Consider the following 56,861-nt stretch of genomic DNA (forward strand, 5'->3'; position numbering starts at 1 on the left):
CTCCCTGTTACCGTTCGACTTGCATGTGTTAGGCCTGCCGCCAGCGTTCAATCTGAGCCATGATCAAACTCTTCAATTTAAAAGTCTGATGCTCAAAGAAAAACGTCGTAATGAATTACGTGTTCACTCTGAGACTTGATACTGCAATAGTTTTTGCGATATCCCGTCCGTGAGTGCCCACACAGATTGTCTGATAAATTGTTAAAGAGCGGCGCCACATTCTTCAGTGGCGCGGGCTGCGTATACTACGCTTTCCCGCTGAAGAGTCAAGAGTTTATTTTCTTTTCCCTTCCTGACAAGGCCGACTAAGAAGTCGTTGTTCCGTGTCAGTGGAGGCGCATTATAGGGAGTTCTTTTTGCCTGACAAGTACTAATTTCAAAAATAAATTCAGATGTTGTTTTTTTCATCAAAGTGCGAGTTTTTCCAGCTTTTCGAAGCCATAACGCTGTAAAACGGGTGTTAATTGTACTGTTTCCGGCTTCATTTCCATACAAAAAGCCAGATTGGCATCTGAAGAGCAGGCGTTTGGCGCTTCATGCTCAAGCAGCCATACGGTACGCCGTGCAATAGCCGCCCCTGAATCAATCAGTCGAGTGCCTTCAGGTAATACCGCCTGAAGCTCTTCCGCTAACAAAGGAAAGTGGGTACATCCCAGCACAACGGTATCGGGCGGTTCAGACATACGCAGCCAGGGCTGTAAAATCCGACGAATAGTTTCAAGAGGGATGGTTTGCCCGTGGAGTTTCATCTCTGCCAGTTCCACCAGCTCCGCTGAACCCAGCATCTCGGTTTTACACTCGCTGGCAAACTGCGCAACCAGCTCGCGCGTATAAGAACGGCGTACTGTTGCACGCGTAGCCAACAGCCCAACAATACCGTTTCGGGTTAGCCGGGCGGCAGGCTTGATGGCAGGTACGACGCCGACAACCGGAAAGGCGAAATGCGCACGTAATGCAGGCAGTGAAACGGTGCTGGCAGTATTGCAGGCCACAATCACCATAGATAATGGATAGCGTCGCGTTACTGCTTCCACGATAGCCACTACGCGATCGACGATAAACTCTTCCGATTTCTCACCATACGGAAAAGCGACATTATCAAAAGCGTAAAGGTAATGCAGATCCGGCAGCAGTTGCCGGACCTCATCATAGACAGAAAGCCCACCGACGCCGGAATCAAACACCAGCACGGTAGGCCGCAGATTAGAAGCTGTAGATTCCGCTGAGGTAGTACTCTCGTCCTGCAGTTGGATAGCCATACACTGTCTCATAATCTTTATCGAACAGGTTGGCAATTCTACCACGAACCGTCAGGCGAGAGGTGAGCGGATAAGAGACGGCAACATCCCAGAGGCTGACACCGCCCATTTTTATCCGACGAGAGGGATAGCTATTAAAGTCCTGATCGTAGCGTTGGCCTAAATAGTGCCAGGTTAAAGACCAGTCAAACTGATGCAGCGTCCAGTCCAGCTGGTATTTGACCTGTTGTTTGGCGCGGCGTAGCAGTATCTGATCGGTTTCGCTGTTGCGCGGATCAACATAATCATACGATACCTGATGACTGAATGGCCCGGTATCAAATTGCGCGGTAGCTTCGACGCCTTTAATACGCGCTTTGCCAATATTGTAGTAACGAAAAGTCGTAGGATCGCTGCTAATCAAATTATCAACATCGTTGCGCCAGGCGGAAAGACGCCAGTTTACCGGCCCGGTTAATCCTTCTACGCCCCCTTCCCACTGCTTGCTTTCTTCTGGATTAAGCTCACGATTGCCATAATTAGGGCTGTAAACCTGCGACAGACCCGGGGCTTTAAACGCTGTACCGTAAGAAGCGAAAAGGCGATATCCTTCCACGAACTCCCAGCCGGCGGCAGTTTGCCAGGTGCTATGCCAGCCAAACTGGTTGTTATCATCGCCGCGCAACGCGCCTTCCAGCGTCACGCTTCCCACCTGCTGCTGACCGGTAATATAGATACCGGTGTTGCGCTGTTCATAACCCTCATTTAAATAGTTAGTGCCGGGTTCGGTAGTCTCTTTTTGCCAGTCGATGCCTGTGCTTATTGCACCATTACCTACCTGGAAAGTATTGCCCCACTGCAGGTTATATTGTTCAAGATCATCCAGCGTGTCGTGAGCGCTATAACGGCCAATACGCCGGTCATAATAATAATCTTTACTATGACTGTAGCTTGCGATCAGTTGAGTAGAATAGATGCCGTCGTGAAAACGCAAGCCACCATCCCAGGTTCGACTATAGAGCTGACGCGTATCCAGCAATACGCCGGGAACAAACTGATAGTTGTCGTAGGTATATGAGGCATCAATATCAGTACGGTTATCGAAACCATAACCACGTACAAAACCACTAAACCGCTCGTCAAACTGATGTTCTAACGAGCCATAAAGCGTTTTACTCATAAAACCATCGCGGTCTGGCTGCGCCGGACCACTGGCGCTTGGGAATCCCGCTTTAACATCATATCCTTTGGTATAAGTGTAATCGCCCGCCAGGGTTAATTTAGTGGCCTCGCCCAGCATCTGTTGCGTTGTGCCATCATAGGATTGGTAACCGTTAGATCCCATGCCAGCGGTTAAGGTCGTACCCGGCTGCGCGCGTCCGGTAATGATATTGAGAACGCCGCCGATAGCATCAGAACCATATACAGCAGACCGCGCACCACGGATATATTCTATCCTTTGCACCAGCGAAAGCGGAATTTGACTTAAATCGGATGAGCCGCTGATACCTGCCTGATTCAGCCGCACGCCGTCAATCAGAATCAGTACATGCCTTGACTCGGAGCCACGAATAAACAGCGAGCTGAGTTGTCCCATGCCGCCGCTTACCGCAGTATCGACGCCGGGCAAACGCCGCATAACATCGACCAGGCTTTTCGCCTGCCAGCGATCGATATCTTCGCGAGTGACAACGGTCGTTGGAGCCAGCACGGAAGAGACAGGCTGAGCGTAACGATTTGCCGTCACTGTCATAGCCTCATCACTGTTTGCGGCAATGCCGGATTGCGCCCAGAGGGAAACCGCCGCGACAGCCAGTGCCAACGGCGTTTTTTTCATTATAATCATCGGTTTCAAGCATCCAAAAAACACAGCAGGATGCCGCATGCATACGGCCAATAGTACGCGATAGCCGTAAAGTGCGACGTGTTGCCGGCAGGTCTTCGGGCTTGGAATCGATTAAATGGCGAAGACTTCCCATCAAAAGACAGTGTCTGCGTTAGCAATCGCCACGACATTCCTTACCGCTGCGCGTCAGCTCCAGAATTTCACTGGATTCCCTTTTAACTCAGCAGGAGGCCGGCTCGCGCAGTCTACAATTGAGGATTATGGAAGTCCAGACTTCTGGCCCGCCATAACAGAGACGATCACAGCACTGGACATCACCTGGTGAATCCCTACAATCGCCCGGCAAGTTTGCCATTCAATCAGGAAAAGCCATGACGCCCGAAAAACTGCCTGTCGACCAGTATGAAACCCAGCTCGCGGAGAAAATGACGCGCCTGCAAAACATGATGGCACCGTTTTCTGCGCCTGCCGTTGAGGTCTACCGCTCGCCGGTCAGCCACTATCGTATGCGCGCCGAATTTCGTATCTGGCATGAGGGTGACGACCTTTACCACATCATGTTTGATCAGCAGACGCGCGATCGTATTCGTGTCGATCAATTTCCGGCCGCAAGTGAACTGATTAATCAACTTATGCCGTTGATGATCGCCGCGATCCGCCGTAACGATGCGCTACGCCGCAAGCTTTTCCAGATCGATTACCTTTCGACCATGAGCGGTCAGGTGGTGGTATCACTGCTTTACCACCGCAAGCTGGATGATATTTGGCAGCAGGCGGCAGAAGCGCTGCGTGATGATCTGCGGGCCCAGGGCTTTGACTTACAGCTTATTGGCCGGGCGACAAAAACCAAAATCTCTCTTGACCGCGATTATGTCGATGAGCGCTTGCCGGTAGCCGGCCGCGAAATGATTTACCGTCAGATTGAGAACAGTTTTACTCAGCCTAACGCAGCAATGAATATTCAAATGCTGGAATGGGCGCTGGATGTGACAAAAGGCGCTACCGGCGATCTGCTGGAACTCTATTGCGGCAACGGCAACTTTTCTCTGGCGCTGGCCCGTAATTTCCGTCGCGTACTGGCAACGGAAATCGCCAAACCTTCCGTAGCGGCCGCTCAATATAATATCGCGGCGAACCAGATCGATAATGTGCAGATTATTCGCATGTCGGCAGAGGAATTTACTCAGGCGATGAATGGCGTTCGCACCTTTAACCGTCTGCAGGGCATTGACCTTCAGGCGTATCAGTGCGAAACCATTTTTGTGGATCCGCCGCGCAGCGGCCTGGATGAGGAGACGGTAAAACTGGTGCAGGGCTATCCACAGATTCTCTATATTTCCTGCAACCCGCAAACACTGTGCGCCAACCTGGAAACGCTATCGCAGACGCACGATATTATGCGTCTGGCGCTGTTCGATCAGTTCCCCTATACCCATCATATGGAATGCGGCGTACTGCTCACGCAACGTTAAAAATGCAGCGGGACAGTAACGCCCACATAATCAGGATCGGGATGCTGCGAACGTTCGGTACAACGGCTGCGCTCGGCTTTGCTGTCCGCTTTCTTGCTGGCGGAAAGGCAGTCGTTGTATCTCTGTGACGGGCTGCGTTCATCGCCATGGATGCGTCCCTGGGATGAAGCCGGGTAAATAGCCTCGCCCGGTGTCCAGCTGCTGCCCTGATAATCGCTGCAGCTGACGCAAAGTACCAGCATTAGGGCGGCTGAAAAGCCATGTTTATTCATGCACTACCTCCTTGTAAACTTTATGGATTTGGCGCAGTCGCCCTGACTGCGCCAGGCATCTTAACGTCGGCGGCGCAGCCTGGTGCCAATCCAGAAAATCAGCGCCACCATTAATACGACGGGCAGAAAATTAGAGCCGATTTCCGGGTAGTCGGCACGTACAGTCGCGCTATACAGCAGAATACCCAGCAGGAAAAAGGCCGCGGCAAGCGAAGGCATCCCTTCCGGCATGGCGCGATTAAGATAGCGTTGATGCAGGCACCAGGCTGCAAGACCCAGCGCGATAAGCGGAAAAATCGAAAACGGCACGAAAGAATTAAAAAGCACTGAAAAAGAGCCATTGATCGTCAGGCCAGTAATAAACGCCAACAGCAAGGTTCCTTTATCGCGTGGATTTTTATCTGTCATGTCCTCTCCTTTTTATATTTAGTTATGGTTATCAAGCGTAACGGCCATGCGCTCTTGTTCCCGACGATACCAGTAGTAGGCGCCTTTAGAAATCATGCGCAATTGTAAAACCAGCCGCTCTTCCAGCTTGCGTCGTTGTTCAACATCAACATCCAGCGCCTCGGCGCCCGCGTTAAAAACGATAATGACCATCGCTTCCGCCTGCGCTTCGGTAAAGCTACGCGGCATACGATTTTCTAATTCAAGGTAATCCGCCAGTTCGGCAATAAAGTGCTGAATTTCACGTGCAACGGCGGCACGAAAGGCGGCAGAAGTGCCGGAGCGTTCCCGCAGCAGCAGACGAAACGCATTGGGATTACTGTCGATAAATTCCATAAAGGTGGCGACGGAGGTTTTGATCACGCTGCCGCCTTTGGCAATACGCTGGCGCGCCTGACGCATTAACTGTCTTAACATCAGTCCGCTTTCATCAACCATGGTCAATCCCAGCTCATCGACATCGCGAAAATGGCGGTAAAAGGAGGTTGGGGCAATTCCGGCTTCACGAGCAACTTCCCGCAGACTCAGGCTGGCAAAACTACGCTCGGCACTTAATTGACTGAATGCCGCTTCAATTAGCGAACGTCGTGTACGTTCTTTTTGCTGTGCTCTAACGCCCATTTTTCTGCCTGTTAGCCTGCCGGAAGCCCACTATAACAAATTACTCAGCATACAGTCCGTCAAAGTTTGTGACCGACTGTTAACCTCTTTATTTAGCTAATTGAGGCTAAAATCATTCAGGGAATTGGGATGTACGCGCCGGGATGTTAGAATCTCGTTGCTAAAATGTATATAAAATAAAGGAAGTGCCGGTATGCAACATGCTTACGATTACGATGTTATTGTGATTGGCTCCGGTCCGGGCGGTGAAGGCGCCGCAATGGGCCTGGTGAAACAAGGGGCCCATATCGCGGTAATTGAGCGCTATCACAATATAGGCGGCGGCTGCACACATTGGGGGACGATACCGTCTAAAGCATTACGACATGCAGTAAGCCGTACCATCGAGTTTAACCAAAACCCTTTATACAGCGATCACTCCCGTCATCTTCGCTCTTCATTCGCCGATATTCTGAATCATACAGAAAACGTCATTAGCCAGCAGACCCGTATGCGTCAGGGCTTCTATGAGCGTAACCGCTGTGAGCTTCATCAGGGCGACGCCCGTTTCATTGACATGAATACCATTGCGTTAACCCGACCTGATGGTTCCGTTGAGCGGCTGACAGCAGAGAAGTTCGTCATTGCCTGCGGTTCACGCCCTTATCATCCGATTGACGTTGATTTTACCCACCCGCGCATTTATGACTCCGACTCCATCCTTAACCTTAATCATGAACCGGGCCATGTCATTATCTATGGCGCAGGTGTGATTGGCTGCGAATACGCTTCTATTTTCCGTGGCCTGAATGTGAAAGTGGATCTGATCAATACGCGCGACCGCCTGTTGGCTTTCCTGGATCAGGAGATGTCCGATGCGCTTTCTTACCATTTCTGGAACAGCGGCGTGGTTATTCGTCATAACGAAGAGTTCGAGAAGATCGAAGGCGTTAACGATGGCGTGGTAATTCACCTGAAGTCAGGTAAAAAAGTCAAAGCAGACTGCCTGCTCTATGCGAACGGACGCACGGGCAATACAGACTCTTTGTCGCTGGAAAACGTTGGGCTGGAAGCGGATGGACGTGGTCTGCTAAAAGTTAACAGCATGTACCAGACGGCACAGCCGCATATCTATGCGGTAGGCGATGTCATTGGCTATCCAAGCCTGGCTTCCGCCGCGTACGATCAGGGACGGATTGCCGCTCAGGCCGTGATAAAAGGTGAAGCGACGGCGCATCTGATTGAAGATATTCCGACTGGCATCTATACCATCCCGGAAATCAGCTCAGTAGGGAAAACCGAACAGCAGCTGACGGCGATGAAGGTGCCGTATGAAGTGGGCCGGGCACAGTTTAAGCACCTGGCGCGCGCGCAGATTGTCGGGATGAACGTTGGCAGCCTGAAAATCCTGTTCCACCGTGATACCAAAGAGATCCTGGGTATTCATTGCTTTGGCGAACGTGCGGCCGAGATTATTCATATTGGCCAGGCGATCATGGAGCAAAAAAATGGTGGCAACACGATTGAATACTTCGTGAATACCACCTTTAACTACCCTACGATGGCGGAAGCATACCGCGTTGCCGCGCTAAACGGCTTAAACCGCCTGTTTTAACGTGGTTTCCATATAGTTCTGCATTTGGCTACGGATAGCCTCGGCCAGTTGCTCATAGCGGCTGCGCAGAGGCGATCCCGGGCGGTAAACCAGAGCGATAGTACGCTGCGGCACCGGCTTATAGCAGGAAACGTAGGTTATGCCGTCGCGGGTGCGATCCTGAGGAACCGCCAGCGCAGGCAGCAGAGTAATGCCGCTTCCTGCCGCAACCATATTGCGCAGCGTTTCAAGACTGGTAGCACGGAAGTGCGTATCTTCATCAGCGCCCGCCTGGAAGCAGAAACCCATCGCCTGATCGCGCAAGCAGTGACCATCTTCGAGCATCAGCAGTTTCTCACCAGCAAGATCGGACATCGGCACACGATCGCGATCTTTCCACGGATGATCCTGCCAGATCGCCAGTTTCATTGGCTCATCAAACAGCGGCACTTCGATAAAGGCTTCGCTCTCTTTTACCAGCGCGATGATTGCGCAGTCGAGCTTCCCGCTATCCAGCTGGCTTAACAGCTGCTGCGTTTGCGCTTCGTGCAAATACATTTCCAGCTTGGGAAAACTTTGATGCAGCTGAGGAATAATATGCGGCAGCAGATAAGGCCCCACCGTTGGGATTAAGCCAATATGCAGCGGACCGGACATCGCTTCGCCCTGCTGGCTGGCCATCTCTTTCAGCACTTTGACTTCACGCAAAACGGTGCGCGCCTGATCCACCAGCAGCAGACCCGCCTGGGTAAACAGCACCTTACGACTGGTGCGCTCCAGCAGCATGACACCAAGCTCATCTTCCAGCTTACGGATCTGACCGCTTAAGGTAGGCTGACTAACGTGGCAGGCGTCGGCAGCGCGACGAAAGTGGCGGTGTTCAGCCAAAGAGACAAGGTATTCAAGATCACGAATATTCATTTTATCCTCCGAGCCACGATAGCCCGTGGCAATGAATAGAATAGCAATGAACGATTAGCCCTATCAAGGGTAGATGGGAATAATGCACACCAGAAGCTAAACACATCAAGCGCAACGCTAATTAAGAGGTATTGATTCTTATGTTTGCAAGTCAGGAAGGTAAACGCGTCCCACAGGTAACTTTTCATACGCGTCAGGGCGATAGCTGGGTCGATGTTACAACTGACGAGCTGTTTAAGGGCAAAACCGTAATCGTATTTTCACTGCCGGGCGCGTTTACGCCAACCTGCTCTTCCAGCCATTTACCGCGTTACAATGAACTGGCAGGCGTCTTCGCTCAGCATGGCGTTGACAGCATTTTGTGCGTTTCAGTTAATGACACCTTTGTGATGAACGCCTGGAAAGCCGATCAGCATGCCGAAAACATTACCTTTATTCCGGACGGCAACGGCGAATTTACGCGTGGCATGGAGATGCTGGTTGAGAAAGCTGACTTAGGTTTCGGTCCGCGCTCATGGCGTTACTCAATGCTGGTTCGTGACGGCGTAGTGGCTAAAATGTTTGTGGAGCCGAATAAACCGGGTGACCCGTTTGAAGTTTCCGACGCTGATACCATGCTGCGTTACCTGGCGCCAGAATTCAAAGTGCAGGAGTCTGTCTCGTTGTTTACCAAACCCGGCTGCCCGTTCTGTACCAAAGCGAAGCAGATGCTGCTCGATCGTGGCATTCAATATGAAGAAATCGTTCTTGGACAAGATGCTACCACCGTTAGCCTGCGTGCGATGACCGGTCGTGCAACGGTACCACAGGTCTTTATCGGTGGACGTCATATCGGCGGCAGCGATGACCTGGAGAAATTTTTCCACTTTGCCTGAGACTGAGAATCCGGAAACCGGCTCCGTTACCCTGGTCGGTTTTCAGATGTGCCCATAACAAAAAAGTATCTGAAGTCAGAGGTTGGCGGGCTAGTATGCCCGCCTTTTTTTGATATATCAGTAACCGGACGAATATTTCATTTAAAGTAGATTAATATTTTCAGACTACCCGATTTGCCTTCCATCAGATTATCAATAATGTCTTCCGCCACGATCAGGCCTGGCTGATAGCCAACGAAAGGTCCTGCAACCGCTCCCGCCATAGCGCCTAATACCGTATGACTTATCCGGCATATAAATTTAGCCGCATGACACAATATGCTGGCGAAGGATGTTTATGCGGAGGGTTAAAAAAGGAAATGAAGGAGTGATATAGCGAGGCACGGAAGAGGAGTGGTCAACATTGGTTGTTAAATCAACAGCGCGCTTTTACATTTTATCAGCCACAAAACAGGCGTTGTTTTGTGGCTGAATCTTTTATCAAAACACATTATTCCGATCAGTTTATTGTTCGGTTACCGGTAAATTACCGATCGCTGAGTCTTGCCTTTGCCTCAGCTATCGCGTTGGCAACCTGTTGTGGTGCCACGCCACCTTTGGCATTACGCTTATCCAGGCAGGACTGAAGCGAAAGAATTGGGTAAACATCCTGTTCGATTTGCGGACTAAACTGCTGAAGCTGTGCCAGCGTTAACGCTTCCAGCGCCACGCCCTGGCCGATTGCCGCCACCACCGCTTCACCCACAATATGATGCGCTTCGCGGAACGGGATGCCTTTCGCCACCAGATAGTCCGCCAGTTCGGTCGCATTAGCATAGCCCTGCTCTGCCGCTTCCTGGCAGCGTGGACGTTTTACCTGAATGCCATCCAGCACCAGCACCGACATATGCAGACAATCAAGCCAGGTATCAAGCGCGTCAAACAGCCCTTCTTTGTCTTCCTGCATATCTTTGTTGTAGGCCAGCGGCAACCCTTTCAGCGTCATCATCATGCCGGTCAGCGCACCCTGCACCCGACCACACTTGCCCCGGATCAGCTCCAGCGCATCAGGATTTTTCTTTTGCGGCATCAGTGAAGAGCCGGATGTCACGCGATCGGATAACTCAACAAAGTTGGCTTCACCGGTATTAAAAAAGATCAGATCTTCGGCAAAGCGCGACAGATGCACCATGCCGATCGCCGCATCGGAAAGCAGTTCCAGCGCATGATCACGATCGGAAACGCTGTCCAGGCTATTACGTGTGGCACAGGCAAAGCCCAGCCATTCGGCCAACTGCTCGCGATCGATTTCATATGCGGTTCCAGCCAACGCACCGCTACCCAGCGGGCTGACATCCAGGCGTTTCAGCGTATCCTGCAGGCGGCTCTCATCACGCGCCAGCATTTCAACATAGGCCAGACACCAGTGCGCGAAAGTCACCGGCTGCGCGCGCTGCAGGTGGGTATAGCCTGGCATAACTGCATCCTGATTGGCTTCTGCGGTATCCACTAATGCCCGTTGCAGTTCGCGCACCGCGCTCAGCAGCAGCAAAACCTGCTCTTTGCACCAGAGCTTTAAATCGGTCGCAACCTGATCGTTACGGCTACGCCCGGTATGCAGCTTTTTGCCCAACGCGCCCACTTTTTCAATCAGACGGCCTTCAACCCAGCTATGGATATCCTCAGCGTCGCTTTGCAGAATCTGCTGTGGATTAGCACGAACTTCTTCCAGCAGCGTATTCAGCGCAACTTCCAGCTGCTGCTGCTCATCCTGAGTTAATACGCTAACGGTCACCAAGGCTTTTGACCAGGCGACAGAACCGATAATATCCTGTTCTGCCAGTCGATAATCAAAGCGCAACGAATCATTGAACTGCTTAAACCGTCCATCCGCCGCCTGTGTAAACCGTCCACCCCATAGTGCCATCTTGAATGCTCCTGAAATCTGTTGCGCGCAAGGCTCAGCCTGGCTTGTTATCAGGGCGGCTTCAACGCCTGCCGCCCGTTGCCGTCCCGGTTATTTCTTCTCGTTCAGCGCCCGAATGCGTGAAGAGAGAGAGAACAGACGGATAAAGCCGCCCGCATGGCTGTGATCGTAAACTTCATCTTCGCCAAAGGTTGCGAACTCTTCAGAATAGAGGCTGTTTGCCGATTTTTTCTGAATCGCCGTTACCTGACCTTTATAGAGCTGCAACACAACTTCGCCGTTGACTTCGGTAGCCAGTGACTCAGCGGCAGCCTGTAAGGATTTACGCAGCGGAGCGAACCAGCGCCCGTCATAAACCACATATGACATCTCCAGGCCTAACTGCTCGCGCCATTTAAAGCTATCGCGATCCAGTACCAGCTGCTCTACGGCACGCAGCGCATTGACCATAATGGTGCCGCCAGGCGTTTCATAGCAGCCGCGGGATTTGATGCCTACCAGACGGTTTTCCACGATATCGATACGTCCCACGCCGTGCTTCGCGCCCAGCGCGTTGAGTTTATCAAGGCACTGGAACGGGCTCAGCTGCTCGCCGTTAACTGCCACAACGCGGCCTTTTTCTACCGTTACCGTTACCTGCTCTGGCTGATCCGGCGCTTCCTGAGGATCCACTGTCCAGACCCAGCAATCTTTATTCGGCGCGTTCCACGGGCTTTCCAGCACGCCGCCTTCGGTAGAAATATGCCAGGCGTTTTCATCACGGCTGTAGATTTTTTCCAGCGAGGCGGTGGTCGGGATATTGCGCTCTTTCAGGTAATCCAGCAGCGCTTCACGCGAGCGCAGGTTCCACTCACGCCACGGTGCCACCACTTTCAGCTGCGGAGCCAGCGCGGTGTAGGTGGTTTCAAAACGCACCTGATCGTTACCTTTACCGGTTGCGCCGTGACATAAAGCATCAGCACCCACTTTTAACGCCAGCTCAACCTGCGCTTTGGCAATGATCGGACGCGCCATAGAGGTGCCCAGCAGATAGCTGCCTTCATACAGCGCGCCGGTTTGCAGCACCGGGTAAACGTAATCACGGATAAACTCTTCACGCAGATCGGCAATATGGCATTCTGACGCACCTGACTGCAGCGCTTTCTTCTCTACGCCGACTAAATCTTCGCGATCCTGACCAATGTCCGCGACAAAAGCGACCACTTCACAGCCGTAATTCTCTTTCAGCCACGGAATAATGGCAGAGGTATCCAGGCCACCGGAGTAAGCTAAAACGATTTTCTTGATGCCTTGATTTTGCATGTCTTAGTCCTTGAATATTTTTACTTTATGCGTGGATCCGGGTGCCGATAGACACACCGTTAAACAGAGAGGGCAATTGCTCAGCATGACGCCAGCTGGCGATATCGACCGGACGCCCCAGCGTACGTGCCGCATCCAGAGCCGCATGGACTTTCACAATCATACCGTCGGTAATAATGCCCTGAGCGATCAGCTGCTCCGCTTGCATCGCCGTCATTTCAGGAATGCGCTGACCTTTGCCATCCAGAATACCGCTGACATCTGAAAGCAAAACCAGATCCGCGCCAAGTGTCGCCGCTAACGCTGTTGCCGCCTGATCGGCGTTAACGTTCATCAACTGACCCTCTTCCGTGATGCCGATTGAGCTGATAACCGGCATATACCCTGCCTGCAACAGCGTGTTCAGCAACGCCGGCGAGCCTGGCAAAGCGTTACCGACATGGCCCAGCTCATCATCGAATTGAGCTACATTCGCCATGCCGCCATCGCCCAGGCAAAGTCCAACCGCCTGAATATGATGTTTCTTTGCCCAGGCCAGTAGGGTTTTATTAGCGGTTCCCGCCAGCGCGCCGGTGATAATGTCGATCTGATCGGCGGGCGTAACGCGCAGGCCATTTTTCTTTTGCACCGGCAGCGCCAGCTTTTTCATCAGTTCATCAACCAGACATCCGCCGCCGTGAACGATCAGCAGAGGACGCTGATGTGCCTCCCGATAAGTTACCAGCGCCGTAAACAGACGCGCCAGCGCTTCTTCGCTATCCAGCAGCACGCCGCCCAGTTTGATAATTAATGGAGTGGTCATAGTATTTATCCGCTTAAATAAGTGACTGGGTTTCCGGGAAACCGAAACGAATATTGAGACACTGCACTGCCTGCGAGGCTGCGCCCTTCAGCAGGTTATCTTCCGCCGCCACCACAATCAGATGCTCATCCTGTACGGCAAAGCCGATATCACAGAACGGCAGGCCCACCACGGATTTCAATGCCGGCACGCCCTGCTCATAGATACGCACCAGCGGTTTATCCTGATAGGCGTTATGGAAAGCTTCGGCAATATCCTCGCGACTGACGCCCGGCTTCAGGCGACAGGTAATAGTGGCAAGAATGCCGCGAGGGAAATTGCCGAGATGCGGCGTAAAAATAACCGGCACGCCAAGGTGCGCGACGATTTCAGGATGATGCCGATGATTAAAGATGCCGTAAGGTTGCAGACTGACCTCACAAAAGCTGTTATTGAGGCTGGCTTTACGTCCAGCGCCGCTTACGCCGCTGGTGGCATTAATTACCGGCCACTGCGCATTATTCAGCAATCCTGCTTCAATTAATGGCTTAAGCGCCAGCTGCGACGCAGTGGGATAGCAGCCAGGCACGGCAATCAGCTGCGCTTCTTTAATCGCGTCATGCTGCCATTCAGCCAGGCCATAGACCGCTTTCTCCAGCCACGCTGCGTGCTGATGAGTAAAGCCGTAATAGCGTGTATAAAAGTCACCATCGTTTACGCGGAAGGCACCGGAGAGGTCAAACACCACACAGCCTGCCGCCAGAAATTGCGGAGCCAGATCGTGACTAACTTCATGGGCGGTGGCGAGGAACACCACATCCACCTTGTCGGCCCACACTGACACATCGCTCAACGGCTCCAGCGGCAGATCAAGGATCCCTTTTAGCTGCGGGTGCAGGTCAGAAAGACGCTTTCCGGCATCCGGGCTTTGCGCTGAAACCGCTAAAGCGGTTATGTTCATATGGGGATGGCGATTCAGGAAGGTCGCCAGCTCAACACCAGCATAGCCACTGGCACCTACAATCAGCGTATTCAACATCAGGCTGTATACCTTTTACAGTCATTCAGATCCGGTGTGCAGCCGTGTCGCCGCGCGCCCATGAAGTTTAACGTCAGTCAGCGGGTAAATTCATTTCCCATCCCGCGAACGTTATTGTATTTTTATTCACTATTAATGCATGAATATTGATACATCCTAACTCAAGGACCGTCAACAGTGAAGACAAAATTACCGCCTTTTATCGAACTTTACCGCCAGCTGATAGCCACACCGTCGATCAGCGCTACCGATAGCGCGCTTGATCAGAGTAATGAAAGTTTAATCACTCTGCTGGCCGGCTGGTTTCGTGATTTAGGCTTCAGCGTAGAAGTCCAGCCGGTGCCGGGCACGCGGCATAAATTCAATATGCTGGCCAGAAGCGGTGAAGGCACAGGCGGCCTGTTACTGGCTGGCCATACCGATACGGTTCCCTTCGATGATGGGCGCTGGACGCGCGATCCTTTTACGCTGACAGAGCATGACAACAAGCTGTACGGCCTCGGCACGGCAGATATGAAAGGTTTCTTCGCCTTTATTCTTGATACGCTTCGTGACGCCGATATCAGCACGTTTCAGAAGCCGCTCTATATTCTCGCTACGGCGGATGAAGAAACCACAATGGCCGGTGCTAAATACTTTTCTGAATCCACCAGGCTACGCCCCGATTGCGCGATTATCGGCGAACCGACCTCGTTGAAACCGGTGCGGGCGCACAAAGGCCACCTATCCAATGTGATTCGCATAGAGGGGCAATCGGGCCATTCCAGCGATCCTGCTCGCGGCGTTAACGCGATTGAGCTGATGCATGAGTCAATCGGTCATCTGATGCAATTGCGTAATACGCTCAAAGAGCGTTATCACCATGACGGCTTCGCCATTCCTTATCCCACGATGAATTTTGGTCATATTCACGGCGGCGATGCAGCGAACCGTATTTGTGCCTGCTGCGAATTACATATGGATATTCGTCCTCTGCCCGGACTGACGCTGACCGATCTGGACGAGCTGTTGAATGAGGCGCTGGCGCCGGTTAGCGTGCGCTGGCCGGGCCGTTTGACAGTGGCCGAACTTCATCCGCCGATTCCGGGCTACGAGTGCCCGCGTGAGCATCAGCTGGTTCAGGTAGTGGAAAAGCTGCTTGGTACGCCAACGGAAGTCGTGAACTACTGTACCGAAGCGCCTTTTATTCAGCAGTTGTGTCCTACGCTGGTGTTAGGACCGGGATCGATTAATCAGGCGCATCAGCCAGATGAATTTATTGATATGGCATTTATCAAGCCGACACGTGAGCTGATCGGGCAAATGGTTAACCATTTTTGTCACTGATTTGCATCATTTGGGGCAATTCACTGCTAAAACGGTAAATTGCTCCTGAAAAGTTTCAACTTTGCCGATAAGAATAACTTATCCCACTCCGTCAGCGTTAAATTTCTTAAATTACCAGCATTTACCTGCATTACGCGGCACGTTTTACGCAATTGACGAACGGTAAGTTACATGGCTAGATAAAAGGCGGCGTTATACCCGCAAGGGTAAAAACTAAAAGACAAGAAGGGTGTCAGGGGTCATATGAACGAACAATATTCCGCAATGCGAAGTAATGTCAGTATGCTCGGCAAACTGCTCGGGGATACGATTAAGGATGCGCTGGGAGAAAACATCCTTGATCGGGTGGAAACCATCCGCAAACTCTCCAAGTCATCCCGTGCGGGAAATGACGCTCATCGGCAGGAACTGTTAACTACCCTGCAGAACCTCTCCAATGACGAACTATTGCCGGTAGCACGCGCTTTCAGCCAGTTCCTTAATCTCACTAATGTGGCTGAACAATATCAGACCATTTCACCCAACGGTGAAGGCGCCAGTCATGCTGAATTGATGAAAAAGGCGTTCGAGCGGCTGAAGCAACAGCCTGACCTGAACGAAGCAGATATCCGTGAGGCGATTGAATCGCTTTCGCTGGAGCTGGTTCTTACCGCACATCCTACCGAAATTACACGCCGCACGCTGATTCATAAGTTGGTTGAGGTAAATACCTGTTTAAAACAGCTCGATCATAATGATATCTCTGACTATGAGCGCAACCAGATTATGCGCCGCCTGCGTCAGCTGGTAGCCCAGGCGTGGCATACCGATGAAATCCGTAAATATCGCCCTTCTCCGGTTGATGAAGCCAAATGGGGATTTGCGGTAGTGGAAAACAGCCTGTGGGAAGGCGTGCCGAATTTTCTTCGTGAGCTGAACGAACAGGTCGAAGAGGCCTTTGGCTATACGCTGCCGGTAGACTTTGTGCCGGTGCAGTTTACTTCATGGATGGGCGGCGACCGCGATGGCAATCCCAACGTTACCGCCAGTATTACCCGTCATGTTCTGCAATTGAGCCGCTGGAAAGCCACCGATCTTTTCCTGCGGGATATCGGCGTGCTGGTCTCCGAGCTGTCGATGTCGGAATGCACCGAAGAGCTGCGCGAGCTGTGCGGCGATCCACAGGCTCAGGAGCCCTACCGCGAAGTTTTAAAACGCCTGCGGACCCAGTTGATGACGACCCAGGCTTATCTGGAGCGGCGTCTGAAAGGCGAGCGCCTGCCGCGTCCGGAAGGTCTGCTGATTTCCAACGATCAGCTGTGGGATCCGCTTTATGCCTGTTATCAGTCATTGCAGGCATGCGGCATGGGCATCATTGCCAACGGACAGCTGCTTGATACGCTGCGTCGGATAAAATGTTTCGGCGTTCCACTGGTACGTATCGATCTACGTCAGGAAAGCACGCGTCACACCGAAGCGCTGGCAGAAGTCACGCGTTACCTCGGCCTTGGTGATTACGAGAGCTGGTCTGAAGCGGATAAACAGGCATTTTTGATCCGTGAGCTGAACTCAAAACGTCCTTTGCTGCCGCGTCAGTGGGAACCAGGCGAAGAGACGCGTGAAGTACTGGAAACCTGCCGCGTAGCGGCGGAAGCGCCACGCGGATCGATTGCCGCCTATGTTATTTCCATGGCGAAAACGCCTTCCGACGTGCTTGCGGTTCATCTGCTGCTGAAAGAAGCCGGTATACCTTTCGCCCTGCCGGTCGCACCGCTGTTTGAAACGTTGGATGACCTGAATAACGCTAACGATGTCATGTCGCAGCTGCTGAGCATCGACTGGTATCGCGGCTTTATTCAGGGCAAGCAGATGGTCATGATCGGTTATTCCGATTCAGCCAAAGATGCTGGCGTGATGGCCGCATCCTGGGCGCAATATCAGGCGCAGGACGCGTTGATTAAAACCTGTGAAAAAGCCGGTATCGCCCTGACGCTGTTTCATGGTCGCGGCGGCACCATTGGTCGCGGCGGCGCACCGGCGCAGGCGGCTCTGCTCTCCCAGCCGCCGGGTAGCCTGAAAGGCGGCCTGCGCGTCACCGAACAGGGCGAAATGATCCGCTTTAAGTATGGTCTGCCGGAAGTAGCGGTGGCCAGCCTGTCGCTTTATACCAGCGCTATCCTCGAGGCTAATCTGCTGCCGCCGCCAGAACCTAAAAGTGAATGGTGCGACATTATGAATCAGCTCTCTAAGACTTCCTGCGCCGTCTATCGTGGTTACGTGCGTGAAAACCCTGATTTTGTGCCCTATTTCCGCTCTGCTACTCCGGAACTGGAGTTAGGCAAACTGCCGCTGGGATCGCGTCCGGCCAAACGTCGTCCTACCGGCGGCGTTGAGTCACTGCGCGCCATTCCGTGGATTTTCGCCTGGACACAAAACCGTCTGATGCTGCCCGCCTGGCTGGGCGCAGGGGCGGCGCTACAGCAAGCGATGGATGAAGGTCATCAGGATCAGCTGGAGGCGATGTGCCACCACTGGCCTTTTTTCTCTACCCGTCTCGGCATGCTGGAAATGGTTTTCTCGAAGGCCGACCTGTGGCTGGCGGAATACTACGATCAACGTCTGGTAGATCCATCTCTGTGGCCGCTGGGCAAGCAGCTGCGCGATCGCCTCGCTGCGGATATTAAAGCAGTGCTGACTATCGCTAATGATTCGCATCTGATGGCTGATGAACCATGGATTGCAGAATCGATTGCTTTGCGTAACGTCTATACCGATCCGCTCAACGTTCTACAGGCTGAACTGCTGCACCGATCGCGTGCGCAGGACGCCAAAGGAGAAGAGCCGGATCCGTGCGTTGAGCAGGCGCTGATGGTCACTATCGCTGGTGTGGCAGCAGGTATGCGTAACACCGGTTAATTGCCACGACAAAAGGCGCATCGCCATCTGGCGATGCGCCTCATCAGGCATTCTTTTTCGATTACTCAGTTAATCAGGCAACCAGCTGCGCTGACGGGCGCACGCCCAGCGTATGGCAAATGGCGTAGCTCATTTCAGCGCGGTTCAGCGTATAGAAGTGGAAATCCTTAACGCCTTCACGGCTGAGGATTTTTACCATGTCCATCGCCACATTGGCGCCCACCATTTTGCGCGTTTCCGGATCGTCGTCCAGTCCGGCAAACATGCTGTTCATCCAGCCCGGTACGCGAACGTTGGTCATGGCGGCAAAGCGCTGCAGTTGTTTAAAGTTAGAAACCGGCAGAATGCCAGGTACGATCTCTACATCAATGCCGGTCGCTACGCAGCGGTCGCGAAAACGCAGATAGCTTTCCACATCAAAGAAAAACTGCGTAATGGCGCGGTTGGCGCCCGCATCGATTTTACGTTTCAGGTTAATCAGATCCGCCTGAGCGCTTTTCGCCTCCGGATGCACTTCAGGATAGGCAGCGACGGAGATATCAAAGTCACCGACCTCTTTGAGCAGCGCCACCAGATCGGTCGCATACAGCTCTGGTTTGCCTCCGCCTGGTGGCAGATCTCCGCGTAGCGCAACAATATGGCGAATGCCATTTTCCCAGTAATCCCGGGCAATGGTACGTAGCTCATCCCGGGTGGCGTCAACGCAGGTCAGATGCGGTGCCGCTTCCAGTCCGGTGCGCTCTTTGATGCCCTTGATGATAGAGTGGGTGCGATCGCGTTCTCCTGAATTCGCACCGTAGGTAACGGAGACGAACTTTGGCTTCAGGCTGCTGAGCCGATCAATAGAACTCCACAGCGTCTCTTCCATTTCACTGGTGCGCGGCGGAAAAAATTCAAATGAAACATTAATCCGCCCGTTCAGTTCTGCCAGGCTCTGGTTCAGCGCTTCGCGCTGGTTGGCGTGAAAGAAACTCATATCCGCTTACCTTATCAATCGCTTAGTGGATGATGCGTGAGCATCACGCTAAACATCTATACGTTTAGACGTCTATAACTCCATAAGATGCTATCAGCCTGGCTATTTGTCAATCAAAAAGCAGTGCAGTGGCGCTGAATTCCTTTCAGGTGCACATGAAAAAAAAGCAACATCCTTCAGATACGTGCAGAAGCGAGAAAACCAGGAATTTTCTTTATTAAAAACCTCCTAAAAAAGAGGCTATTACCGTTATGTAACCGATTTACTTCCATGAAACGTAATTTATCGTATTTAACCTACAGCAAAGGGGCCGATGGCGGCGTCAGCGTGCTATATGGCGTGGAAGCGATTAAGGAAACCTACTGGAACTGGTTCGAGTATAAAGACCTCACCTATTCCGTCACCAGCAACGGGCTGGCGCTGGATGGCAAGCACGCCCTTGATTATGCTGACGCGGTGCATGGCGATCAGTCCGGCAGCGGTAATGACATCATGTATGCCAACGGCGGCAATGATACCGTTATGTTTGCTGGCGACAGCGTCGGCGATAACGTCATCTATCGGTTCGACCAGGACGATAAGCTGGTGATCCTCGGCAATAAAGAAATTAATGCCAACGGCAACTATCTGGATTATCTGAGCGAATGTGATGATGGTCTGCTGTTTACCTGTGGCGACAGCAGCATTTCACTGGTGGGCCTGACGCTTGATCAGGTGCATGAAAGCCAGTTCGTGCTAGCCTAAAACAACGGGTGGCTCAGGCCACCCGTTTTGTTGTTACACCAGCTGCGCCAGCCGATTAATATCAGACTGAATCGCACCCGCCGTTACATCACGTCCTGCACCCGGCCCGCGGATCACCAGTGGATTATCGCGATACCAGCGGCTTTCAATGGCAAAGACGTTATCACACGGCAGCAGCGCCGCCAGCGGATGTTCCGGACGCACCGCCTCGATACCCACACGCGCTTTGCCGTTAGCATCAAAACGCGCGACGTAGCGCAATACCAGCCCCATCTCCTGTGCCGCTTCCAGACGCTGCAGCATCTGTTCGTTTAGCGCATCGCTGTTTTCGAAAAAGTGATCGACAGAGCCTTTTTCGCAGCCCGCTGGCACCAGCGACTCAACGCGTACCTGATCCGGTTCAATATCGTAGCCCGCCTCACGCGCCAGGATAACCAGCTTACGCATTACATCCTGACCAGAGAGATCAACGCGGGGGTCCGGCTCGGTTAACCCCTGCTGCCACGCCTGATCGACCAGCTCGCTGAACGGCACCGTACCGTCAAACTGCAGGAACAGCCAGGAGAGCGTGCCGGAGAAGATGCCGCTGATCGACAGAATACTGTCGCCGCTTTCCCGCAGATCGCGCACCGTATGGTTGACCGGCAGCCCTGCGCCCACCGTGGCGTTATACAGCCAGTGACGTCCGGTTTTCGCAAATGCGTCCCGGATCTGCCGCCACTGATAGCTGCCTGACGCGCCGGCCACCTTGTTGGCGCTAATCACATGAAAACCGTGGCTGGCGAAATCAAGATATTGTTCAGCCAGCGCTTCGCTGGCGGTCACATCCAGCACCACCAGATCATCATAAGGATGCGCCCGCATCCACAGGAACAGAGACTCTTCATCCTGTGCAATCGCTTCATCTTCAAAGAAAGCCAGCGCGCGGCTGGCATCCAGCCCTTCATAGCTCAGCAGACTGCGACGGCTGTCCACCACTCCCGCCAGCACAAATTCAAAACCGGTGCGCGCCGAGAGATTTTTCTGCTCCCGGGCAAACAGCTCCAGCCAGCGCGAACCGATATTTCCTTTGCCAAACAGCATCAGGCCAATACGTTTTTCCGCGCGGAACAGCGACTGATGCAGCCCCTGAACCAGATGTTCCGTCGGGCCAACACGCAGCACCGCCACCAGGCTGATTTTATCTTCCGACTGCCAGATAAACTCTACCGGTTGATCGTTAATCTGCTGCCAGAAACGATGGGTGTGCAGCGGGTTACGGCTGACGCCAGCGCCAACCAGCGCCACCAGCGCCAGCCCTTCGCGCAGCTGCAGATGACCCGGCAACCCGGCATCCTGCAGCAGTTCAAACACGCTGCTCACCACTTCGGAGGTATAGCAGAGCTGAAGCAGGTTGCGATCGCTATGCACACCTATGGCCAGCGGACGAATCTGCGCCCGTTTCAGCAGATGATCGACTTCTTTATGCAGCGCATTGAAATCGTGCTGCGCCGACACTTCAATATCGATCAGGCAAACATCGTCATGACTGGTCACAATACGCGCGCCGGTGCCGGAAGCCAGCACACGCTCAATGCGCGTCGATCCCTGCTCAGGCTGATAGCTGCAGCGCAGCTGTAAATCGATATCGCTGTTGGAAACCGGCTGCAGCGTGCGGGCATGCAGTACCGGCGCTGCCAGACGCGCCAGCTCGCTGGCTTCATCCAGTCGCAGCAGCGGCAGCAGACAAGCATCTTTTACTTTGCGCGGATCGGCGCTGTAGACTCCGGCGACATCGCTCCAGATGGTGACACGACTGACGCCCGCCAGCGCACCGATTTGCGTTGCTGAATAGTCAGAGCCGTTACGCCCCAACAGCACCGTTTCACCTGCCTCATTGCGACAGATAAAGCCGGTAACCACCAGACGCTGATGCGCATGCTGCGCGATCAGCTGCTGCAGCAGCGGCCAGGACTTTCCTTCGTCAACCTGCGGCTGCGCCGCCCGCTCGGCGCGTAAAAACTCGCGGGCGTCCAGCCAGCACGCTTCCAGATCGCGCTGCTGCAGCACTGCCGCCATCAGCCGCGCCGACCAGATCTCACCGTGCCCGACCACCTCGGCATAAACGGCGTCGGTAATTTTTCCATCCAGTAACCCGGCCAGGTGCTCCAGATCCTGAATAAAGCGGCTCAGCAACGGCTGAGCTAACTCCGGCGCGAGCAGGCCGTTGATCAGATCGGACTGATAACGACGCAGGCTCTGCTGCACCTGATGAGCCGATAAGCGATCGGTCTGGCTGAGCTTCAGCCAGCTAATCAGCTGGTTAGTGGTGCTGCCAGCGGCAGAGACCACCATTAAATCGCCCGGCTGACTGTAATCGGCCATGATACCCGCGACGCGCTGATAACAGCTGACATCGGCAAGGCTGCTACCGCCAAATTTATGCAGCTGCCTGCTCTGCGGCGCTCCCGCTGCGGCTGAAATACTCATTTCTTAATCCTCGGCTGCCACCCGGAATGCATTATCCAGATCGGCGATTAAATCTTCATGATCTTCTATCCCAACCGACACGCGCAGTAAGGTATCAGAAATCCCTGCCGCCGCACGCGCTTCTGCCGACATCCCCGCGTGGGTCATGGTTGCGGTATGGGAAATCAAACTTTCCACTCCCCCCAGCGACTCAGCCAGGGTAAATAATTCCAGCGCCTTCAGAAAACGGCGCAGACGCTGTTCGTCGCCATCAAGTTCAAAACTTAACATTGCGCCAAAGCCGCGCTGTTGACGCACCGCATGCTGATGGCCCGGGTTCTGTGGCAAAGAGGGATGATACAGTTTTTTCACCAGCGGCTGCTGCTGCAAATACGCTACAATCTCCAGTGCGTTACGCTGCGCTGCCGCCATACGCGGGCCAAGGGTACGCATTCCACGCAGCAGCAAATAGCTGTCAAAGGCAGAGCCGGTCACGCCGATATTATTCGCCCACCAGGCAAGTTCGGTTGCCACCGCCGCATCTTTCGCGATCACTGCGCCAGCCACCACATCCGAGTGACCATTGAGGTATTTGGTACAGGAGTGCACCACCAGATCGGCACCCAGCGCCAACGGATTTTGCAGAGCGGGGCTTAAAAAAGTGTTATCCACGACGCTTATCGCGCCAGCGGCGCGCGCGGCCTGACAAATCGCGGCGATATCCACCACGCGCAGCAGCGGATTGCTGGGACTTTCCACCAGTACCAGTTTCGGCTGTTCAGCCAGCGCCGCCTGCAGGGCTTCGGCATCGCCCTGATCGACAAATTTAACGCGCCAGGCGCCGCGCTTGCTTTGGCTGTCAAACAGACGATAACTGCCGCCATAGCAGTCATGCGGCGCAACCAATAAATCGCCAGGTTTCAGGAACAGCGTACAGACCAGATGAATCGCGGACATACCGGTATTGGTCATTACAGCCCCGGCACCCCCCTCCAGTTCGGCCAGCGCACGCTGTACGACATCACGCGTAGGATTACCGCGACGCGAGTAGTCATGAGCGCGTGGCTGATTGAAATCAGTGAAGTTATAGGTGCTGGAAAGGTGAATCGGAGGGACAACGCAGCCATACTGCTCATCATCATTCAAACCGCTGCGCACTGCGATGGTTGCCTGTTTACGCGTCATAGTGCTTACTGTTCCTGAAAGACCCTGAAAGAAGGCTAACAGGATAACATCACGCCACTGGACGTCAATACATCTGGACATCTAAATGTCTTTGCGTATAGATTGAGCAAATGCGCAATAACCGCTAAAATTGCAGTGAATTGCCTCCTACTGCAGCGCAACCCAGGTAAAAGCAGCAAAGTTACGTATTAAATGCTGACTTTGATTAGTGAGGCGTGAAAATATCGGGCATAATTGGCTGAATTTCGACAATTTAACTTTTAATAATTAAGGTAACTCATGGCTGAATGGAATGGCGAATATATCAGCCCTTATGCTGAGCATGGTAAGAAGAGCGAGCAGGTCAAAAAAATTACCGTGTCTATTCCGCTGAAAGTGTTAAAAATCCTGACAGATGAACGTACGCGCCGTCAGGTAAACAATCTGCGTCATGCCACTAACAGCGAGCTGTTATGCGAAGCATTTCTGCATGCGTTTACCGGTCAGCCACTACCGGACGATGTCGATCTGCGCAAAGAGCGCAGCGATGAGATCCCGGAAGAGGCGAAAAAGATTATGCGTGAACTGGGTAAAGATCCCGACACATGGGAATACTGATACGCTGTTTTTGCGCATAAAAAAACCCAGCCGAAGCTGGGTTTTTTCTTGCATCCGCTCCGTCGAAAATAACGTAGCGTCTGCCGGGAAACTTATTTGCTGCCCGGAATGCTGAAGCGTTTGTTGAAGCGCTCAACACGACCACCGGTATCAACAACACGCTGTTTGCCGGTGTAGAACGGGTGGCATTTACCGCACACGTCCAGGTTCAGATCGTGACCCACTGTAGAGCGAGTTTTGATCACATTACCGCAAGAACAAGTTGCAGTAATTTCAACATACTTAGGATGAATACCTTCTTTCATGGGGTAACCTCAGTAAAGGCCGTGTCGCTCTCCCGCGCCAGGAAAAACCTGCGCCGGCACCACACGCGGATTGAACATTCTGGTGATTTTTGATGCCTTATTCCGCATCAAAGGCGGCGAACTATACAGAAAATAACCGCCCAATGCAATCGAATCCGCACATTTATGGCTACACAGTGTACACTACGCCGTTCAACTCTTTTTACGGATAACGTCATGCCCGTTGCCCAGGTCGCGCTGCCCGTTCCGCTCGCACGCCAGTTTGATTACCTGCTTCCCGCGCATCTTCACCCGGTGCCTGGCGGGCGCGTTCGCGTGCCCTTTGGTAACCGCACGGCAATCGGTATCGTGGTTGGCTTCAGTGAACAAAGCGATCTGCCCACCGGACAGTTGAAAAGCGTGCTGGAAACGCTCGACAGCGAAACGCTGTTTCCTGCTTCGCTATGGCGCATTTTGCACTGGGCCGCCGAGTACTATCACTATCCGCTGGGCGAGGTGCTTTTCCATGCGCTGCCGGTGCTGCTGCGCCAGGGTAAACCGGCGCAGGAAACGCCGCTCTGGCAGTGGTTTATTACCGAGCTGGGACGAGAAACTGCGCCGGAAAGCCTGAAGCGCGCGCCAAAGCAGCAGCAGGCGCTGGCCGCATTGCGTCAGCAACCGCTTTATCGCCATGAGATCACTCAACATGAACTGGCAGACGCGGCGCTCCAGGCGCTCCGCGCTAAGGGTCTTTGCGATCTGCGTGAGCATCTGCCCGCCCGTCAGGACTGGCGTGATAGTTTTGCGGTTAACGGCGAGCGGCTGCGGCTAAATACGGAGCAGGCGTTGGCGGTTGGCGCGATCCGCAGCGAAGATGAAAAATTTGCCCCCTGGCTGCTGGCAGGGATTACTGGCTCAGGCAAAACGGAAGTCTACCTTAGCGTCCTGGAAAACGTGCTGAGTCGCGGACGTCAGGCGCTGGTGCTGGTGCCGGAAATCGGCCTGACGCCGCAAACCATCGCCCGCTTTCGGGCACGCTTTAACGCCCCGATTGATGTCCTGCACTCCGGTCTGAACGACAGCGAACGCATGGCCGTCTGGCTGCGCGCGCGTCAGGGTGACAATGCCATTGTGATCGGCACCCGCTCCGCGCTGTTTACGCCCTTTGCCCGTCCGGGCGTCATCATTATTGATGAAGAACATGACAGCTCTTATAAACAGCAGGAAGGCTGGCGTTATCATGCCCGCGACCTGGCGGTATTCCGGGCGCGTGAAGAGAACATCCCGATCGTGATGGGCTCGGCGACGCCAGCACTGGAAACACTGCATAACGTGCAGAGCGGGAAATACCGTCAGCTTAACCTGAGCAAGCGCGCCGGTAATGCGCGCCAGGCGACGCAACAGCTGATCGATTTAAAAGGCGTCCAGCTGCAGGGCGGCCTGTCGCCTGCGCTGATCCAGCGTATGCGTCTGCACTTACAGGCGGATAATCAGGTGTTGCTGTTTCTTAACCGCCGCGGCTTCTCGCCGGCGCTGTTATGCCACGACTGCGGCTGGATTGCTGAATGTCAGCGTTGCGATCACTATTACACGCTCCATCAGCAGCAGCGCCAGCTACGCTGCCACCATTGCGACAGCCAGCGCCCGGTGCCGCGTCAGTGCCCGCAGTGCGGCTCGACGCATCTGGTGCCGGTGGGCCTCGGCACCGAGCAGCTGGAGCATAATCTCCAGAGTGTATTTCCGGGCATTCCGCTCTCGCGTATTGACCGTGACACCACCAGCCGCAAAGGGGCGTTGGAGCAGCATCTGGCCGATGTGTTTCGCGGCGGCGCCCGTATCCTGATTGGTACACAGATGTTGGCGAAAGGGCATCACTTCCCTGATGTAACGCTGGTATCGTTGCTGGATGTGGATGGCGCGCTCTTTTCGGCGGATTTTCGCGCCGCTGAACGCTTTGCCCAGCTCTATATTCAGGTTGCCGGGCGCGCTGGCCGGGCCGGTAAGCAGGGCGAAGTGCTGCTGCAAACCCATCATCCTGAACATCCGCTGCTACAGATCTTATTGCATCAGGGCTACGATGCGTTTGCCAGCCAGACCTTAAGCGAGCGCCGCAGCGTGCAGCTTCCGCCATTCACCAGCCATGCGCTGTTTCGTGCTGACGATCATGATAATCAGCAGGCGGCAGCCTTTTTACATCAGCTGCGCAACCTGCTGGAGGCCAGTCCGCTGCGCGATGAGTCGTTGTGGATTATGGGCCCGGTACCTGCTCTGCAGGCTAAGCGTGGCGGGCGCTATCGCTGGCAACTGTTGCTACAGCATCCTTCCCGGCTTCGGCTACAGCAGCTGCTCAAAACCAGCCTGCCGTTAATCTCCACCCTGCCGCTGTCGCGTAAGGTGAAATGGACACTGGATATCGACCCCACGGAAAGCTGATCGATGCTTACGCACAAGGTTTGCGAGCTGGATCGAAAAACCTCGAATAAGTCACAGTTTTTATGCAATTAAGGTAACGGCCCCTTATACAATCTGTTAAAAATGTGATGGCCGTCAGCTTTGACCGCAACAAGCGCAGCAGACGACACATGACGTCTTACTATTCAGGCCGGTGTAAGGAGAAAAGCGTTGGAGCAGAACCAGGAGTCAACGGCAGCCACCATGAAAGACGTGGCTGAGCGTGCGGGGGTTTCAACCGCCACCGTGTCCCGCGCACTGATGAACCCTGAAAAGGTCTCAGCGATAACCCGCCAAAAGGTTGAACAGGCGGTGATCGAAGTGGGCTACTCTCCTCACGCTCTGGCGCGGAATGCCAAACGCAGCGAATCACGCACTATTCTGGTTATTGTTCCCGACATCTGCGATCCCTTTTTCAGCGAAATCATTCGCGGCGTTGAAGTTACGGCAGCCGCTGAAGGCTATCTGGTACTGATTGGCGACTGCGCCCATCAGAATCAGCAGGAAAAGACTTTTCTGAGCCTGATGCTGACGCGTCAGATCGACGGCATGGTACTGCTGGGTTCCCAGGTGCCTTTCGATACCGGGGTGGAAGAACAGCGCAGTTTACCGCCGATGGTGATGGCGAATGAATTTGCGCCCGATCTGGAGCTTCCCACGGTGCATATTGATAACCTGACTGCAGCCTTCGAAGCGGTTAATCATTTATGGCAGCTGGGCCACCGCCGCATCGCCTGCATTGCCGGCCCGGAAGAGATGCCGCTCAGCCATTATCGTTTGCAGGGCTATATTCAGGCGCTACGCCGCCATGGGCAGGCAATCGAATCACGCTATATTGTACGTGGCGACTTTACCTTTGAAGCCGGCGCTGCGGCGTTTAAGCGGTTGATGGCTTTACCACAGCCTCCGCAGGCGCTCTTTTGCCATAACGATATTATGGCCCTGGGCGCGATGTCGCAGGCGAAAAGCATGGGCCTGCGCATTCCGCAGGACATCTCTCTGGTCGGCTTTGATGATATTGAGCTTTCACGTTACAGCGATCCTCCGCTAACTACCATTGCGCAACCGCGCTTCGCTCTGGGCCGGGAAGCGATGCTGCTCTTGCTGGAGCAATTACAGGGCCGTACCGTGAACAACGGCTCGCGCCTGCTGGAGTTTGAACTCAAGCTGCGCGGAAGCACAATGCACGCCAGCTAAGCGTTCAAATGCTGTTGATCCGGCAGTTTCAGCAGATTCTTAATCGACTCACTGCTGGTCAAACTTCCAGCCCTTGAGTAACATGGCGGGCTAATAGCCGGATAGCTAAGGCGTTGCGCTAACTTAGCGCGCTTTATCCGGCATGCATTTTCTTCTTTGAATTAGCGGAACGATTAGTGGCACAAAAAGATTATGTAGGCCGCGGGCGTTCGACGGGGACGCGTCGCAAGAAAAGTAATAGCCGCAGCAAGAAACGCAACGGCAGCTCCGGCGTTTCAAAAATTATGATCGGGCTGGCGGTAGCGGTGCTGGTGACATTCGCGGGCGGGCTATGGTTTATCGCCCATCATAAAAAAGAAGAGACGCCGATTATCCCGGATCACAAAGTCAGTGGAAACGGGTTACCGCCCAAGCCGGAAGAGCGCTGGAAATATATTAAAGAGCTGGAAAACCGTCAGCTTAGTGTGCCCACGCCAAAAGAGCCTTCCGCCGGCGGCGAAGTGCAGTCGCAAACTCAACTGACCGATGAGCAGCGCCAGTTGCTGGAGCAAATGCAGGCCGATATGCGCCAGGCGCCCACTCAGCTAAACGAAGTCCCTTGGAATGAACAAACGCCGATACAACGTCAGCAGACGCTACAGCGCCAGCAACAGCAGCAGCGCATTGAGCAACAGCAACGCGTTCAACAGCAGCAAATTCAGCAGCAACAGCGTCTTGAACAGCAGCAACGTCTGCAGCAGCAGCGTGCTCAACAGCAAACCACGCAGCAAACGCATATGCTGCCGCAAAATGGCGTTCAGCAGCCGGTAAATGTGCCGAAACCCCAGGAAAACAGCCGCGTTAAACCGCAGGAAACCGCCAAAGCCAAAGCGGTGGAAAAAGAGAAGTCGCAGCGCTGGATGGTGCAGTGCGGCTCGTTTAAAGGCAGTGAGCAGGCGGAATCGATCCGCGCCCAGCTGGCCTTTGAAGGTTTTGAAAGCCGTATCACTAACGGCGGCGGCTGGAACCGAGTGGTTATCGGGCCCTATAACAGCCGCGCCAGCGCCGACAGCACCCTGAAACGCCTGCGCAGTTCCGGTCATTCAGGCTGTATTCCTCTCGCGGTTGGGGGTTGAAACCCTTCAATTCTGCCCCATATCTTGTTGCATTATGCTTCGCGCCACACAGCGCGAAGCTCTTTTTCCACTGTAACAAGGGGTCTGCCCGTGACAACGATAGTAAGTGTACGACGCAACGGCCACGTAGTAATTGGCGGTGATGGCCAGGCTACGCTCGGTAATACCGTAATGAAAGGCAACGTCAAAAAAGTGCGTCGTCTCTACAATGATAAAGTGATTGCGGGTTTTGCTGGCGGTACAGCCGATGCCTTTACGCTGTTCGAGCTTTTCGAGCGTAAGCTGGAAATGCATCAGGGCCATTTGGTTAAAGCCGCGGTGGAACTTGCTAAAGACTGGCGAACCGACCGTATGCTGCGCAAACTTGAAGCGCTGCTGGCGGTGGCGGATGAAAACGCCTCGCTGATTATTACCGGCAATGGTGATGTTATCCAACCTGAAAACGATCTGATCGCGATTGGCTCCGGCGGCCCTTACGCCCAGGCGGCGGCACGCGCCATGCTGGAAAATACCGAGCTGAGCGCTCGCGACATTACCGAAAAAGCGTTGGGTATTGCAGGTGATATCTGCATCTACACCAACCACAATCTGACTATTGAAGAATTAGCGTCCAAAGCGTAAGGATCGAAACTATGTCTGAAATGACTCCGCGCGAGATTGTCAGCGAACTGAACAGATTTATCATCGGCCAGGATGGCGCCAAACGTGCTGTGGCGATCGCCCTGCGCAACCGCTGGCGTCGTATGCAGCTGGATGAAGATCTACGCCATGAAGTTACGCCGAAAAATATTCTGATGATTGGCCCGACCGGCGTAGGTAAAACGGAAATCGCCCGTCGCCTGGCTAAGCTGGCTAACGCGCCTTTTATCAAGGTTGAAGCGACCAAATTCACCGAAGTCGGCTACGTCGGTAAAGAAGTGGATTCTATTATCCGCGATTTGACCGATGCGGCGATGAAAATGGTACGTATGCAGGCGATTGAACGCAATCGCTACCGCGCAGAAGAGATGGCTGAAGAACGCATTCTCGATGCGCTGATCCCTCCGGCTAAAAATAACTGGGGCCAGCCAGAGCAAAATGCCGAGCCGTCTGCTGCGCGCCAGTCCTTCCGTAAAAAACTGCGCGAAGGCCAGCTGGATGACAAAGAGATTGAGATCAACCTGGCCGCCGCGCCGATGGGCGTAGAAATCATGGCGCCTCCAGGCATGGAAGAGATGACCAGCCAGCTGCAGTCGATGTTCCAGAATCTGGGCGGACAAAAGCAGAAGCCGCGCAAACTGAAGATCAAAGATGCGATGAAGCTGCTGGTGGAAGAGGAAGCGGCCAAGCTGGTCAATCCAGAAGAGCTGAAAGAAGAAGCGATCGAAGCGGTTGAGCAACACGGTATCGTGTTTATCGACGAGATCGATAAAATCTGTAAGCGTGGCGAAACCTCAGGCCCGGATGTTTCTCGCGAAGGCGTGCAGCGTGACCTGCTGCCTCTGGTAGAAGGCTGCACCGTCTCTACCAAGCACGGCATGGTTAAAACCGACCATATCCTGTTTATCGCTTCCGGCGCATTCCAGGTAGCCAGCCCGTCAGATCTGATTCCGGAACTGCAGGGTCGTCTGCCGATTCGCGTTGAGCTGCAGCCGCTGACCGTAAACGATTTCCAACGTATCCTGACCGAGCCAAGCGCTTCCGTTACCGTGCAGTATAAAGCGCTGATGGGAACCGAAGGCGTTAATATCAGCTTTACCGAAGATGGCATTCGCCGTATCGCTGAAGCGGCATGGCAGGTTAACGAAACCACTGAAAACATCGGTGCGCGTCGTCTGCATACGGTGCTGGAGCGTCTGATGGAAGATATTTCCTATGATGCCAGCGATCGCAGCGGTGACAGCATTACCATTGATGCCGCGTATGTTTCGCAGCATCTGGATCAGCTGGTTGCTGACGAAGACCTCAGCCGCTTCATTCTGTAAGCGGTATTTAGCATCAGCAAGGAGGCTACGGCCTCCTTTTTTATTGCTTCCTTCTGCGCCTGAACCACGTCAATTTGACGGAGGTTAAGGTGGCTGCGTGTATACCGCCGTAGACTCGATCTACCTCTTTTGGATTAAAAACGGCGGCGGTCTCACTTATGGAACATATTCAACCGGCAACGTTCTTTCACTTCCGCGCCTGGCTGGAAAGCCTGCGCTTGCGCACTTTGCCGCTGGCATTCGCCTCTATTCTGACAGGCTCTGCTCTGGCCTGGTGGCAGGGCGCTTTCAGCCTGACCATCGCCCTGCTCTGCTTCCTGACCAGTGGTCTGCTGCAGGTGCTATCTAATCTGGCTAACGATTATGGTGATGCGGTAAAAGGCAGTGACGGTAGCGAGCGTCTGGGGCCTTTGCGCGGCATTCAAAAAGGCGCGATTACCTTAGCGCAGCTGCGAACGTCGATAGTTATTGCTACCGCAATGGCGCTGGTCTGCGGCATTTTACTGATTAGCTATGCCTGTCACAGCCTGAGCGATATGTTGAGTTTTCTGCTGCTGGGGGCGCTGGCGATTATCGCGGCCATTGCCTACACCGTAGGAAAAAAGCCCTATGGCTACCTGGGCCTGGGCGATTTATCGGTGTTGATATTTTTCGGCTGGCTGGCCGTCATCGGCAGCTTTTACCTGCAGAGCCACCTTATCAAACCGCTGGTGCTGTTGCCTGCAACGGCCAGCGGCCTGCTGGCGGCGGCGGTGCTTAATATCAATAATCTGCGCGATATTGAAACCGATCGTCAATGCGGCAAGATGACGCTGGCAGTACGGCTGGGCGCTGCTCACGCTCGCCGCTATCACCTGCTGCTGCTGGGCGGCGCGCTGCTCTGCTATGCCGCCTTTGCCTGTTTCGCGCGCCCAGGCTGGGGAAGCTGGCTCTTTCTGCTCTCTGCGCCGCTGTTCTGGCAACAAGGTCTCTATATTCTGCGTGAAAGATCGCCCCTTGCTATGCGTCCCATGCTGGAAAAAACGGTGAAAGCAGCGCTGCTGGCGAACGTGCTGTTTTCTATAGGGATGCTGCTTTGATTGATATATCGCAACCTTTGCACCATTGATGATTTTGCCAACAACTTAAATAAAGCGATATACTTACCGCTCCTGTGGCAAACAGACGAAAATCCTATGAAATACGATACTTCCGAACTCTGCGACATCTATCACGAAGACGTAAACGTGGTAGAGCCCCTTTTCTCCAATTTTGGAGGTCGCACCTCGTTTGGCGGCCAAATCACGACGGTGAAATGTTTCGAGGACAACGGCCTGTTATACGACCTGCTGGAAGAAAATGGCCGGGGTCGTGTGCTGCTGGTAGATGGCGGCGGCTCAGTGCGGCGCGCGCTGGTTGATGCGGCGCTGGCTCAGCTGGCGGTGCAAAACGAATGGGAAGGCATTGTGGTCTACGGCTCGGTCCGCCAGGTTGACGATCTGGAAGAGCTGGATATTGGTATCCAGGCTATTGCCGCTATTCCGGTTGGCGCGGCGGGCGAAGGCATTGGCGAAAGCGATATTCGCGTTAACTTTGGCGGTGTTACCTTCTTTTCCGGCGATCATCTGTACGCGGACAATACCGGTATTATCCTGTCGGAAGATCCGCTGGATATTGAATAGCGGATGCGGTTACTGCGCCTGAGCTTGTCGCCAGGGCAGATCGCGGACAGCAAAAACGGGTGCCTGGGCACCCGTTTTTTATGTTCGATGAAAGCAGCATCCGTGCGGATTAAACTTCTTCCATCTTACCTAACAAAGCCCGCAGGCGCTCCTGCCACTGAACCTGTTCTTCTTTCAGGTGCTGGTTTTCACGCACCAGCGCTTCGCTGTTTCCCGAGGCCTGTTGAACTTCATGTTTCAGACTGTTGTTCTGCTCTTTCAGCTCTTCGATTTCCATCTGCAGCAGCGTGATGGTATCAATCGCCTGCTGTACTTTCGCTTCCAGTTTCTCGAATACTTCAAATGACATTCTATGACTTCTCCTAATCGCAAGGCGTTGATGATGCCAGCCGCAGACGACGAGACATCACAAAACTTCGTAAAAAAATCTAACACTCCGATTGTAAGTAGCCGCACAGCCCAAGTCCAGCGGCGAACCGTTGTGAAGCGCAGTATGTAACACTTTTCAGCATATACCGAAAGCGGTACGGCAGCCTAATCGTTGATAATGGCCCGTTTGTTAACAAAACGAACGCAACGTGCAGCGAGAGGTGACAAAAATGATGTTTAAAGAACAGCAAAAGACGCGAAAGCGAGCATTTTTTTGATGGACTACACAGTTTTAGCGTTCGCTATTTCTCGTTTATGCGCGTTAACGATAAATTCACAACAGCCCTACATTTGTTTGGGTAGCTCAATGGAATGAAAACAACGATTGATAAAATTTAACCTCGCCTTCAGGAATTTCATTATGAGTCAGACAGCAACTAGCACACTCAAAGGTCAGTGCATTGCCGAATTTATTGGAACCGGCATGATCATCTTCTTCGGCGCTGGCTGTGTCGCCGCAATGAAGCTGACTGGCGCCGCTTTCGGTCAATGGGAAATTTGCATTGTCTGGGGCCTGGCCGTGGCCATGGCCGTCTATATGACGGCAGGGGTTTCAGGCGCACACCTGAACCCAGCCGTTACCGTCGCACTTTGCCTGTTCGCCAATTTTGAAGGACGTAAAGTTGCCCCTTATATTGTGGCTCAGGTCGCCGGAGCATTCTGCGCCGCCGCACTGGTTTATGGACTTTATTACAGCTTATTTATTGACTATGAAAGCAGCCATCAGATGCTACGCGGCAGCGCAGAAAGCCTCGATCTGGCCGGCATATTTTCAACCTACCCTAACCCGCATATTAGTGTAGGGCAGGCGTTTCTGGTGGAGATGGTGATTACGGCAGTATTGATGGCTGTGATTATGGCGCTTACCGATGATGGCAATGGCGTACCTCGTGGGCCATTAGCACCGCTGCTTATTGGTTTGCTGGTTGCGATTATCGGTGGTGCAATGGGGCCGCTGACCGGATTCGCACTGAACCCGGCACGTGATTTTGGTCCAAAAATTTTCGCCTGGCTGGCAGGCTGGGGTAACGTCGCCTTTACCGGTGGCCGTGATATTCCCTATTTCCTCGTGCCGATTTTTGGCCCGCTGGTTGGTGCCTGTCTGGGAGCCTGGGGTTATCGCTCACTGATCTGCCGTCATCTGCCCTGCAACCTTAATATCACGCAGGATACCAAAGCGGGAAAGCCGGTCGCGCGCGCTGAGCAGCATAAAGCGTAACAGTGTTTAATCTTTGCACATCAGGAATTGATTATGTCTACAGATAAAAAATATATTGTCGCGCTCGATCAGGGCACTACCAGCTCTCGTGCTGTGGTTCTTGACCATGACGCCAACATCGTGGCCGTTTCCCAACGCGAATTTACACAAATCTATCCGAAAGCGGGCTGGGTTGAACACGATCCGATGGATATCTGGGCTTCCCAAAGCTCTACGCTGGTTGAAGTGCTGGCGCATGCGGATATTCGCTCTGACCAGATTGCTGCTATCGGTATTACTAACCAGCGCGAAACGGCGATTGTCTGGGATAAAGAATCTGGCAAACCGATCTATAACGCAATTGTCTGGCAGGATCCACGCACGGCTGACTACTGCGAAAAGCTGAAAAAAGAGGGGCTGGAAGAGTACATTCAGCACACCACGGGTCTGGTGATTAACCCCTATTTCTCTGGCACCAAAGTGAAATGGATCCTCGATCATGTGGAAGGTGCACGCGAGCGCGCCAAACGTGGCGAGCTGCTGTTCGGAACCGTGGATACCTGGCTTATCTGGAAAATGACCCAGGGCCGGGTACATATTACCGACCACACCAACGCATCGCGTACCATGATGTACAACATTCATAAGCTGGAATGGGATCAACGGATGCTGGACATCCTCGACATTCCGCGTGAAATGCTGCCGGAAGTGAAATCTTCATCTGAAGTGTATGGGCAAACCAATATCGGCGGTAAAGGCGGAACGCGTATTCCTATCGCCGGTATCGCTGGCGATCAGCAGGCGGCACTGTATGGCCAGCTCTGTGTATTGCCGGGTATGGCGAAAAATACTTACGGTACCGGCTGCTTTATGCTGATGAACACCGGCACCGAGGCGGTCACCTCTACGCACGGCCTGTTAACCACTATCGCCTGCGGCCCGCGCGGTGAAGTTAACTATGCGCTGGAAGGTGCCGTGTTTATCGGTGGTGCCGCAATTCAGTGGCTGCGCGATGAGATGAAACTGATCAGCGATTCTGCCGACTCAGAATATTTCGCCATGAAAGTAAAAGACTCAAACGGCGTCTATATGGTTCCTGCCTTTACCGGTCTGGGCGCGCCTTACTGGGATCCCTATGCGCGTGGTGCGCTGTTTGGTCTGACGCGCGGCGCAAATGCCAATCATATTATTCGTGCAACGCTGGAATCTATCGCCTATCAGACGCGCGACGTGCTGGAAGCGATGCAGAATGATGCCAATACGCGTCTGCAATCCCTGCGCGTTGACGGCGGCGCGGTCGCGAATAACTTCCTGATGCAGTTCCAGTCCGATATTCTCGGTACCCGCGTAGAGCGGCCGGAAGTGCGGGAAGTTACCGCGCTGGGTGCGGCCTATCTTGCCGGTCTGGCAGTGGGCTTCTGGAAAGATCTGGATGAAGTACGCGCGAAAGCGGTTATTGAGCGCGAATTCCGCCCGAGCATTGAAACCACCGAGCGAAACTATCGCTACGCCGGCTGGCGTAAAGCTGTGGCCCGTGCCCAGGCATGGGAAGAGCACGACGAGTAATGCTTCAGGCCCGCGTCGCCAGGCGGCGCGGGCTTTTCTCTCCCCTTTCCCCGCTGTGATACACTTTCGCCTCATTTGTTTTTTCAGAGGCTGGTCATGAAACGAGAACTCGCCATTGAATTCTCCCGCGTTACCGAAGCTGCCGCTCTGGCAGGCTATAAATGGTTGGGTCGCGGCGACAAAAATCAGGCTGATGGCGCAGCAGTGAATGCCATGCGCATTATGCTCAACAAAGTTGATATCGACGGTCAGATTGTTATCGGCGAAGGTGAAATCGATGAAGCGCCGATGCTCTATATCGGTGAGAAAGTCGGCACCGGCAACGGCGATGCCGTTGATATCGCCGTCGATCCGATTGAAGGCACCCGCATGACCGCCATGGGTCAGGCGAATGCGCTGGCCGTGCTGGCAGTTGGCGACCGGGGCACGTTCCTGAATGCGCCCGATATGTATATGGAAAAGCTGATTGTCGGCCCCGCCGCTAAAGGCCATATCGATCTCAACCTGCCGCTGGAAACTAACCTGAAAAATATCGCAGCGGCATCAGGCAAAACGCTTGATGAACTGACGGTAACCATTCTGGCGAAGCCGCGCCATGATGACGTGATCAGGCAGATGCAGCAGCTGGGCGTGCGCATTTTCGCGATCCCCGACGGCGATGTCGCCGCCTCTATCCTGACCTGTATGCCCGATAGTGAAGTCGATGTGCTGTACGGCATCGGCGGTGCGCCGGAAGGCGTGGTATCAGCAGCGGTGATCCGCGCGCTGGATGGCGACATGCAGGGGCGTCTGCTGCCTCGTCATGAGGTGAAAGGGGAAAGCGAAGAAAACCGGCGCCTGGGCGAGCAGGAACTGGCGCGTTGCCATGAAATGGGGATCAACGCCCATCAGGTGCTGACGTTAGATATGATGGCGCGTAACGACAATGTGATTTTCTCCGCCACCGGCATTACCAGTGGCGACCTGCTGAAAGGCATTACGCGCCAGGGAAATATCGCAACCAGTGAAACGCTGCTGATCCGGGGTAAATCAAGGACTATCCGCCGTATTCAGTCGATTCACTATCTCGATCGCAAGGATACGGCGCTGCATCCGTGGATCCTGTAAGCATCAAATGGCCTGCGGTTCGGGGCCTTTTGATAGCGGCCACCAGCACAGCAGCATTAACACTGCGGTCGCGCACATCAGCATGCCCAAGCTAAACTGGCTGTTCTGCGGCAGCATCGCCGACAGCCAGGCAACCAGCCCGGAACCCAGGTTCTGTAGCCCGCCAATCAGTGCGCCAGCCGTCCCCGCCAGCCAGGCGTAAGGCTCCATCGCGCCAGATGTTGCCAGCGGAAACATCATCCCGGCGCCAAAGAAAAACAGGGATGCCGGTACCAGCAGCGTCCAGATATTCATGATGCCAAACCAGGCGGGCAGCCACATCAGAACGCCAGCCAGCAGGCAGCTGTTTACCGCATACCACATCAGCGTATGAAAGCTTTTCTCGTCACGTCCGGCAAACCAAGCGCCGAAAAAGGCTGCCGGGATCGGCAGAATAAACAGAATACTGATGGTCATTGCATCCAGCCCCAGCACGCCGCCCATCAAAATGCCGCAGCTTGCCTCATAGACGGCAATCCCCGCCAGCGCGCCAATAAGCATAATCAGATAGCGAACAAAAATGCGATCGCTCAGTAATGGCCGATAACGCGAAAACAGTGGCCGGGTTTCGCTCGCCAGAGGACGGGTTTCCGGGAGCCAGCGCGCCATTGCGCCGGTGACCAGCAAACACAGCAGCAGCAGGAAAGCAAAGCAGGCGTGCCAGCCAAACAGATGCGTTAGCATCGCGCCGATCATTGGCGCTGCAAGTGGGCTGACAAGAATCCCCATATTTAACAGGCTGTTTGCCTGACGCAGCGCGCTGCCGGCATATAAATCACGCGGCATGGTCCGCGCCATCACGCCTGCGACGCCGGTGCCTAATCCCTGCAGGGCGCTGGCCGCTATCAGCCAGTCAATAGAAGGCGCAAGCAATGCCCCCAGCGCGCCCAGCATAAAAATAGCCATGCCCGCCAGTATTACCGGTTTACGTCCCACGCTATCGGAGAGAGGCCCGTAAATCAGCTGTGAACTACCATAGGTCATCAGGTAGGCGGCCATTACGCGCTGCATTACGCCATCGCGTATGTTAAAAGATGCAGCAATGTCGGCCATTGCCGGGACATAGATGGTTTGTGCCATTTGTCCTACCGCCACCAATACAATCAGCATCAGTAACAGATGTCCGTTTTCTATCTTTTTCATAGCCACTTAGAAGAAAGTTACAGAATAAAAGCCCACTGTTTGACTGTTATGTAGCAAATCAGTGGGGATTTCAGATTTGATGGCGGCAAAAATAGCAGTTTGCTTACAGAAGGGAATGACGCAGCGACAAGTTTTTTTATCATTCTGTCAGCAGAAATTGCCCTTCTTTGTAAAACTAACTATACGGCCGCACAAACTGATACCTCCTTTTGTCGCGCAGAGCTTTTCTGGCGCAGGCAGGCTGGAAAAAACGGCGTTGAGTGACGAAGATAGGCAAAGAGCTAACTGGAGAGAGGAAAAGTCATGGCTGAATGGGTTAACGGCAGCGTTACGGAAGTTACACACTGGACGGATAGTTTATTCAGCATCAAGGTTAATGCTCCCGTCACGCCCTTTACCGCTGGTCAGTTTGCCAAGCTGGCGCTGGAGATTGAAGGCGAGCGGGTGCAGCGCGCCTACTCTTATGTGAATGCTCCTGCCGATCCCGCTTTAGAATTTTACCTGGTCAATGTGCCGGAAGGGAAATTAAGCCCAAGGCTACATGCCTTACAGCCGGGCGATCGGGTAATGGTGACGAAAGAAGCCGCCGGTTTTTTTGTGCTGGAAGAGATCCCCGAATGCCAAACCCTGTGGATGCTGGCAACCGGCACCGCTATCGGCCCTTACCTTTCGATTTTGCAACAGGGCGAAGGCCTGGAGCGGTTCCAGAATCTGGTACTGGTTCATGCCGCGCGCTACGCCGCCGATTTAAGTTATCTGCCGCTCATGCAGCAGTTAGAGCAGCGCTATAACGGCACGCTGCGGATCCAGACGGTCGTCAGCCGCGAAGAGAGCCCGGGCTCGTTAACGGGGCGCGTCCCGGCGCTGATCGCCAGCGGTGAGCTGGAGCGTGCGGTAGGGCTGCCAATGGAGGCTGACAGCAGCCACGTTATGCTGTGCGGTAATCCGCAAATGGTGCGCGATACCCAACAACTGTTAAAAGAGACGCGCGCAATGAATAAACATCTGCGGCGTAAACCCGGTCATATCACCAGCGAGCATTACTGGTGAGGACTTTTTTCCACGCCGCGCCAGCGAAAATAGTTAACCGGCTGCGCGGCACGACCATAACGGTTTTCGCCTGCCGAACCGCTCAGTAGCCCTAATTCGCATAACATGCCGACAAGAATTAGCGCAGGCACAAAACGTCCCAGACCGCTGTGCCAGCCAGCGCCTAAAACGCCCCAGTTACCCGCCAGCAGGATCCAGGCAACCACCAGCAACAGCGCCCAGTAGCCGCGTTTGTTACGATCGTGCAGGCGTTTCACCAGCACCGCGCTGGCAGGCCATAGCAAGCAGACCACGCAGAATGCTGCCGTCTGGGTATCCAGCAGATCGTTTCCCGCCAGCGTGAAAAGCGCGGTCATGGTCAACAGCCAGACTATCTGCCAAATCCAGAAGTCACGCCGTCCCAGGCGACCACGATAAGAAAAACACCATTGCTGTAGCGTCATGCTTTCGTCCCGAGGAAAACTAAAAAGGGTTGCCGCAGCTTTTGACTTTGGCGGGTAAAAACCGTTCTAATCTGGGCTGAGTTTACTGGACAGGGCAAAAAAAATGAAGAAAGCGCCAGGCTCTTTGCTGACGCCCATCCCGATACTATTGGCACTATTGATGGGCACCGCCGCGCATGCCGATGATGTATCGTCGCGTAGTAATGACTTGCCCACTGCGCCTTACCTGCTGCCAGGTGCGCCAACATTTGATATGAGTATTGCGCAGTTTCGGGAAAAGTATAATACGGCAAATCCTGATTTACCGCTCAGCGAATATCGGGCGATCGATAGCCGACTGGATAAAAGTCCATTAACGCGTGCGGCCAGCAAGATCAGCGAAACGCTCTACGCCTCTACGGCGCTGGAGCCGGGCACCGGAAAAATAAAAACGCTCCAGATCACCTGGCTGCCAATTCCCGGCCCTGATGAAAAAGCAGCACAGGAAAAAGCACAGGCATATATGACGGCGCTGATGCGCTTTTTCTCGCCAACACGTTCGCCAGAAGATAGCCGCAAAAGGCTGAATGAGCTGCTGAGCAAAGGGAAAGGCGCACGCTATTATTCGCAGACCGAAGGCGCGCTACGCTTTGTAGTCGCAGACAACGGCGAAAAGGGGCTCACCTTTGCTGTAGAGCCAATCAAGCTCTCGCTCACTGTGCCCTAAGGGTTGTGCCAAAAATGACGAAAAGCAAAGCCATTCAGGGTTAACATCTCTATACTGTCTGGCAGACATCGCTGCCCGTCGGGCAGTGTACTTTACTGGTATTGCGTTACACGTGGAGGATATGATGCGACATCCATTAGTTATGGGTAACTGGAAACTGAACGGCAACAAAAAAATGGTCAGCGATCTGATCGACGGCCTGCGTAAAGAACTGAACGCCGTTCAGGGCTGTGGCGTTGCCATCGCCCCGCCAGTGATGTATCTGGATCAGGCGCAGCAGGCGCTGGCCGACAGCCAGATCGTACTGGGTGCCCAGAACGTTGATGTTAACCTGTCTGGTGCCTTTACCGGTGAAGTCTCTGCCGAAATGCTGAAGGATATTGGCGCTCGCTATATCATTATCGGCCATTCAGAACGCCGTACTTATCACAAAGAAAGCGATGAGTTTATTGCGAAAAAATTCGCCGTGCTGAAAGAAGCAGGTCTGACTCCGGTACTCTGCATCGGTGAGACCGAAGCAGAAAACGAAGCGGGTAAAACCGAAGAAGTATGTGCGCGTCAAATTGATGCGGTGCTGGAAAGCCAGGGTGCTGCTGCCTTTAACGGCGCAGTGATTGCCTATGAGCCGATCTGGGCGATTGGTACCGGCAAATCAGCCACTCCGGCGCAGGCGCAGGCGGTGCATAAGTTTATTCGTGAACATATCGCAAAGAAAGATGCGAAAGTAGCCGAGCAGGTTATTATCCAGTACGGCGGCTCCGTTAACGATAAAAATGCCGCAGAGCTGTTTGCTCAGCCGGATATCGATGGCGCGCTGGTTGGCGGTGCTTCACTGAAAGCTGACGCCTTTGCCGTCATCGTCAAGGCCGCTGCCGCAGCAAAAGCCTGATGTTTAACGGGCGGCATTGCCGCCCGTTTTCTGTTGTGCCTTAATGCAGAATCGTACAGCGATGTTCCTGCAACTCTTCCGCCGAAGCCCGATTCAACTTCAGCCAGTCACGCTTTATTGCCATTAATGCCAGCCTGCCATCGGATAAGCTAGCCAGCGCCAGGCCATATTTCCCCATCTCCTGCTGCGCCTGCGGCACTTCCTGCATTAAACGCATAAAACTGCTCTGCTGCGCCAGCTCGGCTGGCGTCAATGCGCGAACCAGCCAGCGATGCTGATGCAATGTTTCCGGCTGCCACTGTGAATTCAGCTGCGGCGTTAGCCTGTCCAGCTGTTGACGTACCTCAGGATCCAGGCAGGAGATATGAATATGCAGCTGGTTCTGGGTACGGCCATACTCGGAATTAATGGCTAATGAGATGGCGCTATCGGGAACGGCAGAGCCGTGACGCATCGTCAGCAGATGACGCTGTTGCCAGGCCAGCGCAAAGAAATCAGGCGTAGCGGGATCCCGCAGCGCCGGGCTTTCGATACCGCTGATGCGGGCCACAGGCATTAATAAATATTGCAGAGAGCCGTTACGATCTTTCAGCGTGACGTAACCTGCCTTGATATCAACGCTCTGGCAGGGGCTGGGATCGTTTTTTTGTAGCTGGCCCGGCACGCACTGCTGGCTAATAATTTGCCACAGCGCGTTGCCGTTATGATGGAAACGCCATGCCGCGAAGGCCAGCGCGATAACAAGAAAGGCGATAACAACCGTAACGATTTTCAGAACGCGTGCAGGGACTGACATAGCGACTCCTCCTGATGAACGCTGACAACCCTCGTTGGCTTAACGAGAATTGTCACGCTAAATCATCAGAGGAGAACGCGCTAGCGTTTCATTACCTGGTCGTAGGTGCCACCTTCCGCAAAGTGCGTTTTCTGTGCCTGCGTCCAGCCGCCGAATTTGTTATCAATGGTGAACAGCTTCAGCGGCGTAAAGGTGCTGGCATATTTCTTTGCCACCCCGGCATCACGAGGACGGTAGAAGTTTTGCGCGGCAATGGCCTGCCCCTCCGGTGAGTAGAGATAATTCAGATAGTCATTGGCTACTTTGCGCGTATCACGATCGTCAACCACGCGATCGACAACGGATACCGTCGGCTCGGCAAGGATAGACTCACTGGGCGTAACAATCTCAAACTGGTCTTTACCCAGCTTATTTACCGCCAGATAAGCTTCGTTCTCCCAGGCAATCAGCACATCGCCAATGCCGCGCTCAACAAACGTATTCGTTGCCCCGCGAGCGCCGGAATCCTGTACCTCGACGTTTTTATACAGCGCTTTAACAAACTCCAGCGCCTTATCCTGGTTGCCATTGTTCTGGTCCAGCGCGTAGCCCCAGGCGGCAAGATAGTTCCAGCGTGCGCCGCCAGAGGTTTTAGGATTAGGAGTAATAACCGCAACGCCAGGCTTCAGCAAATCTGGCCAGTCGTGGATCTGCTTTGGATTGCCTTTACGCACCAGAAAAACGATGGTGGAGGTGTAAGGCGCAGAATTATCCGGGAGCCGTTTTATCCACTCTTTATTAATTCGGCCGCGCGCGGCAATGGCATCAATATCGGAAGCCAGCGCCAGTGTTACCACATCGGCGCGAATGCCGTTGATTACCGACGTTGCCTGCTTGCCGGAGCCGCCATGCGACTGGCGGATCACGATATTATCGCCGGTTTCCTGCTTGTAGTGCGCGCTGAACGCTTTGTTATATTGCTCATACAGCTCACGTGTCGGATCGTAAGATACGTTCAGCAGTTCAATATTTTTTGCCAGTACGCTGGTTGATGCCAGTAAAACGGCCAGCCCTACACTCCACTTATTCATCGTACGCTCCCCCGGAAGTTATTAACGGAAGCGTGACATAAAGCTTACGGCGTTTTAAAGAATTAAAAATAGGAGGTTATTACTTTATGGAATATAAAAAGGGGAAACAGGGCACTGCGTGCGCAGCGCCCTGAAAACAATTAATAAAGTTTTTTTGCGGTTTCCAGCCAGTCGCGTTTGAAAGGGCGCTTCATGTTTTCAATGGCATCGATGATATCGTGATGCACCATCTTTTCATTCTGGATGCCCACGCAGCGGCCGCCGTAGCCCTGTAGCAACAGTTCAATCGCATAAGCGCCCATACGTGAAGCCAGAATACGGTCATAGGCGACCGGTGCACCACCGCGCTGAATGTGACCCAGAACCGTCGCGCGCGTTTCGCGTTTGGTTTCCGCTTCGATATATTTCGCCAGCTCATCGATATCGCAGATATGCTCAGTAATCGCCACGATAGCGTGCTTTTTACCTTTCTCGATACCCGCTTTGATCTCCTGCACCAGCTCTTCGCGAGTATAAGGAATTTCCGGCAGTACGATAAATTCACATCCGCCCGCAATCGACGCTGCCAGCGTCAGATCGCCACAGTAACGGCCCATCACTTCAACGATAGAAATACGCTGGTGTGAAGAAGAGGTATCACGCAGGCGGTCGATTGCTTCAACCACCGTTTCCAGCGCTGTGAAATAACCAATGGTGTAGTCGGTACCGGCCACGTCGTTATCGATGGTGCCCGGTAAACCGATACATGGGAAGCCCATTTCAGTCAGGCGTTTCGCACCCATATAAGAGCCGTCGCCGCCAATCACCACCAGCGCATCGATATTGCGCTTTTTCATATTCTCAATGGCTACCTGACGCGTTTCCTCATTACGGAACTCAGGAAAACGCGCAGAGCCCAGAAAGGTGCCGCCGCGGTTAATCATGTCAGAAACGCTGTAGCGGTCGAGGTTGATCATGCGGTCTTCATACAAGCCGAGATAGCCATCATAAATGCCACAAACTTCCAGTCCTTCACTCAGGGCGGAGCGAACGACACCGCGAATAGCTGCGTTCATCCCTGGGGCGTCGCCGCCGCTTGTCAGTACACCGATTTTCTTGATCATGGCTACCTCTGGACTTAATACTTAATGATGAATTCGTTACGCCGGAAAGGTTCGACGCCCGCTCAGTGTCCGATCTTACCGACTCATAATGGCAAATAGTATATCAAACCCCTGCTGCTGAATTGATTCAGGTCAGACTAGTTTCGGGTAAAATCTTTTCCACAATGTGGCTTTGCGCCTCGTTCAAAAGCCAGGCTGATATTATTCCACACTTCTGCCTATAAAAAACCCTGCGGCTCGGTGCGGGCAACAGAACAGGGATCCTGATGGATGATAATATCCGAGCCAGGAAAGTGTTTTAAAAGCGCCTGCTCTACCTGCTCCGCCACGCGATGTGCCTGAATTAACGGCAAGTTATCCTCTATTTCCAGATGGACCTGAATAAAGCGTGTCGGACCTGATTGTCGGGTACGCAAATCGTGCGCGCCCTGGACGCCAGGCCAGCTGGTGATGATTTGCACTATCTGTTGCCGCTCCGCATCAGGCAACGCACGATCAAGTAAAGACTGTACGGCATCATAGCCCATACGTAACGCGCTAAACAGAATCCATGCGCCAATGCCTAACGCAAACAGCGCATCAGCCCGGGTGAAGCCATACCAGCTAAGCGCCAGCGCCAGCAAAATGGCCCCGTTCATCAATACGTCAGACTGATAATGCAACATGTCGGCACGAATCGCCTGGCTTTGCGTTTTACGCACGACCCAGCGTTGAAAAGCCACCAGCAGCAGCGTTGAAACCAACGCCACAAGGGTAACGACCATACCTACCAGCGGTGCGTGTAGCACGCCCGGAGAAGCCAAATGCTGAATACCGGTCAGGAACAAAAACAGGGCAGAGCCGGAAATAAACATGCTCTGCGCCAGGGCTGCCAGCGATTCCGCTTTACCATGACCAAACGTATGCTCCGCATCCGCAGGCTGCAATGAATAGCGCACCACCAGAAGATTGGTTAAAGAGGCGGCGGTATCGACCAGCGAATCCACCAGAGCTGCCAGTACGCTGACCGATCCGGTATACCACCAGGCGAATATCTTGATAAATAACAGCAGCACTGCCAGCACCGTTGCTGCCATTGCCGCCCGGTTAACCAGCCGCGCATAGGAAGCTAACATCCGCACCCCACTGAAAGTAAAAGCTAAGTATAAGAGCAGTATCGCAAAAAGCAGCAGGATACGCGCAAAGGATGTGCAGAAAAGGGAGATATTATGGGCAAAAAAAACCCCGCCATCATGGCGGGGAAGACAGGGATGGTGTCTATGGCAAGGAAAACAGGGATACTATATTACTGGTTACTGCCGGCACTACTCGCTTCATGCAGAGGCTGAACCTGCTGCAAATTCGTCAGCCTGCGCAACTCACTCATTCGTTGCTCATGCTTTTGTTGCAAAACAGCCTGTTGCTGCGGCGTTAGCAGGTGATACATCTGGTTGCGGATACGGGCCATTTCGACCTGCCGCGCAACCTGTTCCTGTGCTAACTTTTCTGCCTGAGCCTTTACGGCTGTTTCATTAAACTTTTCTGCAATCACCAGATTATGCAGAGTTTCTAAATCTTTCACGTTTACGGGAGGGCGCTCATGTTGCGTTTGCTGCATTAGATCCCGCATCTGCTGACGCTGTTGTTCCGAAAGCTTAATGCCATCAAACATATGGCTTTGCGGATTTTGCGCTATGCTGCCAGTCATCAATTCGCCTGGCGGATGCATCCCGTCAATCGTCGTAACGTCTGCTGCCCATGCGCTGGAGTAACTAAAAACCACCGAGGCTGAAGCAAAGACGACGGCGGTTACTTTGCGCATCGTTTACTCCCACATTCGTTTGCATCATTTGATTCAACGCAGTTCAGACTACAGAGATAGCTGCAAACTAGCGTCAGGGGGTGTAAAACTACGTAAAGCGATGGAATGGGGTAGGCGATCACGCTATTTTGCCTGCGGAGGGCTTAAGAAAATGAATAAAATCCTGTTGGTTGATGATGACCGCGAATTAACTTCGCTGCTTAAAGAATTGCTTGAAATGGAAGGGTTTAATATCGTTGTCGCCTCAGATGGGGAACAGGCGCTCAGCCTGCTCGATGACACCATTGATCTGTTATTACTCGATGTGATGATGCCTAAAAAGAACGGCATCGATACGTTGAAAGAGCTTCGCCAGCAATATCAAACACCGGTGATTATGTTGACCGCGCGCGGCAGCGAACTGGATCGCGTTTTAGGTCTCGAACTGGGTGCCGATGACTATCTACCGAAGCCGTTTAACGATCGTGAACTGGTCGCCCGTATCCGCGCTATTTTGCGTCGTTCCAGCTGGAGCGAACAACAACAGCAGCATGACAACAGCTCGCCAACGCTGGAAGTCGACTGCCTGCGACTCAATCCCGGCCGCCAGGAAGCCAGCTTTGATAACGTTACGCTGGATCTGACCGGTACCGAATTCACCCTACTCTATTTGTTAGCCCAGCATCTTGGCCAGGTAGTATCACGCGAGCATCTCAGTCAGGAAGTGCTGGGTAAGCGCCTGACGCCATTTGATCGCGCCATTGATATGCATATCTCTAACCTGCGTCGTAAGCTGCCTGAACGCCGCGATGGTCACCCCTGGTTTAAAACGCTGCGTGGCCGTGGATATTTGATGGTCTCCGCGTCATGATAAGCAGCCTGACCACTCGCATCTTTGCCATCTTCTGGTTAACGCTGGCGTTGGTTCTGATGCTGGTGCTTATGCTCCCTAAGCTGGATTCACGCCAGCTTACGTCACTGCTGGAAAGCGAGCAGCGACAGGGCATCATGATTGAGCAGCACATTGAAGCGGAGCTTATGCAGGATCCGCCCAATGATTTGATGTGGTGGCGTCGGCTGTTTCGCGCTATCGATAAATGGGCGCCGCCCGGCCAACGTCTGCTGCTGGTTACCAGCGAAGGCCGCGTTATTGGCGCTCAGCATAATGAAATGCAGATTATCCGCAATTTTATCGGGCAATCTGACAATGCCGATCATCCTCTGAAAAAGAAATATGGCCGCGTTGAGCTGGTTGGGCCCTTTGCCGTACGCGATGGCGAAGATAATTATCAACTCTATCTGATGCGCCCGGCCAGCAGCTCCCAGCTGGATTTTATCAATCTGCTGTTTGACCGCCCGCTGTTGCTCTTGATTGTCACCATGCTGATCAGCTCCCCTCTGCTGCTGTGGCTGGCCTGGAGCCTGGCGAAACCGGCGCGTAAGTTAAAACACGCGGCGGATGATGTGGCTAGTGGGAATCTGCGTCAGCATCCGGAACTGGAAGCGGGGCCGCAGGAATTTCTTGCCGCTGGCTCCAGCTTTAATCAGATGGTCAGCGCGCTGGAGCGCATGATGACCGCGCAACAGCGCCTGCTCTCCGATATTTCACACGAGCTGCGTACGCCCTTAACACGTCTCCAGTTGGCCACTGCCCTGATGCGTCGTCGTTATGGCGAAGGCAAAGAGTTAGGACGCATTGAACTGGAGGCGCAGCGCCTTGACGGCATGATTAACGATTTGCTGGTGCTGTCGCGTACGCAGCATAAAAATGCGTTAGTCAGCGAAGCGATGAAAGCAAACCATCTCTGGAATGGCGTACTGGAAGATGCCAAATTTGAAGCGGAGCAGATGGGTAAAAAGCTGGAGGTGCCCTACCCGCCAGGCCCATGGCCGCTGTATGGCAACCCCCATGCGCTGGAAAGCGCGCTGGAAAATATTGTCCGTAATGCGCTGCGCTACTCAAATTCACATATTTCAGTGAGCTTCTCTGTGGATAATCAGGGGATCACAGTGCATGTCGATGATGACGGTCCTGGCGTCAGCCCGGAAGATCGTGAACAGATATTCCGTCCCTTCTATCGCACCGATGAGGCGCGTGACAGGGAGTCCGGCGGCACCGGGCTGGGTCTGGCAATTGTTGAAACGGCTATCCAGCAGCATCGCGGCTGGGTAAAAGCGGATGACAGCCCGCTCGGCGGCTTGCGTCTGACTATCTGGCTACCGCTGTACTCTGTGCGCTAATTTGTTATGCTTCGGCCCTCGTTATCGGGGGCCTTATGCTGAACATCGTCTTATTTGAACCTGAAATTCCACCTAATACCGGCAATATCATTCGCCTGTGCGCAAATACCGGCTTCCAGCTGCATCTGATTGAGCCGCTTGGCTTTACCTGGGATGACAAGCGCCTGCGTCGCGCCGGGCTTGATTACCATGAATTTACCGCGATTAAACGTCACGCCAGCTTTGAGGCGTTCTGCACCAGCGAACAGCCTGAGCGTCTGTTTGCGCTGACAACCAAGGGCACGCCTGCGCACAGCGCGGTTAGCTATCAATCAGGTGATTATCTGCTGTTTGGCCCTGAAAGCCGCGGCTTACCCGCCACGATTCTGGATGCACTACCTCCACAGCAAAAAATCCGCATTCCCATGCTGGCGCAAAGCCGCAGCATGAACCTGTCGAATGCGGTTTCAGTGGTGGTGTATGAGGCCTGGCGGCAGTTGGAATATCAGGGCGCTCTGCTAAAAAGCTGACGCCGACGAAGGGCGACGTCAGATGCCGTCGCCAAACTCAAAGCCGGGGATCGTGCCGTTAAAATGTTGATCCATATCCATGGATGGCTTATCGCTGGCCGGTTTGCCAACGATGCGCGCCGGCACGCCGGCGGCGGTGGTATGCGGCGGCACCGGCTGTAGCACCACCGAACCGGCACCAATTTTCGCCCCGCGCCCAACTTCAATATTGCCGAGGATTTTCGCACCGGCGCCAATCATCACCCCTTCACGAATTTTAGGATGACGGTCGCCGCTGGTTTTACCCGTGCCGCCAAGCGTAACCGACTGCAGGATAGAGACATCGTTCTCAACCACCGCCGTTTCGCCAATCACGATGCCGGTCGCATGGTCAAGCATGATGCCGCAGCCAATACGCGCGGCCGGATGGATATCTACGGCAAAAGAGACAGAGATTTCATTTTGCAGATAGACCGCCAGCGCCCGGCGACCCTCGTTCCACAGCCAGTGGCCGATACGATAAGCCTGCAGCGCATGGAAGCCTTTCAGATAGAGCAGCGGCGTCGAATATTTATCTATCGCTGGATCGCGCTGGCGTACCGCCAGAATATCGCGTGCCGCCGCAGCGATCATTGAGGGGTCATGGCGATACGCCTCTTCGACAATCTCACGAATGGCGATAGCGGGCATAATTGCATTAGCCAGCTTGTTAGCCAGCATATAACTTAGCGCGCCGCCAAGGTTCTCATGCTTAAGCAATGTCGCATGGAAAAAACTGGCCAGCATGGGTTCACAATCCGCCAGGGCACGCCCTTCCGCTTTGATGTTATTCCAGACCAGCTGTAACTCTTCATCCGACATTGCTCTCTCCCGATAAAAAAATAGCGTCCGGTTCGCCCGAGACGCCACAGGTATCCAGCCGGGCCTCCCGCCTCAGCGACTGCTGTTTTCATCCTTGCGGGTACGTCCCAGCAGGTTCAATGCTGCCTCGCGCGCCGATTTTTCGCAATACAATACCTGATAAATTTGCTCGGTTATTGGCATTTCGACACCATAGCGTGCCGCCAGCGCGCGCACCTCTTTGGTGTTGCGATAGCCTTCCACAACCTGTCCAATCTGTGTCTGCGCACTCTCGACATCCACGCCCTGACCCAGCATGATACCGAACCGGCGATTACGTGACTGATTATCAGTACAGGTCAGTACCAGATCGCCCAGCCCTGCCATGCCCATAAAGGTGGTAGGATCGGCGCCCAGCGCTTCGCCAAGACGACTCATCTCCGCCAGGCCTCGGGTAATCAAAGCGGTACGCGCATTCGCCCCAAAGCCGATACCGTCAGAAATACCTGCGCCGATAGCGATCACGTTTTTCACCGCACCGCCCAGCTGCACCCCGATAAAGTCAGGGTTGTTGTAGACGCGAAAACTTTTACCGCAGTGCAGCAGCAACTGAAGATCATCAGCAAACTGCGGATCGGTCGCGGCCAGTGCAATCGCAGTAGGTAAACCCGCCGCCAGCTCTTTCGCGAAAGTTGGGCCGGAGATCACCGCCAGCGGCAGCGTATCGCCAACAATATCGCGCGCCACATCCTGCAGTAAACGTCCGGTTTCGCGCTCCAGCCCTTTGGTGGCCCAAATAATACGCGAGTCAGCACGCAAATGTGGCTTGATCTGCTGTAGCACTTCGCCAAAAACATGACTCGGCACCACAATCAGCAAATCACGACTGGCGGCAACGGCCTGGGCAAGGTCTGGCTCGGTAGATAGCGTGGCGGGAAAAGGCACGTCTGGCAGAAAAGCCACGTTGCAGCGCTCGGATTCCAGCTGGGAGAGATGTTGAGGATTATGGCCCCACAACAGCACCTGATGGCCGTTGCGGGCTAAGGTAATGGCGAGTGCGGTGCCGTAAGATCCGGCACCAAGCACGGTAACTGCTGCGTTACGCTTGTTCATCAGGCATCCTGACGAGGTTCGCCGCCTTCTTCTTGCTGCTGCAGATAGTTCATAAACAGCGCATCGAAGTTAACCGGCGCAAGGTTAAGTTGCGGGAAGGTGCCGCGTGAAACCAGACTGGTGATGCACTCACGGGCGTACGGGAACAGAATATTCGGGCAGTAAGCGCCAAGGCAATGTGCCATCTGGGTGCCTTCGATACCGGAAATAGTGAAGATACCCGCCTGCTGCACTTCGCACAGGAACGCCGTTTCCGTCCCTACGGATGCCGTAACCGTTACGCGCAGCACCACTTCGTAAATACCTTCAGCCAGCTGGCTGGAGGCGGTATCCAGATCCAGTTTAACTTCCGGCTCCCACTCTTTCTGGAAAACCTGCGGCGCGTTAGGCGCTTCAAAGGAAATATCTTTCGTATAAATACGCTGGATCTGGAATGACATTTCGCTGGTGTTTTGTTCTGACATTGTGTTGAGTCCTGTTAGTTAAAAAAATCCATCGTGGTGCCAGTTAAGCCATCATTTCAGCAAAGGATCAAGACCTTCGCGGCTGTCCAGCGCATAAAGATCTTCACAACCGCCAATGTGTTGTGCATCGATAAAAATTTGCGGTACGGTGGTTCGGCCGCTGCGTTTAATCATCTCTTCGCGCTTATCCGCATCACCGTCAATCGGGATTTCCTGGAAAACCACGCCTTTCTGCGTCAGCAGCGCTTTTGCCCGATGGCAGTAAGGACAGGTTGCTTTGGTATAAATCTCTACGTTAGCCATGTTCAGCACCTTGTAAGGTTATTTACCGCGTACCAGCGGCAGATTTTCACTGCTCCAGCCAGCGATACCATCTTTCAGTACGCTTACCTGCTCGAAACCTGCAGCGCTCAGCTGAGAAGCCGCTTCAAAGGCGGAAGTTCCCGTCGCGCAAACTACAATTATGGGCTGAGCTTTATGCTTTTCCAATTCGCTGAACGTGCCCTTTTTAATATCCGCCGCCAGAATATTATGCGCGCCGGAAATATGACCTTTACGAAATTCATCGCGGGAGCGGGTATCCACAACCACCGCATCTTCCTTGTTAATCAGGCGAGTCGCTTCGCCACGGCTGATGGTTTTAACTTTGGAAAACATGCCCTTAAACGTGGTCACGATCACTAAAACCAGCAATACGACCCATGCCAGACACAGAATGGGGTGATTGCTTGCGAATTGCATAATTTCTTGCATGAGGGGTAACAACTCCCGACAGGGTTAATAAGCGAAAAATAGGTTTCTGAGTATACCTGCGCCACCTCGCATGTACAGTCGCGAAGCGGTGAGAGTGTGGTTTTCTGTTGTATAAAGCGGAAAAAATTTGCCGTGGCGCAAACAATACCGGAACCCGACGGTAAAAAGGCGCGGCAGAGGCGGCGATTATCCGCTAATGTCCTTTTAATAAAGCGAATTGCATTCTTTGCTGCCTGCCGTGCGGTAAAAGAAAGGCGTTTGAAACGAACAGAAACGCAAAAGCCAGGCCCATCGCTGGCAAGCGGCTATTCATCATGGAATAATCGACTCCTTATGAGGGAAAAAGCATCAGTTTTACATTCATGGACTTCAGGTAACTTTATGGCCGGTTACGCGCCGTTACACAGCCGTTTGTCCGCGCTCTCCGTCAGCCTGTTATGTGCTGGCGTACTGCTGTTGCCGCTGCATGCCAGCGCTGCGGATGACAATAAATCCCAGCTTAAATCTATTCAGCAAAACATTGCTGAAAAAGAAAAGAGCGTTCGCTTACAAAAAGAACAGCGCAGCAAGCTGCTGGATCAGCTGCAAAGCCAGGAAAAAATCATTGCCGAAGCCAGCCGTAAACTACGGCAAACTCAGCAACTGCTGACCCGTCTGAACAAAGAAATCGATACGCTAAACCATTCTATCGCTCAGCTGCAAAAGCAGCAGACGCAGCAGGAAACCTTGCTGGCGCAGCAGCTTGACGCCGCTTTTCGTCAGGGCAAGCATAGCGGCCTGCAGCTCCTGCTTAGCGGTGAAGAGAGCCAGCGCAGCGAACGCATCCTTTCTTACTTCGGTTATCTTAACGAAGCACGGCAGAAAAATATCGATGAACTGCAGAAAACGCGGCGCGATCTGGCCACGCAAAAAGCGGATTTGCTCAACAAACAGAACCAGCAGAAGTCATTGCTAAGCGAACAGCAAACGCAGCAGGCGCGGCTGGAACAGGCGCGCGTTGCACGGAAAAAAACGCTCGTGACGCTGGAAAGCGCGCTGGAAAAAGATCAGGCCGACCTGGTAGAGATGCGCCAGAACGAAAGCCGCCTGCAGGATAAAATCGCCCGTGCCGAGCGCGAAGCAAAAGCACGCGCTGAGCGTGAGGCGCGGGAGGCGGAGCAGGTGCGTAAGCGCCAGGCGCAAGCGAAAGCCAAAGGCTCTACCTATAAACCCACCGAAAGCGAGCGTTCGCTAATGTCACGTACCGGCGGCCTGGGTCGTCCCGGCGGTCAGGCTTTCTGGCCGGTACGTGGCCGCATCGAACATCGCTTCGGTGAAGCGCTCCAGGGCGAGCTACGCTGGAAAGGCCTGGTGATCGACGCGCCGGAAGGCACCGAGGTCAAAGCCATTGCCGACGGCCGCGTGCTAATGGCCGACTGGCTGCAAGGTTACGGACTGGTGGTGGTGGTCGAACATGGCAAGGGCGATATGAGCCTGTATGGCTATAACCAGAGCGCGCTGGTCACCACCGGCGCTCAGGTAAAAGCCGGACAGCCGATCGCGCTGGTCGGCACCAGCGGCGGCCGTGGCACGCCGTCACTCTATTTTGAAATCCGTCGTCAGGGACAGGCGGTCAACCCACTCCCGTGGTTAGGAAAATAAGTGTTGTTTTCAGTTAAAAGAATGGCCGTGGCGCTAAGCGGCCTGCTGTTCGCCTGTTCGGCGAGCGCTGGTAAATTGGCTATCGTGATTGATGATTTTGGTTATCGTCCCCAGCAGGAAAATCAGGTGCTGCAGATGCCGAACGCTATTTCGGTAGCAGTATTGCCTACCGCTCCGCATGCGCGTGAGATGGCAACCAAAGCCCACCAGCATGGGCACGAAGTGCTGATTCATCTACCGATGGCCCCGCTCAGCAAGCAGCCGCTGGAGCGGGATACGCTTCAGCCGGAAATGAGCGCTGACGAGATCGCCCGTATCATTCATAACGCGGTAGCTAACGTGCCCTATGCGGTGGGCATGAATAATCATATGGGCAGTAAAATGACCTCCAGCCTGTCAGGAATGCAAAAAGTCATGCAGGTATTGGATCACTACAGTTTTTACTTTCTCGACAGCATGACCATTGGCAACAGCCAGGCGACACGCGCCGCTGCGGGCACGCGTGTAAAAGTCATTAAGCGCCGCGTATTCCTTGATGATAATCAGAACGAAGCAGAGATTCGCAAGCAATTTAATCGCGCGGTGCATCTGGCGCAGCGCAATGGCTCAGCGATCGCGATTGGTCATCCCCATCCTTCTACCGTACGCGTTCTGCAACAGATGCTGCCCAACCTGCCTGCAGACGTAACGCTGGTTCGCCCCAGCCAGCTGTTGAATGAGTCACAGACTCCTTCTGCTGCACCAGCGCCGCAGAAAACCGCGCCGAAGCCGCGTAATCCGTTCCGTGGTGTCGCGATCTGTCGCCTGCCGCAGCCGCTAACGCCGGTGCCGGCAACGCACGCGCTGGAGGTAATTACCGAGAGCGTTGCGCAAAGTCCGCTGGTGAAAAAGATCGGCAGCCTGTTTTGATAGATTGTGCATCGTCAGCGCGGCAGGAAATCTTTATAATGCCGCCCTGATCATTTCTTCCTTCGTGAGCGTAAGGATATGGCGCGATGACGCAAGCTCGACAAAAAATCCTGTTGCTGGATAACGGCAGAGAATGGGGCGGCGGCACCAACAGTATGCTGGAACTGCTGAAGCGTATCGATCGCGACCGTTTCGATATTACCTGCTGTTTTTATTATAATTACCAACGCGGCGAGGGTGAGACCATCGAGTCGGTGCTGAACGCCATCGGCATTCCGGTCATCTTTATTCCACAGCGTAAACAGCCTCTCTCAGCCAAGCTGCAAAAAGAGCTGCTGCGCGCGCTGCTGTTTTTCAGCCGCTCGCTGAAAAAGCGCGTGGCTGAGACGATCGATCGCCGCTGGCGCGTTGAGCCTAACGCACTCAGGCTGCGTGAGCTGCTGCTGCAGGGCGGGTACGATACGCTCTATATGAACAACCAACCCAGTACTAACGTTGAAGGTTACCTGGCGGTCGCCGATATTCCCGTTTCTCTGGTACAACATTGCCGTATTGAGCCGCTGCTGACTCCGCAACTGGTCCGCATGATTAATCAGCGGGTCAATGCGGTGATAGCCGTTTCTCATGGCGTCTGCCAAACCCTACGCTCCAGCGGCGTTGATCCTTCACGCTGCTTTACGGTCTCCAACGCCATCGATATCCATCAGCCTCTGCCCGATCGTTGTACGGTTCGCGCCCGGCTTGGCCTGCCGGAAGAGTGTTTTTTATTCGGCAGTATTGGCTCGCTTATTGCCCGTAAGGCGACACATCATACTCTGCAGGCGCTGGGCGCCTTTCAGCAAGCCTGCCCGCAGGTTAACTGGCATATGGTAATGGTCGGCACAGGCCCGGAGCTGAACAGCCTGCAACAGCTGGCTGTGCGGGAAGGCATTGCCGATCGCGTGACGTTTACCGGTTTTCGTAATAACGCGCTCGATTATCTGGCGGCCATGGATGTTTTTGTGCTGGCCTCTAAAAGTGAAGGTCTGCCGCGCGTGGTGCTGGAAGCGATGCTGGTTAATACGGCGGTAATCGGCTCGAATGTGGTGGGCACCGCCGAGCTGGTTGATAATGGGCAAACCGGGCTGCTGTTTGAATATGGCGATACCGCACGCCTTTGTGCGCATATGCAGGCGCTCTGCCAGGATCACGCCCTGCGCCAGCAGCTGATTTCACAGGCTAATGCCAACGTTAAATCTCACTACGCTATTGAAAATTATGTGGCGGGCGTCGAAGCCCTGTTGCGAAGCGTGGCAAAGGAATCTTCTTCTCATGTTTGAATTTTTAAATCCTCAATACCGTCATATCCAGTCGCGGCACAATATCCCCTATACGCAGGCGGAGGTGCAGGGCGAGGTGCCTGTTACCTCCATTGTGATCCCCTGTACCGGCGCAGACTTTATTGAGGAAGCCGAGCTAAGCGCACTGTTTGCTTCACGCTATGCCGAACGGGCAGAAGAGATTGTTATTGTCAGCGATCAGCCCGCCGCGCTTTTCCGCAATTTGCCGCCAAAGACGCGCGTGGTCACGCTGACGGTGCCGGACCGTGAAGAGAGTTATCGCTATAAGCAAATCTATCGCAGCCGGTTAATTAAGCTACAGGCACCGCTTCAGGCACAAACCGACGGTATTTTGATGATCGATTCTGATCTTAACCTGTTGCAAATGCCTGAAATAAATATGAAAGCAGCACATATCTACTCCAGCTTTCGTCAGGGTAAAATGATTGCCAAGCTGGATAAGGCGGTGCCAGAGGATCAGCCCGCCTATTATTCACGGACGGTACGCCCTTTTCTGGTCGATCACGTTAATGGCGCATTCCTGGCCGCTACGCGCCAGACCTGGAAGCGTATCTGTCCGCTGTGGCTGACGCTGTTTCAGGATACCTGGGAGTTGATGGATGATTCACAGCCGCCGA

At 53.8% G+C, this 56,861-nt stretch carries 55 protein-coding genes, 1 rRNA gene and 1 riboswitch (1 of these 57 running past the window's edge); of the genes, 27 read left to right on the top strand and 29 right to left on the bottom strand.

Features of this window, described 5'->3' with window-relative positions; translation table 11 throughout:
- The 3 genes from ACQE32_RS18005 to btuB all read right to left on the bottom strand — a co-directional run.
- Positions 1-79, bottom strand: a 16S ribosomal RNA gene (locus tag ACQE32_RS18005); the annotation flags it as partial.
- A gap of 328 nt (positions 80-407) precedes the next feature.
- The gene (murI, locus tag ACQE32_RS18010; RefSeq protein WP_085069411.1) at positions 408-1,259 is read right to left on the bottom strand and encodes a glutamate racemase; all 852 of its coding nucleotides are present in this window, start codon (positions 1,257-1,259) and stop codon (positions 408-410) included.
- On the bottom strand, positions 1,204-3,084 hold the full coding sequence (gene btuB / locus ACQE32_RS18015; protein ID WP_427022206.1) for a TonB-dependent vitamin B12 receptor BtuB: 1,881 nt from the start codon (positions 3,082-3,084) through the stop codon (positions 1,204-1,206). The genes murI and btuB overlap by 56 nt, the downstream gene beginning before the upstream one ends.
- A gap of 69 nt (positions 3,085-3,153) precedes the next feature.
- Positions 3,154-3,334: riboswitch (cobalamin riboswitch) on the bottom strand.
- Between the two features lie 121 nt (positions 3,335-3,455).
- Here btuB and trmA point away from each other — a divergent pair.
- Complete coding sequence (trmA, locus tag ACQE32_RS18020) at positions 3,456-4,556, top strand: tRNA (uridine(54)-C5)-methyltransferase TrmA (protein WP_427022207.1); 1,101 nt, start codon at positions 3,456-3,458, stop codon at positions 4,554-4,556.
- Here the strand turns inward: trmA and ACQE32_RS18025 are convergent.
- Genes ACQE32_RS18025 through fabR form a run of 3 tightly spaced genes read right to left on the bottom strand, consistent with a single transcriptional unit; the run spans position 4,553 to position 5,896 of the window.
- Entirely contained in the window at positions 4,553-4,828 is a 276-nt protein-coding gene (locus ACQE32_RS18025) for a hypothetical protein (RefSeq protein ID WP_426974964.1), read from the bottom strand. The two genes, trmA and ACQE32_RS18025, sit on opposite strands and share 4 nt — an antisense overlap.
- A gap of 60 nt (positions 4,829-4,888) precedes the next feature.
- Positions 4,889-5,236 carry a YijD family membrane protein gene (locus ACQE32_RS18030; protein WP_426974963.1) on the bottom strand — a complete coding sequence of 116 codons (348 nt, stop codon included), beginning with the start codon at positions 5,234-5,236 and terminating at the stop codon, positions 4,889-4,891.
- 18 nt (positions 5,237-5,254) lie between these two features.
- Positions 5,255-5,896 carry an HTH-type transcriptional repressor FabR gene (fabR, locus tag ACQE32_RS18035; RefSeq protein WP_250651161.1) on the bottom strand — a complete coding sequence of 214 codons (642 nt, stop codon included), beginning with the start codon at positions 5,894-5,896 and terminating at the stop codon, positions 5,255-5,257.
- 193 nt (positions 5,897-6,089) lie between these two features.
- On the opposite strand from fabR, the gene sthA reads away from it, so the two are divergent.
- Positions 6,090-7,490, top strand: coding sequence for a Si-specific NAD(P)(+) transhydrogenase (sthA, locus tag ACQE32_RS18040; RefSeq protein WP_426974962.1), 1,401 nt, complete (start codon positions 6,090-6,092; stop codon positions 7,488-7,490).
- On the opposite strand, the gene oxyR is transcribed toward sthA, so the two are convergent.
- Positions 7,473-8,390 (bottom strand): DNA-binding transcriptional regulator OxyR, encoded by a 918-nt coding sequence (oxyR, locus tag ACQE32_RS18045; RefSeq protein WP_085069399.1) that lies wholly within the window; start codon positions 8,388-8,390, stop codon positions 7,473-7,475. The two genes, sthA and oxyR, sit on opposite strands and share 18 nt — an antisense overlap.
- A gap of 140 nt (positions 8,391-8,530) precedes the next feature.
- Between oxyR and ACQE32_RS18050 the strand changes: the two genes are divergently transcribed.
- Positions 8,531-9,265: a redoxin family protein gene (locus ACQE32_RS18050; protein WP_085069397.1), complete on the top strand. Its 735-nt coding sequence runs from the start codon at positions 8,531-8,533 to the stop codon at positions 9,263-9,265.
- A 137-nt stretch (positions 9,266-9,402) separates the two neighbouring features.
- Here ACQE32_RS18050 and ACQE32_RS18055 read toward each other — a convergent pair whose 3' ends face one another.
- The 5 genes from ACQE32_RS18055 to argC all read right to left on the bottom strand — a co-directional run bounded on the left by ACQE32_RS18055 (position 9,403) and on the right by argC (position 14,293).
- Positions 9,403-9,528, bottom strand: coding sequence for a hypothetical protein (locus ACQE32_RS18055; protein WP_426974960.1), 126 nt, complete (start codon positions 9,526-9,528; stop codon positions 9,403-9,405).
- 263 nt (positions 9,529-9,791) lie between these two features.
- Positions 9,792-11,171, bottom strand: coding sequence for an argininosuccinate lyase (gene argH / locus ACQE32_RS18060; RefSeq protein WP_426974959.1), 1,380 nt, complete (start codon positions 11,169-11,171; stop codon positions 9,792-9,794).
- A gap of 90 nt (positions 11,172-11,261) precedes the next feature.
- Positions 11,262-12,473, bottom strand: a complete 1,212-nt coding sequence (locus tag ACQE32_RS18065) for an argininosuccinate synthase (protein ID WP_275553213.1) — start codon at positions 12,471-12,473, stop codon at positions 11,262-11,264.
- 25 nt (positions 12,474-12,498) lie between these two features.
- Positions 12,499-13,275 carry an acetylglutamate kinase gene (gene argB / locus ACQE32_RS18070; protein WP_250651167.1) on the bottom strand — a complete coding sequence of 259 codons (777 nt, stop codon included), beginning with the start codon at positions 13,273-13,275 and terminating at the stop codon, positions 12,499-12,501.
- 13 nt (positions 13,276-13,288) lie between these two features.
- On the bottom strand, positions 13,289-14,293 hold the full coding sequence (gene argC / locus ACQE32_RS18075) for an N-acetyl-gamma-glutamyl-phosphate reductase (RefSeq protein WP_426974958.1): 1,005 nt from the start codon (positions 14,291-14,293) through the stop codon (positions 13,289-13,291).
- Positions 14,294-14,470: 177 nt separating this feature from the next.
- On the opposite strand from argC, the gene argE reads away from it, so the two are divergent.
- Both argE and ppc read left to right on the top strand, forming a co-directional pair.
- Positions 14,471-15,619: an acetylornithine deacetylase gene (gene argE / locus ACQE32_RS18080; protein ID WP_426982182.1), complete on the top strand. Its 1,149-nt coding sequence runs from the start codon at positions 14,471-14,473 to the stop codon at positions 15,617-15,619.
- Between the two features lie 243 nt (positions 15,620-15,862).
- Positions 15,863-18,514 (top strand): phosphoenolpyruvate carboxylase, encoded by a 2,652-nt coding sequence (gene ppc / locus ACQE32_RS18085; protein ID WP_427022208.1) that lies wholly within the window; start codon positions 15,863-15,865, stop codon positions 18,512-18,514.
- Between the two features lie 73 nt (positions 18,515-18,587).
- On the opposite strand, the gene metF is transcribed toward ppc, so the two are convergent.
- Positions 18,588-19,490, bottom strand: coding sequence for a methylenetetrahydrofolate reductase (gene metF, locus ACQE32_RS18090; RefSeq protein ID WP_426974955.1), 903 nt, complete (start codon positions 19,488-19,490; stop codon positions 18,588-18,590).
- A 270-nt stretch (positions 19,491-19,760) separates the two neighbouring features.
- Here metF and ACQE32_RS18095 point away from each other — a divergent pair, with 270 nt between their 5' ends.
- The gene (locus ACQE32_RS18095; protein ID WP_427022209.1) at positions 19,761-20,234 is read left to right on the top strand and encodes a hypothetical protein; all 474 of its coding nucleotides are present in this window, start codon (positions 19,761-19,763) and stop codon (positions 20,232-20,234) included.
- A gap of 33 nt (positions 20,235-20,267) precedes the next feature.
- Here ACQE32_RS18095 and ACQE32_RS18100 read toward each other — a convergent pair whose 3' ends face one another.
- Complete coding sequence (locus tag ACQE32_RS18100; protein ID WP_426974953.1) at positions 20,268-22,703, bottom strand: bifunctional aspartate kinase/homoserine dehydrogenase II; 2,436 nt, start codon at positions 22,701-22,703, stop codon at positions 20,268-20,270.
- 3 nt (positions 22,704-22,706) lie between these two features.
- A complete protein-coding gene (metB, locus tag ACQE32_RS18105; RefSeq protein WP_426974952.1) occupies positions 22,707-23,867 on the bottom strand; it encodes a cystathionine gamma-synthase in 1,161 nt (386 codons plus the stop codon).
- Positions 23,868-24,146: 279 nt separating this feature from the next.
- Between metB and metJ the strand changes: the two genes are divergently transcribed.
- Positions 24,147-24,464: a met regulon transcriptional regulator MetJ gene (gene metJ, locus ACQE32_RS18110; RefSeq protein ID WP_038629044.1), complete on the top strand. Its 318-nt coding sequence runs from the start codon at positions 24,147-24,149 to the stop codon at positions 24,462-24,464.
- A gap of 92 nt (positions 24,465-24,556) precedes the next feature.
- Here the strand turns inward: metJ and rpmE are convergent, their stop codons facing one another.
- On the bottom strand, positions 24,557-24,769 hold the full coding sequence (rpmE, locus tag ACQE32_RS18115; protein WP_085069375.1) for a 50S ribosomal protein L31: 213 nt from the start codon (positions 24,767-24,769) through the stop codon (positions 24,557-24,559).
- A gap of 216 nt (positions 24,770-24,985) precedes the next feature.
- Between rpmE and priA the strand changes: the two genes are divergently transcribed.
- The 7 genes from priA (at position 24,986) to rraA (ending at position 33,136) form a co-directional block, all read left to right on the top strand.
- Positions 24,986-27,181: a primosomal protein N' gene (gene priA / locus ACQE32_RS18120; RefSeq protein WP_426974951.1), complete on the top strand. Its 2,196-nt coding sequence runs from the start codon at positions 24,986-24,988 to the stop codon at positions 27,179-27,181.
- A 189-nt stretch (positions 27,182-27,370) separates the two neighbouring features.
- Positions 27,371-28,396, top strand: a complete 1,026-nt coding sequence (gene cytR / locus ACQE32_RS18125; protein ID WP_426974950.1) for a DNA-binding transcriptional regulator CytR — start codon at positions 27,371-27,373, stop codon at positions 28,394-28,396.
- A gap of 176 nt (positions 28,397-28,572) precedes the next feature.
- Complete coding sequence (ftsN, locus tag ACQE32_RS18130; protein ID WP_427022210.1) at positions 28,573-29,511, top strand: cell division protein FtsN; 939 nt, start codon at positions 28,573-28,575, stop codon at positions 29,509-29,511.
- A gap of 90 nt (positions 29,512-29,601) precedes the next feature.
- A complete protein-coding gene (hslV, locus tag ACQE32_RS18135) occupies positions 29,602-30,132 on the top strand; it encodes an ATP-dependent protease subunit HslV (RefSeq protein ID WP_085069368.1) in 531 nt (176 codons plus the stop codon).
- Between the two features lie 11 nt (positions 30,133-30,143).
- Positions 30,144-31,475, top strand: coding sequence for an HslU--HslV peptidase ATPase subunit (gene hslU, locus ACQE32_RS18140; RefSeq protein ID WP_250651181.1), 1,332 nt, complete (start codon positions 30,144-30,146; stop codon positions 31,473-31,475).
- Between the two features lie 158 nt (positions 31,476-31,633).
- Positions 31,634-32,554, top strand: a complete 921-nt coding sequence (locus tag ACQE32_RS18145; RefSeq protein ID WP_427022211.1) for a 1,4-dihydroxy-2-naphthoate polyprenyltransferase — start codon at positions 31,634-31,636, stop codon at positions 32,552-32,554.
- Positions 32,555-32,650: 96 nt separating this feature from the next.
- Positions 32,651-33,136, top strand: coding sequence for a ribonuclease E activity regulator RraA (rraA, locus tag ACQE32_RS18150; RefSeq protein WP_085072261.1), 486 nt, complete (start codon positions 32,651-32,653; stop codon positions 33,134-33,136).
- 109 nt (positions 33,137-33,245) lie between these two features.
- Here rraA and zapB read toward each other — a convergent pair whose 3' ends face one another.
- Entirely contained in the window at positions 33,246-33,485 is a 240-nt protein-coding gene (zapB, locus tag ACQE32_RS18155; protein WP_085069362.1) for a cell division protein ZapB, read from the bottom strand.
- A 441-nt stretch (positions 33,486-33,926) separates the two neighbouring features.
- Here zapB and ACQE32_RS18160 point away from each other — a divergent pair, with 441 nt between their 5' ends.
- From ACQE32_RS18160 to glpX, 3 genes are all read left to right on the top strand, one after another.
- Complete coding sequence (locus tag ACQE32_RS18160) at positions 33,927-34,784, top strand: MIP/aquaporin family protein (protein ID WP_426974947.1); 858 nt, start codon at positions 33,927-33,929, stop codon at positions 34,782-34,784.
- Between the two features lie 30 nt (positions 34,785-34,814).
- Entirely contained in the window at positions 34,815-36,329 is a 1,515-nt protein-coding gene (gene glpK / locus ACQE32_RS18165; RefSeq protein ID WP_085072260.1) for a glycerol kinase GlpK, read from the top strand.
- A 96-nt stretch (positions 36,330-36,425) separates the two neighbouring features.
- Positions 36,426-37,436, top strand: coding sequence for a class II fructose-bisphosphatase (gene glpX / locus ACQE32_RS18170; protein WP_250651184.1), 1,011 nt, complete (start codon positions 36,426-36,428; stop codon positions 37,434-37,436).
- Positions 37,437-37,439: 3 nt separating this feature from the next.
- On the opposite strand, the gene emrD is transcribed toward glpX, so the two are convergent.
- Entirely contained in the window at positions 37,440-38,618 is a 1,179-nt protein-coding gene (emrD, locus tag ACQE32_RS18175) for a multidrug efflux MFS transporter EmrD (protein WP_426974946.1), read from the bottom strand.
- A gap of 303 nt (positions 38,619-38,921) precedes the next feature.
- On the opposite strand from emrD, the gene fpr reads away from it, so the two are divergent.
- Positions 38,922-39,668, top strand: a complete 747-nt coding sequence (gene fpr, locus ACQE32_RS18180) for a ferredoxin--NADP(+) reductase (protein ID WP_426974945.1) — start codon at positions 38,922-38,924, stop codon at positions 39,666-39,668.
- Here the strand turns inward: fpr and ACQE32_RS18185 are convergent.
- Positions 39,659-40,111, bottom strand: a complete 453-nt coding sequence (locus tag ACQE32_RS18185; protein WP_426974944.1) for a DUF805 domain-containing protein — start codon at positions 40,109-40,111, stop codon at positions 39,659-39,661. The two genes, fpr and ACQE32_RS18185, sit on opposite strands and share 10 nt — an antisense overlap.
- A 103-nt stretch (positions 40,112-40,214) precedes the next feature.
- On the opposite strand from ACQE32_RS18185, the gene ACQE32_RS18190 reads away from it, so the two are divergent.
- Both ACQE32_RS18190 and tpiA read left to right on the top strand, forming a co-directional pair.
- Complete coding sequence (locus ACQE32_RS18190; protein ID WP_427022212.1) at positions 40,215-40,817, top strand: DUF1454 family protein; 603 nt, start codon at positions 40,215-40,217, stop codon at positions 40,815-40,817.
- A gap of 124 nt (positions 40,818-40,941) precedes the next feature.
- The gene (gene tpiA / locus ACQE32_RS18195) at positions 40,942-41,706 is read left to right on the top strand and encodes a triose-phosphate isomerase (protein ID WP_085069348.1); all 765 of its coding nucleotides are present in this window, start codon (positions 40,942-40,944) and stop codon (positions 41,704-41,706) included.
- 40 nt (positions 41,707-41,746) lie between these two features.
- Here tpiA and ACQE32_RS18200 read toward each other — a convergent pair whose 3' ends face one another.
- The 5 genes from ACQE32_RS18200 to cpxP all read right to left on the bottom strand — a co-directional run bounded on the left by ACQE32_RS18200 (position 41,747) and on the right by cpxP (position 46,476).
- The gene (locus ACQE32_RS18200; protein WP_426974942.1) at positions 41,747-42,502 is read right to left on the bottom strand and encodes a CDP-diacylglycerol diphosphatase; all 756 of its coding nucleotides are present in this window, start codon (positions 42,500-42,502) and stop codon (positions 41,747-41,749) included.
- Between the two features lie 80 nt (positions 42,503-42,582).
- On the bottom strand, positions 42,583-43,572 hold the full coding sequence (locus ACQE32_RS18205) for a sulfate ABC transporter substrate-binding protein (protein WP_426974941.1): 990 nt from the start codon (positions 43,570-43,572) through the stop codon (positions 42,583-42,585).
- Positions 43,573-43,712: 140 nt separating this feature from the next.
- Positions 43,713-44,675 (bottom strand): 6-phosphofructokinase, encoded by a 963-nt coding sequence (gene pfkA / locus ACQE32_RS18210; protein ID WP_426974940.1) that lies wholly within the window; start codon positions 44,673-44,675, stop codon positions 43,713-43,715.
- 218 nt (positions 44,676-44,893) lie between these two features.
- On the bottom strand, positions 44,894-45,790 hold the full coding sequence (gene fieF, locus ACQE32_RS18215) for a CDF family cation-efflux transporter FieF (protein WP_426974939.1): 897 nt from the start codon (positions 45,788-45,790) through the stop codon (positions 44,894-44,896).
- Positions 45,791-45,960: 170 nt separating this feature from the next.
- Positions 45,961-46,476, bottom strand: coding sequence for a cell-envelope stress modulator CpxP (gene cpxP, locus ACQE32_RS18220; RefSeq protein ID WP_426974938.1), 516 nt, complete (start codon positions 46,474-46,476; stop codon positions 45,961-45,963).
- A gap of 151 nt (positions 46,477-46,627) precedes the next feature.
- On the opposite strand from cpxP, the gene cpxR reads away from it, so the two are divergent.
- From cpxR to trmL, 3 genes are read left to right on the top strand one after another with little or no spacing between them, the layout of a single operon-like run.
- On the top strand, positions 46,628-47,326 hold the full coding sequence (cpxR, locus tag ACQE32_RS18225; RefSeq protein WP_085069337.1) for an envelope stress response regulator transcription factor CpxR: 699 nt from the start codon (positions 46,628-46,630) through the stop codon (positions 47,324-47,326).
- Complete coding sequence (cpxA, locus tag ACQE32_RS18230; protein WP_426974937.1) at positions 47,323-48,696, top strand: envelope stress sensor histidine kinase CpxA; 1,374 nt, start codon at positions 47,323-47,325, stop codon at positions 48,694-48,696. The genes cpxR and cpxA overlap by 4 nt, the downstream gene beginning before the upstream one ends.
- A 35-nt stretch (positions 48,697-48,731) precedes the next feature.
- Entirely contained in the window at positions 48,732-49,205 is a 474-nt protein-coding gene (trmL, locus tag ACQE32_RS18235; protein ID WP_085069334.1) for a tRNA (uridine(34)/cytosine(34)/5-carboxymethylaminomethyluridine(34)-2'-O)-methyltransferase TrmL, read from the top strand.
- Positions 49,206-49,223: 18 nt separating this feature from the next.
- Here trmL and cysE read toward each other — a convergent pair whose 3' ends face one another.
- The 5 genes from cysE to ACQE32_RS18260 all read right to left on the bottom strand — a co-directional run bounded on the left by cysE (position 49,224) and on the right by ACQE32_RS18260 (position 52,354).
- Positions 49,224-50,045, bottom strand: a complete 822-nt coding sequence (gene cysE, locus ACQE32_RS18240) for a serine O-acetyltransferase (protein ID WP_085069332.1) — start codon at positions 50,043-50,045, stop codon at positions 49,224-49,226.
- A 72-nt stretch (positions 50,046-50,117) separates the two neighbouring features.
- A complete protein-coding gene (gene gpsA, locus ACQE32_RS18245; protein ID WP_426982187.1) occupies positions 50,118-51,137 on the bottom strand; it encodes an NAD(P)H-dependent glycerol-3-phosphate dehydrogenase in 1,020 nt (339 codons plus the stop codon).
- On the bottom strand, positions 51,137-51,601 hold the full coding sequence (gene secB / locus ACQE32_RS18250) for a protein-export chaperone SecB (protein ID WP_085069328.1): 465 nt from the start codon (positions 51,599-51,601) through the stop codon (positions 51,137-51,139). The genes gpsA and secB overlap by 1 nt, the downstream gene beginning before the upstream one ends.
- A 51-nt stretch (positions 51,602-51,652) precedes the next feature.
- Entirely contained in the window at positions 51,653-51,904 is a 252-nt protein-coding gene (grxC, locus tag ACQE32_RS18255) for a glutaredoxin 3 (RefSeq protein WP_427022213.1), read from the bottom strand.
- Positions 51,905-51,922: 18 nt separating this feature from the next.
- Positions 51,923-52,354, bottom strand: a complete 432-nt coding sequence (locus ACQE32_RS18260) for a rhodanese-like domain-containing protein (RefSeq protein ID WP_085069324.1) — start codon at positions 52,352-52,354, stop codon at positions 51,923-51,925.
- A gap of 333 nt (positions 52,355-52,687) precedes the next feature.
- Here ACQE32_RS18260 and envC point away from each other — a divergent pair, with 333 nt between their 5' ends.
- From envC to ACQE32_RS18280, 4 genes are all read left to right on the top strand, one after another.
- A complete protein-coding gene (gene envC, locus ACQE32_RS18265) occupies positions 52,688-53,995 on the top strand; it encodes a murein hydrolase activator EnvC (protein WP_426982188.1) in 1,308 nt (435 codons plus the stop codon).
- 21 nt (positions 53,996-54,016) lie between these two features.
- Entirely contained in the window at positions 54,017-54,904 is an 888-nt protein-coding gene (locus ACQE32_RS18270) for a divergent polysaccharide deacetylase family protein (protein WP_426974969.1), read from the top strand.
- A gap of 86 nt (positions 54,905-54,990) precedes the next feature.
- Complete coding sequence (locus tag ACQE32_RS18275) at positions 54,991-56,223, top strand: glycosyltransferase (protein WP_427022214.1); 1,233 nt, start codon at positions 54,991-54,993, stop codon at positions 56,221-56,223.
- Positions 56,216-56,861: the 5' portion of a hypothetical protein gene (locus ACQE32_RS18280; protein WP_427022215.1), read on the top strand. Its footprint extends 263 nt past the window's final position; 646 of the gene's 909 nt are visible here — the first part of the coding sequence; the start codon lies at positions 56,216-56,218; its stop codon lies off the right edge, out of view. The genes ACQE32_RS18275 and ACQE32_RS18280 overlap by 8 nt, the downstream gene beginning before the upstream one ends.

The organism is Pantoea sp. FN0302 (genome assembly GCF_050113775.1).
GTDB classification, from domain to species: Bacteria; Pseudomonadota; Gammaproteobacteria; order Enterobacterales; family Enterobacteriaceae; genus Mixta; species Mixta alhagi.

Coding starts and splice junctions, on each gene's coding strand:
- murI (WP_085069411.1), bottom strand. CDS start 1,259: ATGGCTATCCAACTGCAGGACGAGAGTACTACCTCAGCGGAATCTACA.
- btuB (WP_427022206.1), bottom strand. CDS start 3,084: ATGATTATAATGAAAAAAACGCCGTTGGCACTGGCTGTCGCGGCGGTT.
- trmA (WP_427022207.1), top strand. CDS start 3,456: ATGACGCCCGAAAAACTGCCTGTCGACCAGTATGAAACCCAGCTCGCG.
- ACQE32_RS18025 (WP_426974964.1), bottom strand. CDS start 4,828: ATGAATAAACATGGCTTTTCAGCCGCCCTAATGCTGGTACTTTGCGTC.
- ACQE32_RS18030 (WP_426974963.1), bottom strand. CDS start 5,236: ATGACAGATAAAAATCCACGCGATAAAGGAACCTTGCTGTTGGCGTTT.
- fabR (WP_250651161.1), bottom strand. CDS start 5,896: ATGGGCGTTAGAGCACAGCAAAAAGAACGTACACGACGTTCGCTAATT.
- sthA (WP_426974962.1), top strand. CDS start 6,090: ATGCAACATGCTTACGATTACGATGTTATTGTGATTGGCTCCGGTCCG.
- oxyR (WP_085069399.1), bottom strand. CDS start 8,390: ATGAATATTCGTGATCTTGAATACCTTGTCTCTTTGGCTGAACACCGC.
- ACQE32_RS18050 (WP_085069397.1), top strand. CDS start 8,531: ATGTTTGCAAGTCAGGAAGGTAAACGCGTCCCACAGGTAACTTTTCAT.
- ACQE32_RS18055 (WP_426974960.1), bottom strand. CDS start 9,528: ATGGCGGGAGCGGTTGCAGGACCTTTCGTTGGCTATCAGCCAGGCCTG.
- argH (WP_426974959.1), bottom strand. CDS start 11,171: ATGGCACTATGGGGTGGACGGTTTACACAGGCGGCGGATGGACGGTTT.
- ACQE32_RS18065 (WP_275553213.1), bottom strand. CDS start 12,473: ATGCAAAATCAAGGCATCAAGAAAATCGTTTTAGCTTACTCCGGTGGC.
- argB (WP_250651167.1), bottom strand. CDS start 13,275: ATGACCACTCCATTAATTATCAAACTGGGCGGCGTGCTGCTGGATAGC.
- argC (WP_426974958.1), bottom strand. CDS start 14,293: ATGTTGAATACGCTGATTGTAGGTGCCAGTGGCTATGCTGGTGTTGAG.
- ppc (WP_427022208.1), top strand. CDS start 15,863: ATGAACGAACAATATTCCGCAATGCGAAGTAATGTCAGTATGCTCGGC.
- metF (WP_426974955.1), bottom strand. CDS start 19,490: ATGAGTTTCTTTCACGCCAACCAGCGCGAAGCGCTGAACCAGAGCCTG.
- ACQE32_RS18095 (WP_427022209.1), top strand. CDS start 19,761: ATGAAACGTAATTTATCGTATTTAACCTACAGCAAAGGGGCCGATGGC.
- ACQE32_RS18100 (WP_426974953.1), bottom strand. CDS start 22,703: ATGAGTATTTCAGCCGCAGCGGGAGCGCCGCAGAGCAGGCAGCTGCAT.
- metB (WP_426974952.1), bottom strand. CDS start 23,867: ATGACGCGTAAACAGGCAACCATCGCAGTGCGCAGCGGTTTGAATGAT.
- metJ (WP_038629044.1), top strand. CDS start 24,147: ATGGCTGAATGGAATGGCGAATATATCAGCCCTTATGCTGAGCATGGT.
- rpmE (WP_085069375.1), bottom strand. CDS start 24,769: ATGAAAGAAGGTATTCATCCTAAGTATGTTGAAATTACTGCAACTTGT.
- priA (WP_426974951.1), top strand. CDS start 24,986: ATGCCCGTTGCCCAGGTCGCGCTGCCCGTTCCGCTCGCACGCCAGTTT.
- hslU (WP_250651181.1), top strand. CDS start 30,144: ATGTCTGAAATGACTCCGCGCGAGATTGTCAGCGAACTGAACAGATTT.
- ACQE32_RS18145 (WP_427022211.1), top strand. CDS start 31,634: ATGGAACATATTCAACCGGCAACGTTCTTTCACTTCCGCGCCTGGCTG.
- rraA (WP_085072261.1), top strand. CDS start 32,651: ATGAAATACGATACTTCCGAACTCTGCGACATCTATCACGAAGACGTA.
- zapB (WP_085069362.1), bottom strand. CDS start 33,485: ATGTCATTTGAAGTATTCGAGAAACTGGAAGCGAAAGTACAGCAGGCG.
- ACQE32_RS18160 (WP_426974947.1), top strand. CDS start 33,927: ATGAGTCAGACAGCAACTAGCACACTCAAAGGTCAGTGCATTGCCGAA.
- glpX (WP_250651184.1), top strand. CDS start 36,426: ATGAAACGAGAACTCGCCATTGAATTCTCCCGCGTTACCGAAGCTGCC.
- emrD (WP_426974946.1), bottom strand. CDS start 38,618: ATGAAAAAGATAGAAAACGGACATCTGTTACTGATGCTGATTGTATTG.
- fpr (WP_426974945.1), top strand. CDS start 38,922: ATGGCTGAATGGGTTAACGGCAGCGTTACGGAAGTTACACACTGGACG.
- ACQE32_RS18185 (WP_426974944.1), bottom strand. CDS start 40,111: ATGACGCTACAGCAATGGTGTTTTTCTTATCGTGGTCGCCTGGGACGG.
- ACQE32_RS18190 (WP_427022212.1), top strand. CDS start 40,215: ATGAAGAAAGCGCCAGGCTCTTTGCTGACGCCCATCCCGATACTATTG.
- tpiA (WP_085069348.1), top strand. CDS start 40,942: ATGCGACATCCATTAGTTATGGGTAACTGGAAACTGAACGGCAACAAA.
- ACQE32_RS18200 (WP_426974942.1), bottom strand. CDS start 42,502: ATGTCAGTCCCTGCACGCGTTCTGAAAATCGTTACGGTTGTTATCGCC.
- ACQE32_RS18205 (WP_426974941.1), bottom strand. CDS start 43,572: ATGAATAAGTGGAGTGTAGGGCTGGCCGTTTTACTGGCATCAACCAGC.
- pfkA (WP_426974940.1), bottom strand. CDS start 44,675: ATGATCAAGAAAATCGGTGTACTGACAAGCGGCGGCGACGCCCCAGGG.
- fieF (WP_426974939.1), bottom strand. CDS start 45,790: ATGTTAGCTTCCTATGCGCGGCTGGTTAACCGGGCGGCAATGGCAGCA.
- cpxP (WP_426974938.1), bottom strand. CDS start 46,476: ATGCGCAAAGTAACCGCCGTCGTCTTTGCTTCAGCCTCGGTGGTTTTT.
- cpxR (WP_085069337.1), top strand. CDS start 46,628: ATGAATAAAATCCTGTTGGTTGATGATGACCGCGAATTAACTTCGCTG.
- cpxA (WP_426974937.1), top strand. CDS start 47,323: ATGATAAGCAGCCTGACCACTCGCATCTTTGCCATCTTCTGGTTAACG.
- trmL (WP_085069334.1), top strand. CDS start 48,732: ATGCTGAACATCGTCTTATTTGAACCTGAAATTCCACCTAATACCGGC.
- cysE (WP_085069332.1), bottom strand. CDS start 50,045: ATGTCGGATGAAGAGTTACAGCTGGTCTGGAATAACATCAAAGCGGAA.
- gpsA (WP_426982187.1), bottom strand. CDS start 51,137: ATGAACAAGCGTAACGCAGCAGTTACCGTGCTTGGTGCCGGATCTTAC.
- secB (WP_085069328.1), bottom strand. CDS start 51,601: ATGTCAGAACAAAACACCAGCGAAATGTCATTCCAGATCCAGCGTATT.
- grxC (WP_427022213.1), bottom strand. CDS start 51,904: ATGGCTAACGTAGAGATTTATACCAAAGCAACCTGTCCTTACTGCCAT.
- ACQE32_RS18260 (WP_085069324.1), bottom strand. CDS start 52,354: ATGCAAGAAATTATGCAATTCGCAAGCAATCACCCCATTCTGTGTCTG.
- envC (WP_426982188.1), top strand. CDS start 52,688: ATGAGGGAAAAAGCATCAGTTTTACATTCATGGACTTCAGGTAACTTT.
- ACQE32_RS18270 (WP_426974969.1), top strand. CDS start 54,017: ATGGCCGTGGCGCTAAGCGGCCTGCTGTTCGCCTGTTCGGCGAGCGCT.
- ACQE32_RS18275 (WP_427022214.1), top strand. CDS start 54,991: ATGACGCAAGCTCGACAAAAAATCCTGTTGCTGGATAACGGCAGAGAA.